Origin of the sequence: Microseira sp. BLCC-F43, from assembly GCF_041929235.1 — a bacterium.
Lineage (GTDB): Bacteria > Cyanobacteriota > Cyanobacteriia > Cyanobacteriales > Aerosakkonemataceae > Microseira.
Genome location: NZ_JBHFNP010000096.1, coordinates 1 through 44,963, shown reverse-complemented (window position 1 = coordinate 44,963; position 44,963 = coordinate 1). Strand labels below are relative to the sequence as shown.

56 protein-coding genes, 8 tRNA genes and 1 pseudogene are annotated in these 44,963 nt (G+C 44.2%); 31 read left to right on the top strand and 34 right to left on the bottom strand.

What is annotated here, in order from left to right; genetic code table 11:
* The first annotated feature begins 135 nt into the window (after window positions 1–135).
* From ACE1CM_RS14920 to ACE1CM_RS14910, 3 genes are read left to right on the top strand one after another with little or no spacing between them, the layout of a single operon-like run.
* Window positions 136–1,245, top strand: a complete 1,110-nt coding sequence (locus tag ACE1CM_RS14920) for an ATP-binding protein (RefSeq protein WP_374878300.1) — start codon at window positions 136–138, stop codon at window positions 1,243–1,245.
* The gene (locus ACE1CM_RS14915) at window positions 1,242–2,474 is read left to right on the top strand and encodes a tetratricopeptide repeat protein (protein ID WP_374878299.1); all 1,233 of its coding nucleotides are present in this window, start codon (window positions 1,242–1,244) and stop codon (window positions 2,472–2,474) included. Before ACE1CM_RS14920 ends, ACE1CM_RS14915 begins: the two co-directional genes overlap by 4 nt.
* Before the next feature lie 34 nt (window positions 2,475–2,508).
* Window positions 2,509–3,207 carry an SAM-dependent methyltransferase gene (locus tag ACE1CM_RS14910; protein WP_374878298.1) on the top strand — a complete coding sequence of 233 codons (699 nt, stop codon included), beginning with the start codon at window positions 2,509–2,511 and terminating at the stop codon, window positions 3,205–3,207.
* 48 nt (window positions 3,208–3,255) lie between these two features.
* Here ACE1CM_RS14910 and ACE1CM_RS14905 read toward each other — a convergent pair whose 3' ends face one another.
* Window positions 3,256–3,624, bottom strand: coding sequence for a DUF4864 domain-containing protein (locus ACE1CM_RS14905; RefSeq protein WP_374878297.1), 369 nt, complete (start codon window positions 3,622–3,624; stop codon window positions 3,256–3,258).
* 243 nt (window positions 3,625–3,867) lie between these two features.
* Here ACE1CM_RS14905 and ACE1CM_RS14900 point away from each other — a divergent pair, with 243 nt between their 5' ends.
* From ACE1CM_RS14900 to ACE1CM_RS14850, 11 genes are all read left to right on the top strand, one after another.
* Window positions 3,868–4,095 (top strand): hypothetical protein, encoded by a 228-nt coding sequence (locus tag ACE1CM_RS14900; protein ID WP_374878296.1) that lies wholly within the window; start codon window positions 3,868–3,870, stop codon window positions 4,093–4,095.
* Between the two features lie 54 nt (window positions 4,096–4,149).
* The gene (locus tag ACE1CM_RS14895) at window positions 4,150–4,896 is read left to right on the top strand and encodes a hypothetical protein (RefSeq protein ID WP_374878295.1); all 747 of its coding nucleotides are present in this window, start codon (window positions 4,150–4,152) and stop codon (window positions 4,894–4,896) included.
* Between the two features lie 253 nt (window positions 4,897–5,149).
* Window positions 5,150–5,458, top strand: coding sequence for a P-II family nitrogen regulator (locus ACE1CM_RS14890; protein WP_374878294.1), 309 nt, complete (start codon window positions 5,150–5,152; stop codon window positions 5,456–5,458).
* Between the two features lie 123 nt (window positions 5,459–5,581).
* Entirely contained in the window at window positions 5,582–6,226 is a 645-nt protein-coding gene (locus ACE1CM_RS14885; protein WP_374878293.1) for a histidine phosphatase family protein, read from the top strand.
* A gap of 164 nt (window positions 6,227–6,390) precedes the next feature.
* A complete protein-coding gene (locus ACE1CM_RS14880) occupies window positions 6,391–7,431 on the top strand; it encodes a glucokinase (protein ID WP_374878292.1) in 1,041 nt (346 codons plus the stop codon).
* A gap of 14 nt (window positions 7,432–7,445) precedes the next feature.
* Complete coding sequence (locus ACE1CM_RS14875; protein WP_374878291.1) at window positions 7,446–7,613, top strand: hypothetical protein; 168 nt, start codon at window positions 7,446–7,448, stop codon at window positions 7,611–7,613.
* Between the two features lie 6 nt (window positions 7,614–7,619).
* Entirely contained in the window at window positions 7,620–8,081 is a 462-nt protein-coding gene (locus ACE1CM_RS14870; RefSeq protein WP_374878290.1) for a Uma2 family endonuclease, read from the top strand.
* A gap of 297 nt (window positions 8,082–8,378) precedes the next feature.
* Window positions 8,379–8,816 carry a carbohydrate ABC transporter permease gene (locus ACE1CM_RS14865; RefSeq protein WP_374878289.1) on the top strand — a complete coding sequence of 146 codons (438 nt, stop codon included), beginning with the start codon at window positions 8,379–8,381 and terminating at the stop codon, window positions 8,814–8,816.
* A gap of 195 nt (window positions 8,817–9,011) precedes the next feature.
* Entirely contained in the window at window positions 9,012–9,788 is a 777-nt protein-coding gene (locus ACE1CM_RS14860; RefSeq protein ID WP_374878288.1) for a YebC/PmpR family DNA-binding transcriptional regulator, read from the top strand.
* 140 nt (window positions 9,789–9,928) lie between these two features.
* Window positions 9,929–10,261, top strand: coding sequence for an antibiotic biosynthesis monooxygenase family protein (locus tag ACE1CM_RS14855; protein WP_374878287.1), 333 nt, complete (start codon window positions 9,929–9,931; stop codon window positions 10,259–10,261).
* Window positions 10,262–10,599: 338 nt separating this feature from the next.
* Entirely contained in the window at window positions 10,600–11,343 is a 744-nt protein-coding gene (locus tag ACE1CM_RS14850) for a phosphorylase (RefSeq protein ID WP_374878286.1), read from the top strand.
* Between the two features lie 73 nt (window positions 11,344–11,416).
* Here the strand turns inward: ACE1CM_RS14850 and ACE1CM_RS14845 are convergent, their stop codons facing one another.
* Both ACE1CM_RS14845 and ACE1CM_RS14840 read right to left on the bottom strand, forming a co-directional pair.
* Complete coding sequence (locus ACE1CM_RS14845) at window positions 11,417–12,187, bottom strand: ABC transporter ATP-binding protein (RefSeq protein WP_374878285.1); 771 nt, start codon at window positions 12,185–12,187, stop codon at window positions 11,417–11,419.
* A 248-nt stretch (window positions 12,188–12,435) separates the two neighbouring features.
* A complete protein-coding gene (locus tag ACE1CM_RS14840; RefSeq protein ID WP_374878284.1) occupies window positions 12,436–13,707 on the bottom strand; it encodes an FtsX-like permease family protein in 1,272 nt (423 codons plus the stop codon).
* A 418-nt stretch (window positions 13,708–14,125) separates the two neighbouring features.
* On the opposite strand from ACE1CM_RS14840, the gene ACE1CM_RS14835 reads away from it, so the two are divergent.
* Together ACE1CM_RS14835 and ACE1CM_RS14830 are read left to right on the top strand one after the other, a co-directional pair.
* Window positions 14,126–14,314 (top strand): hypothetical protein, encoded by a 189-nt coding sequence (locus tag ACE1CM_RS14835; RefSeq protein WP_374878283.1) that lies wholly within the window; start codon window positions 14,126–14,128, stop codon window positions 14,312–14,314.
* 280 nt (window positions 14,315–14,594) lie between these two features.
* A complete protein-coding gene (locus tag ACE1CM_RS14830) occupies window positions 14,595–15,434 on the top strand; it encodes a DUF4058 family protein (RefSeq protein WP_374878282.1) in 840 nt (279 codons plus the stop codon).
* A 292-nt stretch (window positions 15,435–15,726) separates the two neighbouring features.
* On the opposite strand, the gene ACE1CM_RS14825 is transcribed toward ACE1CM_RS14830, so the two are convergent.
* The 4 genes from ACE1CM_RS14825 to ACE1CM_RS14810 form a co-directional block, all read right to left on the bottom strand.
* A complete protein-coding gene (locus ACE1CM_RS14825; protein WP_374878281.1) occupies window positions 15,727–15,888 on the bottom strand; it encodes a hypothetical protein in 162 nt (53 codons plus the stop codon).
* A gap of 426 nt (window positions 15,889–16,314) precedes the next feature.
* On the bottom strand, window positions 16,315–17,505 hold the full coding sequence (locus ACE1CM_RS14820; protein WP_374878280.1) for a glycosyltransferase: 1,191 nt from the start codon (window positions 17,503–17,505) through the stop codon (window positions 16,315–16,317).
* A 1,018-nt stretch (window positions 17,506–18,523) separates the two neighbouring features.
* Window positions 18,524–18,802 (bottom strand): GlsB/YeaQ/YmgE family stress response membrane protein, encoded by a 279-nt coding sequence (locus ACE1CM_RS14815; protein WP_374878279.1) that lies wholly within the window; start codon window positions 18,800–18,802, stop codon window positions 18,524–18,526.
* A gap of 156 nt (window positions 18,803–18,958) precedes the next feature.
* Complete coding sequence (locus ACE1CM_RS14810; RefSeq protein ID WP_374878278.1) at window positions 18,959–19,231, bottom strand: GlsB/YeaQ/YmgE family stress response membrane protein; 273 nt, start codon at window positions 19,229–19,231, stop codon at window positions 18,959–18,961.
* Window positions 19,232–19,610: 379 nt separating this feature from the next.
* Between ACE1CM_RS14810 and ACE1CM_RS14805 the strand changes: the two genes are divergently transcribed.
* The 5 genes from ACE1CM_RS14805 to ACE1CM_RS14785 all read left to right on the top strand — a co-directional run bounded on the left by ACE1CM_RS14805 (window position 19,611) and on the right by ACE1CM_RS14785 (window position 22,585).
* Window positions 19,611–20,195: an NAD(P)/FAD-dependent oxidoreductase gene (locus ACE1CM_RS14805; protein WP_374878277.1), complete on the top strand. Its 585-nt coding sequence runs from the start codon at window positions 19,611–19,613 to the stop codon at window positions 20,193–20,195.
* The gene (locus ACE1CM_RS14800) at window positions 20,146–20,778 is read left to right on the top strand and encodes a hypothetical protein (protein WP_374878276.1); all 633 of its coding nucleotides are present in this window, start codon (window positions 20,146–20,148) and stop codon (window positions 20,776–20,778) included. The genes ACE1CM_RS14805 and ACE1CM_RS14800 overlap by 50 nt, the downstream gene beginning before the upstream one ends.
* Before the next feature lie 105 nt (window positions 20,779–20,883).
* The gene (locus ACE1CM_RS14795) at window positions 20,884–21,243 is read left to right on the top strand and encodes a hypothetical protein (protein WP_374878275.1); all 360 of its coding nucleotides are present in this window, start codon (window positions 20,884–20,886) and stop codon (window positions 21,241–21,243) included.
* A 214-nt stretch (window positions 21,244–21,457) separates the two neighbouring features.
* Complete coding sequence (locus ACE1CM_RS14790) at window positions 21,458–22,237, top strand: pentapeptide repeat-containing protein (protein WP_374878274.1); 780 nt, start codon at window positions 21,458–21,460, stop codon at window positions 22,235–22,237.
* A 213-nt stretch (window positions 22,238–22,450) separates the two neighbouring features.
* Window positions 22,451–22,585 (top strand): hypothetical protein, encoded by a 135-nt coding sequence (locus tag ACE1CM_RS14785; RefSeq protein ID WP_264196691.1) that lies wholly within the window; start codon window positions 22,451–22,453, stop codon window positions 22,583–22,585.
* On the opposite strand, the gene ACE1CM_RS14780 is transcribed toward ACE1CM_RS14785, so the two are convergent.
* The 3 genes from ACE1CM_RS14780 to ACE1CM_RS14770 form a co-directional block, all read right to left on the bottom strand.
* A complete protein-coding gene (locus ACE1CM_RS14780) occupies window positions 22,578–23,399 on the bottom strand; it encodes a reverse transcriptase family protein (RefSeq protein WP_374878273.1) in 822 nt (273 codons plus the stop codon). The genes ACE1CM_RS14785 and ACE1CM_RS14780 overlap by 8 nt on opposite strands.
* Entirely contained in the window at window positions 23,341–24,633 is a 1,293-nt protein-coding gene (locus ACE1CM_RS14775; RefSeq protein ID WP_374878272.1) for an RNA-guided endonuclease InsQ/TnpB family protein, read from the bottom strand. The genes ACE1CM_RS14780 and ACE1CM_RS14775 overlap by 59 nt, the downstream gene beginning before the upstream one ends.
* Window positions 24,634–24,716: 83 nt before the next feature.
* Complete coding sequence (locus ACE1CM_RS14770) at window positions 24,717–25,025, bottom strand: hypothetical protein (RefSeq protein ID WP_374878271.1); 309 nt, start codon at window positions 25,023–25,025, stop codon at window positions 24,717–24,719.
* Window positions 25,026–25,735: 710 nt separating this feature from the next.
* Here ACE1CM_RS14770 and ACE1CM_RS14765 point away from each other — a divergent pair.
* Together ACE1CM_RS14765 and ACE1CM_RS14760 are read left to right on the top strand one after the other, a co-directional pair.
* The gene (locus ACE1CM_RS14765) at window positions 25,736–26,023 is read left to right on the top strand and encodes a hypothetical protein (RefSeq protein ID WP_374878270.1); all 288 of its coding nucleotides are present in this window, start codon (window positions 25,736–25,738) and stop codon (window positions 26,021–26,023) included.
* Between the two features lie 97 nt (window positions 26,024–26,120).
* Window positions 26,121–26,906, top strand: a complete 786-nt coding sequence (locus ACE1CM_RS14760) for a hypothetical protein (RefSeq protein ID WP_374878269.1) — start codon at window positions 26,121–26,123, stop codon at window positions 26,904–26,906.
* A gap of 141 nt (window positions 26,907–27,047) precedes the next feature.
* Here the strand turns inward: ACE1CM_RS14760 and rnc are convergent, their stop codons facing one another.
* The 3 genes from rnc to ACE1CM_RS14745 all read right to left on the bottom strand — a co-directional run bounded on the left by rnc (window position 27,048) and on the right by ACE1CM_RS14745 (window position 30,501).
* Entirely contained in the window at window positions 27,048–27,758 is a 711-nt protein-coding gene (gene rnc / locus ACE1CM_RS14755; protein ID WP_374878268.1) for a ribonuclease III, read from the bottom strand.
* A 102-nt stretch (window positions 27,759–27,860) separates the two neighbouring features.
* The gene (locus tag ACE1CM_RS14750; protein WP_374878267.1) at window positions 27,861–28,703 is read right to left on the bottom strand and encodes an NYN domain-containing protein; all 843 of its coding nucleotides are present in this window, start codon (window positions 28,701–28,703) and stop codon (window positions 27,861–27,863) included.
* A gap of 877 nt (window positions 28,704–29,580) precedes the next feature.
* Window positions 29,581–30,501 carry an NYN domain-containing protein gene (locus tag ACE1CM_RS14745; RefSeq protein WP_374878266.1) on the bottom strand — a complete coding sequence of 307 codons (921 nt, stop codon included), beginning with the start codon at window positions 30,499–30,501 and terminating at the stop codon, window positions 29,581–29,583.
* 517 nt (window positions 30,502–31,018) lie between these two features.
* Here ACE1CM_RS14745 and ACE1CM_RS14740 point away from each other — a divergent pair.
* Window positions 31,019–31,393 (top strand): annotated as a pseudogene (locus tag ACE1CM_RS14740) (element excision factor XisH family protein).
* The gene (locus ACE1CM_RS14735; protein ID WP_374878265.1) at window positions 31,381–31,728 is read left to right on the top strand and encodes a XisI protein; all 348 of its coding nucleotides are present in this window, start codon (window positions 31,381–31,383) and stop codon (window positions 31,726–31,728) included. Before ACE1CM_RS14740 ends, ACE1CM_RS14735 begins: the two are co-directional and overlap by 13 nt.
* Window positions 31,729–31,730: 2 nt before the next feature.
* Here ACE1CM_RS14735 and ACE1CM_RS14730 read toward each other — a convergent pair whose 3' ends face one another.
* Both ACE1CM_RS14730 and ACE1CM_RS14725 read right to left on the bottom strand, forming a co-directional pair.
* A complete protein-coding gene (locus ACE1CM_RS14730; protein ID WP_374878264.1) occupies window positions 31,731–31,994 on the bottom strand; it encodes a hypothetical protein in 264 nt (87 codons plus the stop codon).
* A gap of 167 nt (window positions 31,995–32,161) precedes the next feature.
* Window positions 32,162–32,554 (bottom strand): hypothetical protein, encoded by a 393-nt coding sequence (locus ACE1CM_RS14725; RefSeq protein ID WP_374878263.1) that lies wholly within the window; start codon window positions 32,552–32,554, stop codon window positions 32,162–32,164.
* Window positions 32,555–32,827: 273 nt separating this feature from the next.
* Here ACE1CM_RS14725 and ACE1CM_RS14720 point away from each other — a divergent pair, with 273 nt between their 5' ends.
* Together ACE1CM_RS14720 and ACE1CM_RS14715 are read left to right on the top strand one after the other, a co-directional pair.
* Entirely contained in the window at window positions 32,828–32,992 is a 165-nt protein-coding gene (locus ACE1CM_RS14720) for a ribbon-helix-helix domain-containing protein (protein WP_374878262.1), read from the top strand.
* Between the two features lie 423 nt (window positions 32,993–33,415).
* The gene (locus ACE1CM_RS14715) at window positions 33,416–33,685 is read left to right on the top strand and encodes a hypothetical protein (protein WP_374878261.1); all 270 of its coding nucleotides are present in this window, start codon (window positions 33,416–33,418) and stop codon (window positions 33,683–33,685) included.
* 150 nt (window positions 33,686–33,835) lie between these two features.
* Here the strand turns inward: ACE1CM_RS14715 and ACE1CM_RS14710 are convergent.
* The 11 genes from ACE1CM_RS14710 to ACE1CM_RS14660 all read right to left on the bottom strand — a co-directional run bounded on the left by ACE1CM_RS14710 (window position 33,836) and on the right by ACE1CM_RS14660 (window position 39,340).
* A tRNA-Lys gene (locus ACE1CM_RS14710) sits at window positions 33,836–33,907 on the bottom strand.
* An 81-nt stretch (window positions 33,908–33,988) separates the two neighbouring features.
* A tRNA-Lys gene (locus ACE1CM_RS14705) sits at window positions 33,989–34,061 on the bottom strand.
* Window positions 34,062–34,486: 425 nt separating this feature from the next.
* Window positions 34,487–35,716 carry an elongation factor Tu gene (gene tuf, locus ACE1CM_RS14700; RefSeq protein ID WP_374878260.1) on the bottom strand — a complete coding sequence of 410 codons (1,230 nt, stop codon included), beginning with the start codon at window positions 35,714–35,716 and terminating at the stop codon, window positions 34,487–34,489.
* Window positions 35,717–35,784: 68 nt separating this feature from the next.
* Window positions 35,785–35,870: transfer RNA gene (locus tag ACE1CM_RS14695), tRNA-Ser, on the bottom strand.
* A 206-nt stretch (window positions 35,871–36,076) separates the two neighbouring features.
* Window positions 36,077–36,457: a type II toxin-antitoxin system VapC family toxin gene (locus ACE1CM_RS14690; protein ID WP_374878259.1), complete on the bottom strand. Its 381-nt coding sequence runs from the start codon at window positions 36,455–36,457 to the stop codon at window positions 36,077–36,079.
* Window positions 36,454–36,672 carry a hypothetical protein gene (locus ACE1CM_RS14685; RefSeq protein WP_374878258.1) on the bottom strand — a complete coding sequence of 73 codons (219 nt, stop codon included), beginning with the start codon at window positions 36,670–36,672 and terminating at the stop codon, window positions 36,454–36,456. Before ACE1CM_RS14685 ends, ACE1CM_RS14690 begins: the two co-directional genes overlap by 4 nt.
* A 62-nt stretch (window positions 36,673–36,734) precedes the next feature.
* Window positions 36,735–37,313, bottom strand: a complete 579-nt coding sequence (locus ACE1CM_RS14680; protein WP_374878257.1) for a dihydrofolate reductase family protein — start codon at window positions 37,311–37,313, stop codon at window positions 36,735–36,737.
* Window positions 37,314–37,351: 38 nt separating this feature from the next.
* A complete protein-coding gene (locus tag ACE1CM_RS14675; RefSeq protein WP_374878256.1) occupies window positions 37,352–37,483 on the bottom strand; it encodes a hypothetical protein in 132 nt (43 codons plus the stop codon).
* A gap of 72 nt (window positions 37,484–37,555) precedes the next feature.
* The gene (gene menH, locus ACE1CM_RS14670) at window positions 37,556–38,374 is read right to left on the bottom strand and encodes a 2-succinyl-6-hydroxy-2,4-cyclohexadiene-1-carboxylate synthase (protein WP_374878255.1); all 819 of its coding nucleotides are present in this window, start codon (window positions 38,372–38,374) and stop codon (window positions 37,556–37,558) included.
* A gap of 286 nt (window positions 38,375–38,660) precedes the next feature.
* Complete coding sequence (locus ACE1CM_RS14665; protein ID WP_374878254.1) at window positions 38,661–39,008, bottom strand: addiction module protein; 348 nt, start codon at window positions 39,006–39,008, stop codon at window positions 38,661–38,663.
* A gap of 125 nt (window positions 39,009–39,133) precedes the next feature.
* A complete protein-coding gene (locus tag ACE1CM_RS14660; RefSeq protein ID WP_374878253.1) occupies window positions 39,134–39,340 on the bottom strand; it encodes a hypothetical protein in 207 nt (68 codons plus the stop codon).
* 94 nt (window positions 39,341–39,434) lie between these two features.
* On the opposite strand from ACE1CM_RS14660, the gene ACE1CM_RS14655 reads away from it, so the two are divergent.
* The 3 genes from ACE1CM_RS14655 to ACE1CM_RS14645 all read left to right on the top strand — a co-directional run bounded on the left by ACE1CM_RS14655 (window position 39,435) and on the right by ACE1CM_RS14645 (window position 40,092).
* The gene (locus ACE1CM_RS14655) at window positions 39,435–39,611 is read left to right on the top strand and encodes a hypothetical protein (protein ID WP_374878252.1); all 177 of its coding nucleotides are present in this window, start codon (window positions 39,435–39,437) and stop codon (window positions 39,609–39,611) included.
* Between the two features lie 33 nt (window positions 39,612–39,644).
* Window positions 39,645–39,785 (top strand): ribbon-helix-helix domain-containing protein, encoded by a 141-nt coding sequence (locus tag ACE1CM_RS14650; RefSeq protein ID WP_374878251.1) that lies wholly within the window; start codon window positions 39,645–39,647, stop codon window positions 39,783–39,785.
* Between the two features lie 76 nt (window positions 39,786–39,861).
* A complete protein-coding gene (locus ACE1CM_RS14645; protein WP_374878250.1) occupies window positions 39,862–40,092 on the top strand; it encodes a hypothetical protein in 231 nt (76 codons plus the stop codon).
* A 177-nt stretch (window positions 40,093–40,269) separates the two neighbouring features.
* Here the strand turns inward: ACE1CM_RS14645 and ACE1CM_RS14640 are convergent, their stop codons facing one another.
* Together ACE1CM_RS14640 and ACE1CM_RS14635 are read right to left on the bottom strand one after the other, a co-directional pair.
* A complete protein-coding gene (locus ACE1CM_RS14640) occupies window positions 40,270–40,800 on the bottom strand; it encodes a hypothetical protein (protein ID WP_374878249.1) in 531 nt (176 codons plus the stop codon).
* A 224-nt stretch (window positions 40,801–41,024) separates the two neighbouring features.
* A tRNA-Ser gene (locus ACE1CM_RS14635) sits at window positions 41,025–41,111 on the bottom strand.
* Window positions 41,112–41,301: 190 nt separating this feature from the next.
* On the opposite strand from ACE1CM_RS14635, the gene ACE1CM_RS14630 reads away from it, so the two are divergent.
* Window positions 41,302–42,000, top strand: coding sequence for a homing endonuclease associated repeat-containing protein (locus ACE1CM_RS14630; protein ID WP_374878248.1), 699 nt, complete (start codon window positions 41,302–41,304; stop codon window positions 41,998–42,000).
* 48 nt (window positions 42,001–42,048) lie between these two features.
* Here the strand turns inward: ACE1CM_RS14630 and ACE1CM_RS14625 are convergent.
* From ACE1CM_RS14625 to ACE1CM_RS14600, 6 genes are all read right to left on the bottom strand, one after another.
* A tRNA-Ala gene (locus tag ACE1CM_RS14625) sits at window positions 42,049–42,121 on the bottom strand.
* 39 nt (window positions 42,122–42,160) lie between these two features.
* Window positions 42,161–42,610, bottom strand: coding sequence for an NADAR family protein (locus tag ACE1CM_RS14620; protein WP_374878247.1), 450 nt, complete (start codon window positions 42,608–42,610; stop codon window positions 42,161–42,163).
* A 75-nt stretch (window positions 42,611–42,685) separates the two neighbouring features.
* A tRNA-Ala gene (locus ACE1CM_RS14615) sits at window positions 42,686–42,784 on the bottom strand.
* Window positions 42,785–43,135: 351 nt separating this feature from the next.
* Complete coding sequence (locus tag ACE1CM_RS14610) at window positions 43,136–44,422, bottom strand: RNA ligase family protein (protein WP_374878246.1); 1,287 nt, start codon at window positions 44,420–44,422, stop codon at window positions 43,136–43,138.
* A gap of 136 nt (window positions 44,423–44,558) precedes the next feature.
* A tRNA-Arg gene (locus ACE1CM_RS14605) sits at window positions 44,559–44,631 on the bottom strand.
* 38 nt (window positions 44,632–44,669) lie between these two features.
* Window positions 44,670–44,741, bottom strand: a tRNA-Val gene (locus ACE1CM_RS14600).
* Window positions 44,742–44,963 lie beyond the last annotated feature (222 nt).

Below are 44,963 nucleotides of genomic sequence, written 5' to 3'. Positions count from 1 at the left end.
ATAATCTACTGGCTTTGACCTAGATGATAATATTGATTAATCTTAACTAATATTGACGGCAGATAAATCTGCTCGTGTCGCGTTTGGGCCCCGCAATGAATTGACGGGGCTACCACGCTCCCGTAATTTTTAGGTGTGGTTTACTTCGCAGCCGATGATGAGGATATTGAACCTCAAGATGCTGAGTATGCAGACATATTGTTTGCTTGTACTCGGCATTTAGTAGAGGCTATCAAGCTGCAAAATCATAACCCATTGCTCGACTGGATGAAAGAGGGCTGGGAATCCCTCAAAGATATAGCACTGACAGAAATCTCATTTGAGGGTTTGAACTTGGAGGGGCAGATTTCCCAGTTTGCTAAAATTACTGCCAACCTACGGGCAACACCAGACAAGCGGCGAGAACTGCGCCAGAAAATTAATGCAAATACGCCCTCTCTGGTAGATGCGTTGAACGACTTTATCAAAGAAGCACAAAAATCCCTGGCAAAAGATTGTCGGGGAATTGTGATGATTGCCGATAATCTAGATCGCATTGTAGAAATCAAAGAGGAAGGGAAGCCCAGCAATTACGATGAAATTTACCTGAATCGGAGTGAAATTCTGCGAGGATTGGCGTGCCATGTTATCTACACGGTGCCTATCGCAATGGTGTATTCAGGAAGAGCAACCCAGCTAGAAGATAATTACGATAAGCCTGATGTGCTACCAATGGTAATGGTACGAAATCCAGATGGGAGTGAGAATAAAGCTGGACTGGCAAAACTGCGCGAACTTGTCTGTCGCCGGGTTGTTCTGATTGAACCAAATTTAGCGCAAACCTTGGAAGGTGCGGTTGATCGATTGAATGTTCCACCTGTATTTGATAGCCCTGAGACGTTGAAGCAACTATGCTTGATGAGTGGTGGACATGTCCGAAATCTGATGCAGTTGATTCAAAAGGCGATTGACTGGACAGACTCACTGCCCATCACGGCAAAAGCGGCTAGACGGGCAATTGAGGAGACAAGGGAAACCTACCAAAAGACTGTTCAGGAGCATCAATGGGAGATTCTGGCACGGGCATGTTATCTAAAGCAAGCAGATAATAACGAAGAGCATCTGCGTCTGCTGTTGAATCGCTGCCTGCTGGAATATCGCTATTATGATGATAATGAGTCCCTCAACATCTGGTGCAATGTTCACCCGTTGATTGAAGGCATTCCTAAGTTTCAGGATGCGCTGGCAAAGGTTCGATCTGTATGAGTACCGCCAAATCACCTGAAGATACCGCACCTTCGAGGGAAGAAGTTTATCAAGCCCTCGTGAGATCCTTGCGGCGCAGAAAAGGCTTCGGAATTGTCTTCGTGCAATGCTCTCCAGCAGAAGCCACCCAGTTGATACAGCGAGTCCAACAGGATTTACCTCAAAAAAGAGTAGCCGTTTTACAACTGACAGAACCAATTGATAATCTCTATGACCTTGTTGCTAATCGCCCAGAGCGCAATGAATTGAATATTCTGTTCATTCAGGGGCTAGAAAAGTCGCTGGAACCCTATATTAAACCCGGCTACGGTGGCGAGGGTAACTATTACAATTTAGATACCGTTCCGCCCATCCTCAGCCACTTGAATCAGCGGAGAGAAAACTTTCGCGATCGCTTCCCTAACATTTGCTTTGTCTTTTTTCTGCCTCCATTCGCTATCAAATACTTTATTCTCCGCGCTCCAGATTTTTTTGATTGGAGTTCAGGAGTGTTTGAATTTTCATCGGATTCAGCGCTTTTCGCTCTAAAGCGTGTTTTTAAGGCTAAAACTCTCAAGGCATTAAGTGATGCTTTTTTATCTCTGATTCGAGGTGAAAGAGCGTCAAACTTAGAACGAGCAATTGCCTACTACAAAGACCTTCTAGAAAATCAACTCACAATTGGCGATCGCTTAGGCGTAGCTAACACTCTAAAAGCCTTAGGTGATGCATTTTTGTCTCGCATTAGAGGTGAAAGGGCATCTAACTACGAACAAGCGATCGCCTATTACGAGAAAGCTCTGGCGATTTATAGAGAAATTGCCGATTTTTATGGCGAGGCTAATACCTTGAAAGCTTTTGGTGATGCCTTGCAGGTTCTCAAGCAATACGAGAAAGCCCTCGACTATTATGATGCAGCACTGGCAATTTATCAATCAACAGACTTGCACGAAAGCTGTTATAAAGTCTGGCTTAGTCGAGGCATAGCGCTTAAAAACTTGGGACAATATCAGAAAGCACTCTCAAGTTTTGATGCTGCTCTAAAGAGCAAGCCAGATGATGCTGCATCTTTGTACAACAAAGCCGGATGCTATGCCCAACTAGGTAACGCTGAATTAGCCTTAGAAAATCTGCAACGGGCAATAGAATTGAATCCTGAAAAATACATAAAAATGGCAAAAAATGACTCGGCTTTTGATATTATTCGGGATAACGCTCGGTTTCAATCTTTGTTTTCATCGGATGAATAGGCTGGTGTTTGTAATTGAGTTATCTGTGTAAAAAATGGGTTTAAAACTAGAAAAAGTCATTCCTTGGGGTCGTTCCATGCCAGAATATGTCAGGATGTTTAACCTGACACCAAACGACCTCAAATTAAATATTCTCGACTGTGCTGGTGGTCCTGCTAGTTTCAATGCAGAAATGATGCGCCAAGGGTACAAGGTAATATCTTGCGACCCGGTTTATCAGTTTTCTGCCGATGAAATTCAAGCGCGCATCCAAGATGCTTATCAAACTGTTATTGAAGGCATTCGAGCTAATTTAGATAGCTATGTTTGGCAAGATATCCAATCCCCAGAACATTTGGGGGAAATTCGCATGGCAGCGATGCAACAATTTTTAGCTGATTTCCCACAAGGACAAAAAGAAGGGCGTTACCTAACTGATGGGTTGCCCACTTTGCCATTTAATACAAATCAGTTTGATTTAGCTTTGTGTTCTCATTTTCTATTTACTTATTCCGAGCAATTTTCAGCAGAATTTCATCTAGATTCAATTCTGGAAATGTGTCGCGTTGCCCAAGAAGTGCGGCTGTTTCCCCTTTTAAATATATCGGGGGAAATATCGCCGAATCTTGCGCCAGTCATGACTGAATTAGAAATGCGCGGATACACCCTGAAAGTTGAGCAAGTTCCCTATGAGTTTCAGAAAAGTGGCAACCAAATGTTGCAGGTCATGAGAATTTTAGATTTCAGATTTTAGATTTTAGATTTCTATTCAATCTGCCATCTCAAATCTAAAATCTGCAATTCACTCAGACTCGAAGGCATTTTCTATGGGAACTAGATGGCAGCCGTGAATTCTCCAAGTACCGTCTAGCTGCTTTTCCATTAAGTAAAGCGCCCTGACGGGAATTTCATCAGGACCGAGTAGGAGGACTGGTTGCGCTAAAGCGCCATTCACAACAGCCAGGTCGTCAAATATCACAGAACGGGGACGATAGACGGGTTGGTAATAATTCTTAACCATTTGCAGGAAGTTTTCCGGGTTTTGGAATGTTTGCTGAATCCCCGGACTGGCAAAGGCGAATGCACCAACGGCATCGTCGTTTCTAAAAGCTTGAAGTTGGCGTTCGATCGCAATGCGAATCGAGGCGCGATCGGTTTCAGTAATTTGCATACTGGGTAGCTTTTATGCTTAGAGCGCTGCTAATTATATCTACTTAAATTATAGAAAGGCAACCTCTGGCTTTGGTAGAGTAGTTTGACTGTTGGGGTTGGTATGAGATATGCCTCCCTTCCGCTGCGCGAACGCACTTGCTCCTCGTATATGCCATCAGGTTAAAACCTCCGGCTACACAAACCAAGTCCGCAAGCCAATAACTGGGAGAAAATTACATGCTCCCCGTGTAACATATTGATAATGCTTAATAGAGACGTTATCTACAACACAATGCTAAATTTTGTCAACATAAGAAAAACCGCGTCAGGCTGGGAATTTGACAGCGAAGAGGATTTAGAAGACTTTGTCTGGCCTAATTTAGCGCCGCTATTCGGTTTAACGCCGCTAAAACGACAACACATTGTCAAAGGTCAATTTTGCGACATTTTAGCGCTGGGTGAGAATAACGAGTTAGTCGTGCTGGAATGAAAAAATGCGGAAGATAGAGGCATTGTTCACCAGCTTACTCGTTATTACGACGCCTTGCGCGACGAGAAACCGTTTAGCGACCAAATAGATTACGATCGACCTATTAAATTAGTGGCAGTTGCCCCAAGTTTTCATCGAGATAATTTTACAGATAGGAAGTATTGCCATTTGTCTGTTGAATTTTTACATTTTGAAATTTTGACGGATGAGGGAAGGTTTTATTTACAGTTAAAAGACGTAGATACCGAGAAAGTTTTACAAGTAGAGATTCCCTATCAGCAGAAAGATAGTACTGAGGATATACCTGCCCCTCCAAATGCACTTGATAAACGACTGGCTAACTATGATTCTAGTCAACGCGAAGAAATTTTGACGTTTAGGCGTAAAATTCTCAGCTTTGACAGTCGTATGCAAGAAATTACTATGGCTGGTAGTATCAAGTATGGAAACGGAACGAATAAAACAAGTAAAATATGTGCTGAGTTGTATTTCAATAATAAAGGGTCAATTATACCATTTTTATGGCTCCCCTTAAAAGGTCGGCGAGCTAAACTGTGTACAGATTGGGATGGTCATGCTTTATTAGAAGGTTTTGTAGACAAGGGTATCCGCGTAAAAAACCCATACAATAAAGTTACAGCAGCCAAACTAGAAGAACTAAGTAAACCCCGATGGGGAATATACTATGCCGCCGAGCGTAAATTCTTGAGAACATACAGGAATAGACAAGATTTGGTATCTGATTCAATGGAAGCCTTTGTTGATTTGGCATTAGAAAAGTGGCTAGGGAGACTTAGATAGTAAAGAAGGCGATCGCTAGCGATTTTGAAGATGCAGTTCAAGAAGCTTGTACCATGAGGGAAAATCTGGATGCGATTGTTACGCGGGTTCGCGCAGACTTCGCAGGCTCTACAATACCAATTTTCTCAGCCGGGGAGTTATTGCAAAACTTTCCTGAAAACGAGGGCAACTCAGACTAGCATCTGGGGAAATTAAGCGATCGCTTGCACCCCAAACTACCTCATACTGGAAACAGCGTCCTCTGGAGTTCCCTATGTCCCCCGAAACCGTTCCCGTAAAACCCGCCGTGTTGATCGTCATCATTAGCGAATCTGTAATGCAAGACCGCCTGATCAAGCTGCTGAAAACCCACAACGTCAGCGGTTACACCATCACTCAAGCACGGGGTGAAGGCGGACACGGCAGACGGATGGGAGATATTGCAGGCTATAACACCAATATCGAGATCAAGACCCTCGTTTCCCCAGAAGTATCCGATGCTATTTTTATAGCTTTGAAAGAAAATCAGGACGGTCACGCCTTGATCGCCTATCGACATAATGTAGAAGCCTTGTACGATTGAGATAAAATCTAAAATCGGCGTTCCCAGGCAAGAGGCAGGGAACCAGCTAAAATCCGCGTTCCCTGGCTCTTGCCTGGGAAAGAGCTAAAATCTAAAATCTAAAATCTAAAATCCTTGCATCCCATGTCGCAAATTGTCTGGATCGCCCGTCACGGGAACCGCCTCGACTTTGTCAACCCCGACTGGTTCCTCACCGCAGAACGACCCTACGATCCGCCATTATCCGATGGTGGCGTTATGCAAGCTCAGCAATTAGGACAGCGCCTTAAATCAGAAAATATCGCCCATATTTTCGCATCCCCTTTTTTGCGAACCGTACAAACGGCGAACGAAGTGGCAGAAGCGCTCGATTTACCGATTAAAGTAGAATCTGGCTTGAGCGAGTGGTTAAATCCCCAGTGGATGCCGTCGATGCCGGAAAAACTGCCGCTGGAAGTATTGCACCAACAATATCCGCGAATTGACCTTAGCTACACTTCCAGAGTCATCGCCGAATATCCCGAAACGGGGGAAAAAGCACTTCTTAGATCTGGAGAAACCGCCAAATGCCTCACCGATGAATTTTCAGAAGATATCCTGCTGGTGGGACATGGTGCATCCGTAATCGGCACGGCAATGGGGTTACTCGGTGGAACTAATCAACCGGAAATTAATGCGACTTTGTGTTGCTTGGTCAAAATTGTGCGTCAAGATCGAGAATGGGTAATGGAACTCAATGGCGATACCTCCCACTTGAGCGAAACTGAAAAAGTAATTCGGTTCCACTAGATAACTCAAGTTGCTAGCGATCTCATGCATAGTTGCTCATGGCTAATGGCTAATGGATCGAGCGGGTGCTATATTAGTAAGCTGCTGTAGCTCTCGCTATTAGCTGTGAGCTATTAGCTATTAGCAATGCCCAATGGTTATAAATAGCAAATTGCGTTAGATATATGACGTTATTATTGGCAGGGGACATTGGCGGCACTAAAACAATTCTGCGCTTGGTGAAGTCGCCAGATTCTGGGCAAATGTACAGCTTAGATGAGGCAACTTACGCCAGCGGCGAATTTCCAGATTTAGTGCCGATGGTGCGGCAGTTTCTCCAAGCAGGTGCCGAACATTTGGGGTATGTTCCCGCACCGGAGAAAGCTTGTTTTGCGATCGCAGGCCCTGTAGTCAACAATACAACCAAGTTGACCAATCTGACTTGGTTACTAGATGCCAAACGTTTGGAACAAGAATTAGCCATCTCTAAAGTTAGTTTAATTAACGATTTCGCCGCCGTAGGTTATGGCGTTTTGGGACTCGGCGAATCCGACTTGCATACCTTACAAGCTGAAACACCTCAAAAAGACGCCCCCATTGCCGTTATTGGTGCAGGTACGGGGTTAGGACAAGGATTTTTAATTCCTGTGGGAGATACCTATCAAGTTTTTAGCAGCGAAGGCGGACATACAGATTTTGCCCCCCGCACCGAATTGGAATTTCAACTGTTGAAATACTTGATGGATAAACATAATATCCAACACGTATCCGTTGAACGAGTTGTTTCAGGTCAAGGGATTGTTTCAATTTACCAATTTTTGCGCGATCGCTTATCCCTCCCCGAATCTCCAGATATCGCCGCAGACATCAGAAGTTGGGAACAACAAGCTGGACAAAACGAGAAAACAATCGATCCAGCAGCAGTCATTTCCAAAGCAGCTTTAGAAGGAAGCGATCAACTCTGTTCCCAAACCATGCAAATATTTATAGAAGCTTATGGTGCAGAAGCAGGTAACCACGCCCTCAAACTATTACCTTATGGCGGTGTTTATATTGCTGGTGGGATTGCTGCCAAAATTTTACCTTTAATTCAAAGCGGAAATTTCCTCACTGCATTTACGCAAAAAGGTCGCATGAGTACGTTACTGGAAAAAATGCCAGTCCATGTCGTTTTAAATCCGCAAGTCGGTTTAATTGGTGCTGCGATTAGTGCTTCCCGGTTATAGGTTATAAAGTCATAATGGTTAACAGTCTAAAAGCACTTATTGAACAACCATTCCTGGCAGAAACTGACGACCCAGAGGCAAGATTTATCACCAGTGGCGTGAGTTGGCAAATTTATGAAGCTTTACTCGCAAAACTGGAGGATAACTCTCATTACCGCGTCACCTACTTGGATGGAGTTTGAGAAATTGTGTCGTCGTCTATAAGACATGAAAAACTCAAAAAACGTTTGGCTACCTTGTTAGAGTTTTATCTGATCGAGAAGCGAATTAAACACAGTCGAATGGGGAGTCCCACCCTGAAAAACCAACTCAAAAATGCAGGGAAAGAATCCGATGAATGCTACTGCATAGGAGAGGAAAAAAACATTCCAGACCTAGCTATAGAGGTAACGATCGCCAGTGGCAGCATTGACAAGCTAGAAAATTACCGACGTTTGGGAGTTGTTGAGGTGTGGTTTTGGGAAAAAAATCGACTCAAACTGTATCATTTACCGGAAGAAACACCCTCAGCATTTTTGGAAACTTACGGGTACGAACAGATTGCATCGAGTGAGTTATTGCCAGAACTTTCGATTTCCCTACTGGAACAATGCAGCCTAATTTCAGACCAAATTCAAGCAATTGACGAATTTGAACGAGGCATCAACTGAAAAAATTTCGAGCGATCGCCTAGTTTTTTACCGCTTAATTCTGTTCTTCGCTTGAAGTTGATGATTCATCAACCAATTGCCAGAACCCGAATTCTACCAACTGATATCATGTCCTTAGCTATCGGTAGTGTATGGATGGCAAGCTTGCAAGCTTGCTAATTGCTAATATAGTATTTTTCCTGACATTAGCTATTAGCAGTTACACAACCGTTGCTATTGGACATGATATGACCCGCAATCGTTGGGTTATAGTTCCATTTTGGATAGACAATCATAGACTGGCGCGACTGTCATCCTATGTATGGCTTTAAGCGGCTCAATTCTTATCAAGGATTAATTGTGCCAAATGTGGTGAATGCGACGTTTATTTTTATGATGCGGCAATTTTTTATCAACTTTCCCAAGGAATTGGAAGAAGCAGCAGCATTAGATGGATTGAGTAGGTGGGAAACTTTTCTGCAAGTGGTGCTACCTTTAGCCAAACCAGCATTAGCCGCACAAGCCATATTTATCTTTATGGGTGCGTGGAACAATTTTATGATGCCGTTGATTATTTTGTCGGAACGGGAACTGTTTACTTTACCATTGGGGTTAAATACTTTTAAGGGTCAGTACATCAGTTATTGGAACTATATTATGGCAGCGTCGATGGTTTTTACCCTGCCTGCATTGGCAATTTATGCCTTTTTTAACCGCTACTTTATTCGCGGGGTGACGTTTACGGGAGGTAAATGAATCAAAGAATTGCTAATTGCTAATTGCTAATTGGTAATTGGCAAGATAGAGAGAAAGGTTTGAGCCATTAGCCATTAGCAATTAGCCATTACCCATTTACCCTCGTTCCCACGACTCTGCCTGGGAACGCCATTACCGTTTTTTGAGTTATGATATCTATTTTGTTTGAAGACAGAGTGTTAAGCATTCTCCGCTATGGCTGGACACAGTAAATGGGCTAATATCAAACGTCAGAAGGCGAGAGTAGATGCCGTCAAGGGCAAGGTATTTACGAAGATTTCTAGGGAGATTATAGTTGCGGCGCGCACGGGTATCCCAGACCCGGCGGGGAATTTTCAGTTGCGGACTGCAATTGAAAAAGCCAAGGCGGCGGGGATACCCAATGACAATATAGAACGCGCGATCGCAAAAGGTGCTGGTAAACTAGGCGCAGATGGCAATAGCCTGGAGGCTATTCGCTACGAAGGTTACGGTCCAGGCGGCGTTGCCGTTGTCATCGAAGCGCTGACAGATAATCGTAACCGCACCGCCGCTGACTTGCGCGCCGCTTTGAGCAAAAATGGCGGTAATCTGGGGGAAACAGGCTGCGTGTCGTGGATGTTCGAGCAAAAAGGCGTGGTGCTAATTGCTGGTGCAGTCGATGAAGATCAATTGTTGGAAGCTTCCCTGGAAGCGGGTGCCGAGTCTTACGAATTAATCCCAGATGAAGACGACGAAGATGAAGCGGCGGCTTTTGTTTTTACCTCGGTGGCAAATCTGGAAACCTTGGAGCGAAGTTTAAAACAAAAAGGCTTTGCCGTCAAGCAGTCGGAACTGCGCTGGATACCCAACAATACCGTCGAAGTCACCGATCCCTTGCAGGCGCGATCGCTCTTAAAATTAATGGATGCCCTCGAAGACCTCGACGACGTGCAAAACGTCACCGCTAACTTCGAGATGGCAGACGAGTTAATGTCTTTGAGCCTCATATAATCGATGGCAGATTTTAGATTTCAGATTTAAGATTTTCTTTAAAATCTGGAATCTAAAATGTTACAAATCCTCTCTTTCTACTATCCCTCTTGACTAAGAAAGCGCTAAGGTAGCGATGTTGTCAAAACCAAGTGCGAACAATGTCAGAATTTCAAGATTTTCTGCAACATAAATTTGCCTACGTCGCCATAGGAGAGTTCAAACCCGGTAAATTTCAAGCAGCAGAGCAACTCTACGATAAAGCTGTTTCAACTTATACTCACGGTTTTAAGGGAGCGTACCTGATGCAAGAACCAGGAACTGATAGAGGAATTGCCGTCATTTTTTGGGACAGCGTAGAAGATATGGAAGCCAATCGCAGCGAGGCTTATCAAGCAATTGTGGAACAGATGACGCCGTTATTTGCTCACCCGCCAACCACGGCTTTGTATGAAGTCGTAAGCGAAATTCCGGCAAAAAATAACGAAGAGTAACAAAATAATCAACGGGGGTAGGGGCACGGCATCAGTAAGTTTTGTCGCCAGCTCAAAGTTTTTCTTTAGCCTTAGCCCCTACAATGTGTCCCAACTTCACCCAACAACAAGAAACCCGGTTTGTTTGAAAAATAATCAACGGGGGTAGGGAACATCATGAAGTTTTTTTCCTTTTCCCTACTACAATGTCGCGTCACTTTCCCCCCAGAAGATTACCTATATTCCTTTATTCTTTCTTCTTTCTTGGCGTTCTTGGCGTCTACCCTACGGGAAGCCGCTAGCGCGTCTATGGCGGTTCAATAAACAGATATTCTTCAGGTGGGAAAGGACTAATATCGATGATTGAATCAAATCTGATTTCAGCAATTCTAGTGGCTCAAGGAGCCGAATATCAGGCTGTTTGTCGCGGATTAAGCCGCGTTAGCACTTCCACGCCGCCAGTTTTTCCCATTCCAATGGGACCAAAACCGCTGACTCAATATCTAGAAAATCTGCAAAATACCGGGCATTTTTTTCATCCCCATTCAAGAATTTTGCTGATGGGTCTATGCGGGAGTTTAAATCCTGCCCACAAAGTTGGAGATGTGGTGCTGTATAAAAGTTGCCTCAAAAGGTGGGATGAAGTCAGGGATGAAAACGATTTGCCATTGATTCCTTCTACACTACCACAGCCGTTGAACTGCGACCGCTACCTCACCAGCCAAATTCACGCCAAATTATCACAAAAAGCCGCAATAGTCAAGGCGCTTACTAGCGATCGCTTTGTTGGTGCTGCCGCTAGTAAGCGCCTTCTAAGTCAAATTTATCAAGCCGATGTTATCGATATGGAGGGATTTGCCGCCTTAGAAATGCTCTCTCAAGCTGGAATCGCTGTAGCTATGGTAAGAGTTATCAGCGATGACTGCGATCGAGATATGCCCGATCTTAGCAGTGCTTTGAGTCCTAAGGGTTCGCTTCAACTTTTACCCTTAGCAATTGCCACAATCCGACAACCCATCGCCGCCAAAAGACTGATTCAGGGATCGTTACGGGGACTGGGCGCGTTACAGGAAGTGACAGCAGGTTTGTTTGCTAATTGCTAATTGCTAATTGCTAATTGCTTTTTTTACCCTCGTGACCACGGATCTGCCTGGGAACGCCATTAGCCATTAGCCATTAGCCATTTTTCAAGATGCCATCTTCCATGTAAGCGATGTTGTCGGCTAAGTCGATAATCCGGGGATCGTGGGTTACCATCAACACCGTGCAGCCTCTTTCTTTTGCCAATTCGCGCAGTAATGCCATTACCGCATGACCGTTTTGGGAATCAAGCGCGGCGGTGGGTTCGTCTGCCATAATTAGCTGGGGATTTCCGGCTAAAGCACGGGCAATCGCTACCCGCTGTTGTTGTCCCCCAGACAAACTCGACGGCTTCAAATTCGCTTTGTCTTTTAAGCCCACCTGTTCTAGCAAACGTTGAGCTTCCTGTTTGGCTGCTTTTCCTTTAATGCCTTTGAGGTTCAGCGCCACTTCTATATTTTCAGCCGCCGTTAATGCGGGAAACAGGTTGAAATCTTGGAATATAAAGCCAATATTTTGCAAGCGAAACTGGGCTAGCTGCGAGCGCGACATTTTGGTAATGTCTTGTCCCAGCAAGTAAACGTTACCAGATGTGGGGGTTAGCAGTCCTGCTAACACTGACAGCAGGGTGGTTTTCCCAGATCCCGACGGCCCCATCAACAGTTGGACGCTGCCTTTTTGGATACTCCAATCAATTCCTTTCAAGATGCGAGCTGTTTCTCGTCCGGATTTAATCGTCATTTCCAGCCCCTTAACAACAATTGATTCTGTTTCGGGACGATGCAACCCTGTTGGAGGCGCGACGGTCTGACTTCCCCCGCGAGTCAACCCTTTAAATTTAAGTTGAAAAGTGTTAAAGGCAGTCATCCGTTTTACTCTCTTTTAATTACAGTTTTGGCTTTTTTAGCCGTTCAATTATTGTGTTTATATCGAACTAATAATCTTGATTTGATTATTCTATCTCATGCTAATTATAGCTATTTTTTTTGATTATTTGAACGATTTTTCTTGTTTTTTTTATGAGTTTTTGTATTGGTTTTGTGAAGAAACGATGAAGACGGTAAGGTTTAATCGATTCATCCCCATAAAATCACTAATAAATTTGCGAAAAGCGATTAACCTTTAAACACAATAGCCGGATCGACCCGCGTCACTTTTTGGATGGCAAAACCGGCGCTAGCGACACACATGGCGACGGTAATGCCGAAGACAGCGATCGCAGACCCAGGTGTAATTAAAATTAAAATTCCTTGCGTCGCGGCTGTCCAAGTTGCCACTCCCCAACACAGCGCCATTCCTGGTATATATCCCAACACCGCCATCCACAAAGCTTGCTCTACAATCACGCCGTAGATTACTAAATCTGACGATCCCATTGCCTTCAAAGTTCCATATTCCTTCAAGCGATCGGACACCGAGGAATAAAGAATTTGACTGACAATCACCGCCCCAACAACGACACCTACAACGGCTCCAATACCGAGAACAAAACCAATTCCAGACCGCCTCGCCCAATAATCTTGAGTTAGCTTGGACATTTCAGCCTTGGTATAAGCACGGGTATTGGGCAAAGCTTCTTCTAGTTTTTGCTGGAGAGATTCTATGCTCGCACCCGGTTTAGCTTTTACTAGGATAAAAGACAGCGGCTCGATAGTTTGACCGGGTCTTACCCGACCCGACAAAATCGCAAAGGGATCGTTAGAAGATAAAGCTTGAGGTTCGGGAGGAAAATTACCATCTGTTAAAGCACAATCGACATTTTGGTCGGCGAGGTCGCAGGGTATTTTTGCTTTTATTGGGGAATTTACATAAGTGTAAGCCGTCTCTAAAGATGCAAACATTAAATCGCCCAACACAAGGGATTTAGTTCCTCGCGTTAAACCAACGATATGCGCTGGAAGCGAACCAACAACCCCGACATCGCCCCTTCGTTCCGCGTGCAAAGCAGACAAGCTATTCTCGTCTACCATGACCGTGTAAGGAATTTTTAAGGTGCTTATAGTTCCTTGGGTGATATTCCAAGGTTGAAATAATTGTCCATTTGGCTCAAAACCAACTAGCGTCACCGAACTTAATTGATTTTGAGAATTCCGCCACGCCGCACCCCGAATCATTAAACCTTCAGCTGTCTCGACGCCTTCCACATTTTGAGCAGCAGCAACGAGGTCGTAGGACATCGGTACTGTCAGACCCAGGTGTACCATATTTCTGGAAGACACCCAGATATCTGCCTTGGAATTGTCAATTAACTGGGATGTGGAACGAGTGAACCCAGCTTGAATGCCGGTTTGAATCGTCACCAGGCTAACTGCAAACATAATCCCAGCTTGCGCTACAAGGAAGCGAGGAATATCTTCTAGCAGGTTTTTACGAGCAAGTGACGGCATAAGGTTAAAGGGGTTATGGGTGATGGGTGATGGAGAATTAGGACGGGTTAGTTCCTAGTTTCCTTCTGACGGATAGTACGATCCTGTTTCAAGGGTTGGATCTTGTGACTATTGCCTCCTAATCTTTAATATGTCTGGCAACCGATGACTTATGCAGTTCGACCTCCTGTAGTATTGATCTGTGCGATCGTAAATATACTTGTTCAAAGCGAGCCCTTGCGTGGGTCTTGTGCAACTTTGAGTTCTGACCTAAGTCTTTCCGACAACTACAAGGGAATACACATCTATTCCCTAAGGGTTGTTGATAAATTTTTTCACCGGCTGCACTATTGTTAAGGTATGAGGTGACGCGCCGTCGTAGCTTCGCCCTGTTGACTCATCCATTTGGGTGATGGGAAAACGGACGGGCAGGATGCCCATGCCACAAGAAGCCAAATATTTTGGTCGCCACGGGCAGGATGCCCATGCCACAAGAGGCCAAATATTTTGTCGCGTGGGCGTCGGTGCCTACCGGGTGTGGTCAAAACCCATTGGTGATATCAAAAAAATTTCCCCGCGTCAGGAGCGTCCCGACGTCCCCGCGTCAATCTCTACCAACTACTTTTGACCGCACCCGTGCCTACCCTTTCTATTGGTGCAAGATCTGACGCCAGGAAGACGAGTGATATGCCGCGGCACGCTTCACGAACGCATCATATCGTTTCCTTAGGCATCGGAATTACGACCTGTAGGGGCTTTTCTTGCAATTAGCAATTAGCAATTAGCAATTACCCAGAAAGCTAATCATTCCGATGCAACCGGATTTGATATCACTTCTTTTCGCAACGATGATGCACGCTTGCTATGGTTAGAGTGCCAGCCTTCTTATTCCCACGTGGAGGTAAACTATGCCCTCGCCGTTTCCGGGAATGAACCCTTATCTGGAACACCCCGAATTGTGGGCGGAAGTTCATAACCGTTTAGCTATTGCAATTGCTGAAGCGGTTGGACCGCAAATTCGTCCCAAGTATCGCGTTGCAGTCGAGAAGCGAATTTATCAGACAGTCGATCGGGAGTCTTTATTAATTAGCATTCCAGATGTGAGTGTAGCGCGAGCGCTCACTTCCTCCACACCTACTGAAACCGCCGTTGCAGTTGCCCCTCCACCCACCAAACCTACCACAGTTACAGTCCCCATGCCAGAAGAAGTGAGAGAAAGCTATCTGGAAGTGCGGGAAGTTGGTACGGGGGAAGTGGTGACAACTATCGAACTCCTTTCCCCTAAAAATAAGCGCAAGGGAAAGGGAAGAAAAGCTTACCTTAGCAAGCGCCTACAAGTGTTAGGAAGTTTCACCCATCTTGTGGAAATTGACTTGTTACGGATGGGGAAACCGATGCCAATTATTAGTCCTAATATTGAGAGTCGCTATCGCATTTTGGTGAGTCGCTTTAATCGTCGTCCCCAAGCAGAATTGTATGCCTTTAACCTGGCAGACCCGCTCCCGACTTTTCCGCTGCCATTACGTGAGGGTGATAATGAGCCAATCGTCGATTTGCCAAGTATTTTACACGGTGTTTATGACCGCGCCGGGTTTGATTTAGCGATTGATTATAATCTTGATGCCGTTCCACCTTTGACTGATTCAGAAGCAGCTTGGGTTGATACTTTGTTGCGAGAACAAGGCTTGAGGAATCATATCATGCCCGGTTCTTCACCCATAGTTAGGAATGACTTGGGAGAACGGTGACACGGTGATGGGTCGAGATTTTTATTAAGGGTAATTAGGCGGACATCATATCAGTAGTTATACCAAATCCGCTTCCATGACCCCCTTTTTAAATGAACCGCCAAGACGCCATAGACGCTTTCAGAGGCGCACTCGTTGAGTAGAACGCCAAGAAGAGAAAGATAAGAGGGGTTGTCGATCCGGATTTTATATTACTCGTTTGCCGACAGAAGAATACTTATTTAACGAACCACAGAGGACGCTCCAGAACGCAGAGAGAAGAGGAAAGAAGAGATAGGTAATCTTCGATTGGTCAGGGAGTAGTTGGCAAGTTGTACTTACGACGCTGTGCTTGTGCAAACTCTTCAAACTCACGAAAACGACCAGCCTCAAAATCATCTAATCCACTTTGGATACCTGTGAGATCTTCGCCTGCATTTGGCATATCGCTTCTTACTTTTCTGGCGCTTCCCACTCCAAAATCCTGGCTAGGAGTTCAGCAGCAACAATTGAGATATCTTTCCCCTTTCTAGCAGCTTCTTCAAGCAGTTTCGCCTCTGTTTCTGGACTAAGGTGTATAGATTTACTCGAGCTTTAAGAACTAGAACCGATCCTGAATCTGTTTCTGTTATATTAAACAGGACTTACGCACGACAATCCTAGAAACCGGGTTTCTTGCTGCGATCTTTAGTTCTCCCAGCGACGATTTTTCCTAGAAACCCGGATGGGTGCGCGTAAGTCCTGTCAAATTTATGTGGTTTGAGGCGCGTAATATCATTTCCGGTTGCATCGGAATTACGACCTCTAGGGGCAATTAGCAATTAGCAATTAGCAATTACCAATTACCAAGAAAGCTAATCGTTCCGATGCAACCGGATTTGATATAAGTCCTGTGTATCTTTCATCCAGCAGGATAAACTCGTCCTTTCCATGCGCCGCCGCGTCCTTGCCAGTGACGCAAGGCGGAGTCTATTGTCATCAATGTATAGAGGAATGCGATCGCAGGCAATGCAAACGCCAGCCAGCGCGAACAGCGATACAATTTGATCGTGGGTAAGTAAGCTATAGCCATGAGTAACCAAGTGGTAAAACCGGCGATCGCTGCTAACCAATTCCCCGTTAATCCACCCCAAATTCCCCCCACAGGTGGAACAATATAAACCAGGGTCATCGCGATTAGCGTTCCTACTAACAACCAAGGGGAATAATTTAATTGAGTAAAAGCTGTCCGCGCCACCATATCCCAAATTGTCGCTAAAGAATCATAAGCACGCTTGCTGCGGGTGCGATGGCTAAGTCCTAACCAAATGCCATTTTTGCTGGTAGATTTTACCGCTTGACCCAAAGTGCAATCGTCAATTAAAGCATCGCGCAATGTTTCAATCCCGCCAATTCTGGTTAACGCTTCGCGGCGAATTAAAATACAACCTCCAGCAGCAGCGGCGGTAGAGTATTTGGGATTGTTTACCCAGCGGAAAGGATAGAGTTTTTGCAAGAAGAATACGAAGGCGGGAATTAACAGTTTTTCCCAAAAACTTTGACAACGCAGCAGCACCATTAAGGAAACTAAATCTAAATCTTCTTGCTGCGCTTTGGCAACTAACCGACTGAGATTATTAACATCGTGTTCGATATCCGCATCTGTTAGTAAAAAATAATCGGGGAGGGGTGTTAGGGTTTCTGCCTTTTCAATCCCTTGCGCCATTGCCCATAGTTTACCAGTCCAACCGGATGGTAAAGCTTCAGCGGCGATAACTTGTAACCTGTGGCGTTTTAAGAGTGCTTCCGCCATTCCTTGAGCAAACTCTGCCGTACCATCGCTGCTGTGGTCGTCTACCAAGACGATGGTGAACTCGCCGGGGTAGGATTGTGTCAGGAGACTTCGCAGCGTCATGGGTAGCATCTCTGCCTCGTTACGCGCCGGAATCACCGCACACACCGATGGATACTCGTCCCCTTTGAGTTGGGGTGACTCCCTTTGTCCATTTTCCAGTCTTTGATCGCAACGCCAAAACTGTCCCCGAAAACAAAGCAATCCGATCCAGATTCCCAAGGATAGGGATGTCAGACCTAATCCAATTGCACCGATCATGTTAGAACTTTATCCACGCTAGGAAAAACATTTTACACAGGACTTAGGCAAAGAAACCGGGTTTCTCGGAAAAATCGTCGGTTTGGCAACGAAAGATGTACGCAGAAACTTTGGTGATACGATCGTTGCGCGTCAGTACTGCTGCATTGAGCTTCGCCTCGTTTTACAGGGAAGGTATAATTACTTTTGGTATAAATCTTTCAGCTCTCGGTTGCATCGGAATGATTGACATTTCTTGGTAATTGCTAATTGCTAATTGCTAATTGCTAATTGCTAATTCAGGACTGACGCAAGGGCGTTGCCAGAAACAAAGGTGAAGAGTCAATTTCTGGTTGCAAAACCAACTATTTTTCGGAGCGCCCTTAGTTTCTTTGCGTCAGTCCTGTAATTGCCCCTACAGGTCTTAATTCCGATGCAACCGGAAATTTATTTGACAGCACGAGGCAACATTATTAAGCTGCGGGATCACCTAATTTGAGAGTCAAATTTTCCCTTCTTCTTGTGGGGTGGGACCTATTGCCCGCCTCTTTATTGGATTTAAATGCTCCCGCAGCTTAGGACTTACGCAAACAAACAAGGGGCAATCCGAAAAATTGTTTGTTTGGAAGAGAGCAAGGTCTCACCTTTGTTGCTTTTCTCTTCTTGCGTAAGTCCTGATTATTTTGATTGGTGTAGGGACGGATTTTACAAATAACTTCTGCTGACAACAGATATGTTAAATAAACCCGCCCCGGTACGGTTTCGTCACTTCCAGAGCAAATTATAAAGTGCCTTGTTAGTTTGCTAACAAGGCACTATTGCAAAACTTACGCATCTGGGGACAGAAACCCGGTTTTTTCCCGGCTATTTAACTTCCCAACTGGGGATTTTTCGTAAAAACCGGGTTTCTTTGCGTCAGTCCTATATTGGATTTATCTCGACGTACTAAAACAGTATTGAAATGTGGGAAAATTCAGCTGTCAGCAATAATTTTCAGTTCAAAACTTTGGCGGATACCCGCTTGCTATGATTTGGCAGATTAATAGGCTCTGCGATGCATCATATGCCAAATCCAGATAGCAATCAATGCACCTATGACGGCAACAAAAAGTCCGGTCAGGCTAAAAGTAGCACTCGCAATGTATAATCTTCCTGTTGTCAAGAGGGTTGCTAAGGTTCCACCGATAAAAGCGCCTACAATTCCTAGCACCATTGTGGCAAGAATGCCGCCACCTTGATAACCAGGATAGATGGCTTTAGCGATATGCCTCCGGCACGCTGCGCGAACGCACCAGCAAGCAGACCTAATACAATCCATGCCAGAATGTTCATAGTTTTGACTCGTTGAAGGCTGTTTCCTAACAATTAAACAATAGCAAGCCGAGCCAGAAACCAGCATCTTCCAAACGAGATAAGCATCAAGTAAGAAACCCGGTTTCTTAAAGAAACCGGGTTTCTCATCGGAAAATTTAGCTTACCAAGAAACTCTGTTCCCTACTTTATGCCAAATCCAGATCGCCAGCAATGCCCCTAAAACGGCAACAAAAAGTCCGGGAAGACTAAAAGTAGTAGCCGTAAGAGATAAAGTTCCCTTTTGCAAGAGCGTCATTAAGGTTCCACCGAGAAAAGCTCCTACAATGCCTAGCAGGATTGTGGAAAGAATTCCACCGCCTTGGTATCCGGGATAAATCGCTTTAGCGATCGCTCCAGCCAATAGACCTAAAACAATCCATGCAATCAGATTCATGGCTTTGACTCTTTAAACGCCATTTCCTAACTCTTAAACTATAGCAACCACAATCTTTAACTGTCACCTTCCCAGAGATATAAGTTAATATATATCGATATAAAAATTAATAAATTATCGAGATTATAGTTTGATTAAGCAACCGATGGACTCACCCACAAGGTTGACAGGTTGTGTTGCCAATACGGCTTTAGATATATTTTTTTTGAGCAAAATCATATTTTAAAAACTTAGTATATACCCGGGTAAGTTAATATTATTTCAGGTTATATTATTTGAATTTATCGGCTATTGAAACCGTAAATTAAAAGTCACAAAAGCTAGAAAAATCTTAAGATTTTCTGAGCGATGACATGTTAGTTATTCGCGGGAAAAATTCATGCAAACCTTTGATTGGATTGTTATCGGTGGCGGCATTACAGGAGCCGCACTTGGCTACGAACTGACAAAAAAAGGCTTTTCCGTCCTCCTGTTAGAACAAAACGCCACACCCCAAAACGCCACGCGCTATAGTTATGGCGGTTTGGCCTACTGGTCTGGTACAACCGAACTGACGCGGCAACTTTGTAGCGAAGGTATCGAAAGACACCGCATCTTATCTCAAGAGTTAGACGGGGATACCCAGTTCCGCGAATTAGACCTAATTTTAACGATTGACGCCGATGATGACCCAGAACAAGTAGCGACAGCTTATCGTCAGTTGGCGATCGCACCTGCATTATTGAGCGTTGCAGAAGCTTGTCAAATGGAACCGTTGCTGAATCCGCACGCGATCGCAGGGGCGCTAACTCTCCGTCACGGTCACATCCAACCCGAAATGACTGCCCTTGCATACTGTCAAGCTGCGATGCGCGCAGGCGGCGAAATGCAAATCGATCGGGTAGTGGCATTCGTGAGCGAAAATCAACGCATCGTTGGCGTTACTACTCCCACCGCCACGTATTACAGCGAAAACGTCGTCTAGTGCGGGTGGTTTAAGTCGGATGCTGCTGAGAAATGCTGGTATTAATGTCCGGGTGTATTTCACCCAGGCAGAAACGATCGAAACGCCGCCAGTTGACTTGCAACTTAGCACCTGCGTCATGCCTGCCCAATTAAAACGTTTCCAACTCGAAGCAGCTGCTAGCGATAACGATGCTTTGTGGAATTCGCCCGGTTACGAGGTAGTACCGCCAATTTTAGACCCCGGTGTGTTTCAATTCCAAGATGGCAGCATCCGCATGGGGCAAATCAGTCGCGCCATCGCCGACCCCCATGCTAAAGTTGACCCAACCCAAAGCGAAGCCGACATGCGCGCCCAAATTGGCAAATTGCTGCCAACGGTGGCAAATAAACCTGGAACTTGGCATCATTGCTTGGTCGCTTTCGGCTACAATCGCCTCCCCGTGGTTGGTAAAATTCCCGGCTTTGAAGGCTTATATTTATTTTCTGGATTTACCAATCCGTTAGTATTCGTACCACCCCTAGCCCAGCGATTTGCCAATTGGGCAGCGGGACAGGAAGATCTGATAATTGCCCAATTATCGCCGATTGTGGCTAATTGCTAATGGCTAATTGCTAATGGCTAATTGCTAATGGCTAATTGCTAATGGCGATCTTGATAGTTCTGCCAGTCTTCTCCCGCGCAACCTAACTGTTAAGAAACTGTCCGTGTGAAGTATATCCTGATAGCAGTCCTTTTGCTCCTTGACTATGAAACGAATAATTCCTGCGATCGCAATGTTAATTCCTTTGTGCGTTGCAATTCCCGCACGATCCCCCCCAACCCCCCCTTGGTAAGGGGGGGCAGGGGGGGATCGCAGCCAACAACACAACAAGTCCTCGCCGCTTGCGTGGAAAATAAAGCCGAAACCCTACCGATTCCCTTTACCGATGTATCGCCCGACCATTGGGCGTTCAAAGCTGTGATGACAATGTATTATTGCGGCGCTTTTCGTCAAGCTACGCCACCCGCTTTAATCCAGAGACTGACAAATGTTCGTAGTCAGGACAATCCTCAATCTGAAAATTAACTAATCCCCCGTGGTAAAAAAAGTAAATTAACCCAAGTTGCTAGCGGTCTCAAACGTGAGGCTAATGGCTCAATCAGGCAAAATGCTCCCATTAGCAATTAGCAATGAGCAATTAGCAATTAGCAACCCCCAAGTTTATAACTAGCAACTTGCGGTAAATTGGTTGTATAAATTTGTTGATAGCGTACCCAATACCGATGGGTGTGAGGTGTATATGAAACTGAGAATTTTGGCGAGTTCCACCCTGCTAACTGCGATTAGCTTGGCAACTCCTGCTTTAGCTGCCAATCCCGAACATACCAGACAGCTGCTTTCCACCCGGCAATGTCAAGGATGCGATTTAAGCAATGCTGGGTTAGTGATGGCTAACCTGGCGGGTGCTAATCTCAGGGGGGCGAACTTGAGTCGTGCCAATCTCAGTCGTGCCAACCTGGCGGGTGCGGATCTGGGCGGTGCTAATCTTACAGGTGCGAGTTTGTTTGGTGCTGACTTGACTGGCGCTAACTTAAGTGGTGCTAACTTAAATGCTGCCGATTTGAGAGACACCCACTTGGTGGAAGCGAATTTAACGGGTGCCAGCTTAGGGAATGCTAACATGCTGGGTGCGATGGGAGTACCAACTTACGCAGGTACGGCTGAAGACTTCTACCGCATGGGTATGGCAGAAGCCGAGCGAGATAATTTTAACCGGGCGATCGATCTTTTTAACCAAGCCTTGACAATGAAACCCGAAATGGCGAATGCTTATCTGAGTCGCGGTTTGGCTCGCTACCATTTGGGCGATCCGACCGCCGCAATTGAAGATACTAAGAAAGCGGAAACTCTCTACATCGCCCAAGGAAATCAGGAAGGTCAACAATTAGCCCAACAAGTTATCAAAGGGATTCAAACTCCTCGTACAGCCAGACTGCGACCCGGTAAGGGAGATTTTCTCAGTTTTCTACAAGGGGTGGCAGGTATAGCGCTTCAATTTCTTCTCAGCTCTCCTTTTTAACGTTTCGTATTATGAGGGTAGCAAATCTCTGCTACCCCCCGCTTTCAAACAATGGAGAAACAGCGCCTTTTGTTTGTGACTAGCATCACCTAACTGGCAGATTATTGTCACTTTTCTATAAAGCTTGCGATCGCAAAGCATTACAGAAAGATAATTGATAGTAAAGCTATGGGTTGTTACTTGCTGCTTTAGCTGCCTTATAGGAGTTGACAAATGTTAGAAAAACTACTGTTAGCCACCACCCTAACTTTCTTGGTTAACCTTTTATTCGGAGTCAGTTCCCCAACTGCTACTCAAACAGATTTTAATCTGTTCTCCCCTCACGCTGCAACTTTAAATCTCAAGTAGATCTATATTGTTCTCGAATTCGTCGCACCCGTTGCTGAAATTCAGCACCTTGTTGCGGAGCGAGCATAGCGACAAAGTTAGCAAAACCCTGAATTGATGCGATTAAATCTGAAGAATGCCCCCAGTGTTTGCCTTCTAAGCCATCTTTTTCAATTTGATACAATGTAGCGCGAAAGCGTTTTAAGGTTTTCCGATCAACATTGGGTTTTTCATTAACAACTACACCCGTAACTTCTTGTTGCCCAGACTTGCGAAGGATTCTAGTTTTCTCTTCATTAATTGCCAATCCTTCATGGGCAACAATTGACTCTGTACGCCTGAGAATATTACAAATATGGCGCAGGTTCTCCCCAGAAGCCGAAAAAGTTAAATCGTCGGCATAGCGAGTATAAACAAATCCGAGATTTTCCGCCATCCCAAATAAACGCCGATCCAAACGACGGCATAAAATATTAGTTAGTGCTGGACTTGTGGGTGCGCCTTGGGGCAAGTGACGTTCGGAAAGGGCGACGTAGTAGGTTTTTCCGTCTAATTCAACTGCTGCGATATCGGGTTCGGTACACAATAAACCAAAAATTGTTGCGGCTGCTTCACAATAGCCAAATGAGCGAAAAATTCCTTTAATTCGCTGATAAGAAATCGAAGGAAAAAAGTCTTTTAAATCGAAATTTATAATGACATCAGCACCAACGTGAGGCTGGGCGTTACTCACAATTGAACGTCCGGGGCGAAAACCGTGGGCAGCTTCGTGCAGGTCAACTTTTTCTAGAATATTGCTTAATCTCCAATATTGTGCTTGTTTGAGGCGAGGCATGGGGGCGGAGTTGACACTCCCCCGGTAGGAGCGCGGGGGATTCTGTACTCAACGTCAGAACTTGCTCAACCAGGGTTGCCCCAAGTAGAGTAGAGGTTCCAACTCCTACAGCGTTACTTTGGGACTGCCCATCCCTAGCTTGCAGTGCAAGATTTAAAATATTTACCGCCGCGTTTTGATCTCTATTGAGCCTACATCCACATTTACAAACATGGGTGCGAGTTGATAGAGACTTTTTCACAATTGCACCACAATTGCTGCACTTTTGACTTGTGTATTGTGGTGCTACAGCAACAGCAACTCGCTCAAACTTGCAAGTAAAATACTCAATCCACTGTCTAAACTGCGACCATCCAGCATCGCTGATAGACTTAGCTAGACAATGATTCTTGACCATATTGCGAACGCTTAAGTCTTCATAGGCTACTAAGTCGTTAGACTTGCATACGTTTCTCGCGAGTTTCTTCGCGTGTTCATTCCGCTGCCTACTTACTCTCAAGTGTTTCTTAGCAAATCTCTTTCTAGCTTTACGGCGTCCGTTTTTACCTTTCTCCTTTTTGTAGAGCCGACGCTGAGCATGTTTAATAGCTTGCTCAGCCTTCCGTAAAAAGCGCGGATTTTCTTCCTGGTGTCCATTGGAATCAGTGTAGAAATACTCAAGCCCTACATCCAATCCAATTGCGTTTCCGGTTGGCTCAAATTGTTCCTTGATTTCAGTGTCAATTACCAGCTGGCAATAGTATCCATCGGCCCGACGCACCAATCTGACGCGCTTAATTGATTTAACCGGGTAAGTATGAATATCCCACTTACCCAGAAGTTTTAATTCACCAATACCTTTCTTGTCGGTAATGGCGATTCGCCGCTTAGTTCTATGCAATGACCATCCACTGGTTTTGTATTCGACTGAGCGGTTGTCTCTTTGGAAACGTGGGAATCCTTTCTTGCCCGGTTGGTGATTTTTGCAGTTTTCGTAAAATCGAGAAATTGCTGCCCATCCTCGTTCGGCAGATGCTTGCACTGCCATTGAGTTTAGGTCTTTAACAAAGGAGAATTCCTCGCGCAGCACCGTTGAGTAATTGTTCAAAGCAAACCTGTTAATCTTTGCATCTTTGGGTGCATCCATCCAGTAACGCAAGCATTTGTTTCGCACGAATTGTGCTGTGCGAATTGCTTCATCAATCGCTTTGTACTGGTGTAGTTTAGCCTTGATTTTGTACTCGATAACCAGCAAGGAAAGCCTCCTTTGTTATGTTTTAGTTTACCATGCACGCGGTTTTTATCGCGACATAACCCTAGCAGACCTCAAAGTCGATCTCATATTTCTGTCGATGCCAAACGGTACGCGCCTGAAGTTTCGCTCGATATCAGTCTCACGCGGTCACCCCGGTCTCTTGACGCGGGGTTTTCGCGGGCTATTCTATAAAGTTCGCCCAGTTCCCGGTATATTTCCCCCTGGCGACGGATTTCATCCGCCGGATCTTGCGGTACTGTGCCCTGAGCAGGCCAAAATCCCAAGCGAATCATCTCTTCCAGGATTACCTCTTCCCTGGAAGTTTGGCGGATGCGATCGTATAGTTCAGGACTTACGCAAGACGAGACCAGAAACCCGGTTTCGACCGTCAATCTCTGGTTGCCAAACCAAGGATTTTTCGGCTCGCCCTTAGTTTCTTTGCGTAAGTCCTATAGTTCTTGATGAGTGCGGGGTTGGGGTTGGTCAGACATAGAAATTTTAGATTTTGGATTCGACATTAGCTGTTTGGAGAAAACCAGTTTGGAGCGTAATATCATGTCGCTTCGCTTTGGTTGTGTATAGTAGGGGCGGGTTTTACAAAAGAAACCAGGTTTCTGTGAAAAATTGTTGAGCAAGGAAAGAGATCTAGGTCGCAACCCGGTTTCTTTTCTCGTTAAACCCGCCCTTACAACAACCCAAGGAATAAATAAACCCGCCCCGACCGTACACCACTTCGGATTGATATGATATCAGTCCTGAAGAGTCGAGCCAATGTTTCCCTGCGCCCATTTCTGAAACTATTCTTTAATTTTACATTGCCGAAGTTGAAATTCAACAATACCCGAAGCCAGAAACCCGGTTTCGACCGTCGATTTCTGGTTGCCAAACCAAGGATTTTTCGTTGAAACCGGGAATATGCCCGTAAGTCCTGAATCCTCTTGGTTTTAGCATTAAACAGCGCTTCCATAACAGCACTGACTGCGTGAAATCCGAAACATTTTTTAATTAAAACCTGCCAAAACGGCAACTTGGCTTTCCTGGGGTTAGTTATCTTAGTCGAAAGCGATCGCCCAACTTAGTAAATGTAGCGAGGAAAGTAAATATGAAGCTGGAAAACCTAGAGGACGGCCCAATTAAATTTGATTTGAGTGAGGAAGAACTCGAGGCAATTAAAGGGGGAATTTCGGCGGAACTATCAACTGATGCGATGGGTAAATTCCCAGTTAGGATTAGCCCAATTTCCATTTGCCCGGATGATAAAATAGATTTCCCAATACGCATTGGTGTGATTCGTATTTGTCCACCCCCTCCACCCTGTTGGCCATACAAGTGGTGTGTAATTGAAATCAAAGCATATCCGATAGACCCAATACCGGCAGAGTCAGTTTGATAAACCAATAATCCCACCCCTTGAAGGGGTGGGAGGATCCACACCCTATAGCAACTAAAATTGCTTGTGTCGTATTTCCACACTTCCAGGAGGTTTTATGAACAACGTCAGCGAGTTAGCAATTGACTATCTTGAGCGTTATAACTGCCCAATTTCTGAGGATTATAAAACGGTTTTGAGGGAAGCGTGTGAGATTAACCCACCACCCCACGGCAAGGCATGGTACGGTAATTTGTATCGCAAGTGCGCCTGTAATCCTGAGTGGTTTGCTAACTCCCTGATTCTCAATGCCGCCGAAGAAGGAAACGGCGCCAGACATGTTTGGGATTTCGCGCGGCAGGTGGAAAACCAGGAGTTCTCCCTGTTAGTTCGCAGTCATTCCATCGACGAATCTCGCCACTCAAAAATGTTCGTTGCGCTGGTTAATAGACTCTTCCCCACACAAATGGAAGCAGACTACCGGGCACAATTGCAAACGTTATCCCCCGAATACTATCACCACAAACATCCTCCGATTGAGCCAGTTTCTGACGATGAAATGATGGATGAAGAGCTTGTCATGGATGAAATTATCCAGATTAATTTGTTGGAGATTCGAGCATTGATTCTGCAACTGCTGCTACGTCCTGTGCTGCAAGCTTACGCTACACCTGCGGATATGCCCAAAGTGACTCGCATGTCCGACATGTTTATCTACGACGAGACGAAGCACATCGAGTATTCTGCCTACTGCATCGGCAAGTACATGGAGGGAAGCAATAGAGAATGGGTAAGAGATAGGATGATTTACCGTCAACAAACCGTTAATGAAATGTTCCTTGAAGATATTGAACTAGAGAATTCTGTTGGCACAACTATTTTGAAAACACAACAGAGCAATTGATTAAATTTTCACAGATTAGGGTGTTTCTACATGATAGCGGATTGCGCTTTTTGTGAGGGAAAGCCTTCTTCGTTTGTGTAGGGGCAGCATTAATGCTGCCGCTTACGCATTATGCGCCGTACTTCTTTTGGCTGCAAACCGCTATAGCACTCCTTTTTTCAGATTGGCTAGAGCGTTCTCAGCAGCACGCTTCTCAGCCTCTTTTTTGCTGCGACCTTTACCTTGTCCATACTCTTTTTCACCCACCAATACTTTAGCGAGAAATTCTGGTGCGTGAGGCTCTCCACCTGCATGAATTGTGACATATTTAGGGGGAGTTTGGCTAACGTTTGCCTGCACCCATTCTTGAAATCGATTTTTAGAGTCTACACTGGAGCGAATCTCAACAACATTCTCAGGTACGGAACCAAACAAATTTTCGACAAATTCGCGCACTGGATCGATATTTGAATTGTTATCCAAATAGTAAGCAGCAATAAAGGATTCAAAAGTACTGCTGAGCAAATTTGGATTCGTGAAACCTCCATCTCGAATTGCGCCTTTACCCAACCGCATTCTGAAATCTAAACCTACCTCAATAGCGAACCTTGCTAACTGTTTCTCATCTACCAGTGCCGCGCGACGACGAGTCAGTTCATCTTCTCCCATTTCCGGGTGACGTTTAAACAGATACTCGCCGCTTAAAAAAGTCAGGATAGCATCACCTAAAAACTCTAGGCGTTCGTTATTTTCCCCTTCACCAGGGTTTTCGTTGACATAGGAACGATGAGTCAGCGCCAGACGCAGCAGTTTTTCATTTTTGAACGTGGGAATGGTCATTTTTATCGATCGTACTGTTGTCATGGAGTCCATAAAAATTTTATCGCTTTTAGATGCGATCGCTCTCGACTTAGAAACCCGGTTTCTTCAAGAAACCGGGTTTATGAGACTCTGTCAAGCTGAGGAAAAAAGATTTCAAGCAGCCAGTTTATCGGCCTCAACTAAAAACAATTCCTGATTCTGCATTCGTACTTTTCCATCTTTTACAGCCGCATCAACAAACTTACTAAACTTGGCAAACTTCTTCCCATCGGGCTTACAAATAGAGCCAACTCCCTTATAGCAAGGGTAAAGCTGACGCATCAGGTTGCCAATCATAGAAAAGTTTGTAGCCTCACCTTTGCTTAACGCAGTCTGGATAGCTACTAGCAGATACTCGATAGCCTGATTGTAAGCAATCTGACACTGAACTGAATCTGTTTCTTTCTGAGTCATTGCTTCAACTAATTGAGGCAAATCGTCTAAAAAATAGAATTCCTTAGCAACTTCCTTCAGTTTTTGCTTGACATTACCTTTTTGAGCAAGGATTATGACTTTTTTGCCCAACTGATGCAGAGTGAGAACCAATTTTAAAAAGTCTCCATCTCCTGAGACAAGGATAACTATGTCCGGAGATAAATAGCTGTGAATATCCCCAAGGCAGTCAACCATCATTTTATTGTCTGCACTGTCCTTGATAGGACAAGGAACATCAACACAGTAACAACTAAGGCTCTTTAGCTTATCTTTTGCAGAAGCCTGGTTTTGACACTGTGAATTATAGTAGACCTTTTTGCTAATCAAACGTCCTTTGGACTTGGCAAAAGCCAGTAATAGATCGGCGTGTTCTAGAATTGACCAGACGTTTTGAAGATCGCAATATAGGGCTACTCGGGGTTCATGCTGGCTTGTTTGTACGCCAGCAGCTAGATGAGTATATGTCATCTTGGTATATCCTAATTCGTAGTTTGCTTGCTCGACAGCATCGGCAAACCACACATCTAGCTTTAGTCTTTTGGTTCCAGTCTCAGCGGTAGGACTTGTATTATCCTGCCCAGCACCGAGTCAACCCGTTGCCTGAGCATTCAACCTAATCTATGGTCAACCCCCTGACGGTTTAGTCAATGAATTGACCATAGATCAGGTTGAAAAATCAGATAACGGGTTGACTCGATGGGCAGGATATTGCAAGTCCTACCGCTGAGACAGCCATCAAGATTTGACGCTTTTGAGTGTGAATCTGTTTGCTATCTGTATGTGTCATAGCACAATTTAAATTTTTTGTCAATAGTTGTAGGGAAGATCCGAAATCTTCTTTCCAAGGGGAAAGTTGATGATTGCCGTGCCCCGACGCGCCACATCTGCAGGACTTACGCACTGACACCATATATGGTGGTTGCTGACACCATATATGGTGGTTGCGGTGCGTTACGCTGCGCTAACGCACCCTACATTTAGAGCTAAGAGGTCAGAAACCCGGTTTCTACGAACAATACCTTCGCCTTGCATCCGGCACCCTTTAGGGTGCGGCTATACAGACAAAGGCTGCCAAAGCAGCCTGCAATGATTTGAGCCTGCTTTGGCAGGCTTTGTTTGTGTAGCCACACCCTGAAGGGTGTGGGCGTTGTAGAAAATTGGCGAAGGTATTATACGAAGAAACCGGGTTTCTATGAAAAATCGTCGGGAATGTTGTAGGGGCTAAGGCTAAATAAAATTTCCCCTTGGAAAGAAGATTTCGGATGTTCCCTACGCGCCAAAGCCAAATCAGGTTTCTATTATCGTTGTGCGTCAAAATCAGCTGGAGTAGGGGCACGGCATCAGTAATTATTGCGCCAAATCAAAATTTTTCTTTAGCCTTAGCCCCTACAACGTTGTGTTATTTTTTCCGTCGAGCCAAAAACAATTCTTGATTTTTAACTCGGACTCGCCCATCTTTTACAGCAGCATCAACAAACTTGCCAAATGTGGAAAATTTCTTGCCATCAGGCTTAGTGATAGATGAAAATACCACATTTGGTGGAAAGCGCTTCAGCATCTGATTGCAAACGCGGGTATATACTGTAGCCTTACCTTGGCTTTGAACTATCTCAATCGCATCCAGCAGATGCTCTATCGCCCGTTCGTAAGGCATCTCAGGCGGGGCGGCATTTGTTTCTGACTGAGTTTCTGATTGAGTTTCTGGTTGAGTTTCTGGTTGAGTTTCTGACTGAGTTTCTGGCTGAGTTTCTGACTGAGTTTCTGGCTGAGTCTTATCTGCAACTAATGCAGGTAAATCGTCGATGATGTAAAACTCATCAACCAGCTTTTTGATCGGTCTACCCTCTAGCCCTTTGCGACCAAAAACTATCACGTCTTTATCGGTTTTTTGCAAGACATCGATTAAATTGTCACCGTAGCGATCGCCCACGACAATAATCACAATATCTACAGGGTCGATCCCGCAGTCTATCGACAATTGGAAGTCTACAGCGCTATCGATTCTCGATACAACATCAATACAATCAAAATCGAGATTTTCTAGAGTTTGTTTAGCTTTGTTTTCACGACTCCAATTGTTATAAACCTGACGGTTTACAACAGTTCCACGGGACTCAGCAAAAGTCAGCAAATTCTCAGCTATCTTGACATAGGGCGCAGTTTGATAGTTCCAATAAATCGAAACTAAGGTTTTTTGCGGTGCTTTTGGTTGGTTTGAAGCGAGATTGATGTTGGTCATTTTAGTATATCCACAACGGTAATTGGTTGATGCGACAGCATAGATAAATCGCGCATCTAGCTGCAACCAAGCTTTGTTCAAAAAACTACCACCAGCCACATGAGTTGGATGACAGTCTCAGCGGTAGGCTCCTTGGTATCCTGCCCAGCGTCGGGTCAACCCACTCGCCGAACATTAAGCCGAATATTTTGCCATCCTTTGATAGCTGAGTCAAGCACTTGAAGAGATATCGCGCTGAGTATTCAGCCAGTCGGGTGACAAGACACAAATGGGGATACTAATGAGCCTGCCCGCCGAGATTATCACCAACATCTTGCACTTTAGAATGCGGATTAGGCCGTTTTTATGTTTTTTACCACAATATCAATTTTTTGTCAATACTGCGATCAATTGGAATTATGAAACATCAAAATGAAGGTCAATTGTGGCTGCAAAAGATCGCTTTCATCAGGTCGTTAAAATTGCTCTAATTAGGACTTACGCAACTGGCATATTTTTTCTGTAGGGTGCGTGACGCGGCGAGAATATTTGAACGTAGCAATGGGATTTGTAGCGTCACGCACCAACCAACAATTGTGGCACTTGCGTAAGTCCTGTAATCAAAGATGGCTGGGACGTTACTCACGCTCCTTTACAGATTAAAGTGGGTGGTGTAGACATGGAGATCGATCTGGGAGCGGAACGATTGCTGGCAGCAGAGCGAGCTGGTGAGAAAATAGCGGTTGAAATCAAAAGTTTTCTGGCTAGCGCATCTGCAATTTCAGAGTTTCATACGGCACTGTGACAGTTTATTAACTATCGCGCAGCACTGCGGCGTGAAGAACGCGATCGCGTCTTATATTTGGCAGTTCCCGATCTGACCTATAACAGCTTTTTTCAGCTTGATTTTCCCGCATCAATGGTGCAAGAGAATGCCGTAAAACTGATTGTATACAACATTGAATCGGAGCAGATTGTTTTATGGAAAGCATGACAGATAAATTAATGCAATATCAGCAAATTGTGCAGCAATTATTGATGAGATATGCCCTGGTTAAGCCTGCTTATGGTGAGTTTGAAGTTGAAACTATTTTTGATACGGAGCGGCATCACTATCAAATTGTTCATTTAGGTTGGCATCATAACCGATGGATTCATCAATGCACGATGCATCTTGCTATTCGGAATGGAAAAATTTGGATTTTTTGTAATTCAACTGATCATGATATTGCGGCGGATCTTGTAGATTTGGGCGTACCAAAATCTGATATTGTGCTGGGGTTTCATCCTCCTTTTATGAGGGAATTGAGCGATTATGCCGTGGGGTAAATCTATCTACGTTCCTCGATAATAGTCTCGGAAACAGGCTTTCCTTCAACTTGAATTAACCGTCGCTGAGAAATTGGCTCGTACAAAGGATGTTTAATTTGTTTGACCAAGCCCGAATCAAGTAGTGCTTGATGAAATGCGGCTCGCTTGGCAATTTCTTCTTTATCAGCCAGAGATTTTTGAATTTTTTGGTTAAGTTGATGAAGTTCTTCTAGTTCAAGAGTTTCAAGCTGGCTCAATATTTGATTTAGAGTTGCTTGTGCCATAGCCTTCAGTCTTTTGTATGGAGTCATTTAGTGACTATTTTAGGTCATCAGTACTATAAAAGCGATCGCCATTGAAGGAGCGATCGCTTTTTTCCACAATATTCTACTTATCTCAGCGAGCGTTGGGTTTCCTACCGTTAACCCAACCTACGGCGGTGGCGATCGCACTAGAACTGACCACAAGCTCTATTTATGAGAGCTAGCACCATTTCTCGCCGACGTTGACGAGGAACATGATCCTGAATAATCCTTGTTACTGTTCCATTATCAGCATGTTGCCAGAACCGAGCTACATTTTGACGATCCCTACAATTAGCTGTGTAGCTAAACAAAACTCTACCATTTTGATTGGTATAATTCCGTTTAACCTCACCATCCCTTATATACGTGTTATGTGCACCATAAACTGCAGTGCCAAGACCAAGTGTGCTAAATCCAACTCTCAACCAATTGTCAACTTGATTTGCAGATGGGATAGCTTTTGCCACTTCTGGGCTATATAGCTGGGACACAGACCAGAAACTTACTAAAGCTGTAGTAATTGCTACTTTTGGTGACATAAATAAACCTTATTGCAGTTACATTTGCTATCTAGCACCCTTATCCATGCTCTTTTGCAGCTAACATCTTTTACGTCTTAACTAAGTGATGATCCGGAAAAAGCTCAGGCAATTTTGGCAATTATTTACATTAAAACTTTCCGTATATTACCCTGTGGAGCAAAGCCCTTATTCGCTTCGACCACTCAATCGGTACTTGTAAGGGTGAGCGCTACCCTTTATAGGTACATGGAAAGGAGATAAGCTAGTGTCATCTCAAGATAACTGCTGAAAATGGCCCAAAAAGAAGAGATGGCTGTGATTAAAGTCACAGTGCCTAAGCGCTTGCATGAAAAACTGAGAAACATTTCCCAACAGACTGGAGTTCCCATGTCAACTCTGCTGGTCATGGCGGCTGTCAAAGAATACAAATTTGTAGACGAACAAGAAAATAAGTAAATTTAAGTATATTAAACCGTTATATAAGTTATTTTTTATACGCTTTATTCAACCTACGGGCGATACGGCTCACGCCACACTTCGCGATGGCATTCTACCTCGCCTCAATCGTTGCTAGCCTATCTACCCTAGCTAAGACATCCTTAAGGGGTATTTACCACCCCAAGGCAGGATAAGACAGATAATCAGGTTAGTTTACAGTCCACCGAGATGACCGCGAAAAAGCAAGACACAGTTTCTCTTAAAGTCACTATGCCCAAAAAGATTCATGAAAAGCTGAAAGAGCTATCGGAGACCCGAGGTATTCCAATGGCTACCTTGCTGCTCATCGCTGCCATAGAAAAGTATAACCTGACTGGGGAACGTTCAGACAGCTAGAAGATGCCTAATATACCCTTAAAAGCTGTCTTAAGGATATCAGATATGCTATTCTTGGTTTCATCCTCTAATGGAGCGTTGATGATGACACAAGATCAACTCGAAGCCCTTGTGGATGAACTGGGCTTGGTTTCTGTCGTCAGCCTGCTGGCGACTATCTGCCACGATAAAGCTCAACAGATTTTGAGGCTGAAGGGAAAAGGGGCGACGCTTTATACCGCTTGGAATGCCAACGCTTTCTTGCTTAGACAATTGATGATTCGGCTACAACCGACAATCATCCATAAACCGGGTGTAGACGCCATAGCTGAATGAAAGTTAACCCACGTGCGGTAGGGGCACGGCATTATCAATATTTCGGTTTGTCGGTTTTATTTACTGATGCCGTGCCCCTACTTTTCAAACACTTGATTCCAATACTCAAAATTCAATCGAAAATCCAAAATCTAAAATATAAAATTCCTATGGGTGGTATAGGAGTCGAACCTATCTTGGGCGGGTTAAAAGCCCGCTGCACAGCCGCTATGCCAACCACCCAGGTAATTGCAGATTGCAGATTGAAGATTTCAGATTGGAATTAAATCTGCAATCTAAAATCTTCAATCTAAAATCTCCTGATGGGAATGACAGGAATCGAACCTGCAACCCCGTGATTAAGAGTCACTTGCTCTGCCTATTGAGCTACATTCCCAAAAAAGCCGGACGACTGAAGTCGCGGCTAGGCAAACAAAGCTTGCCTACGCAGGCTGTAAAATTGCTGATGTTTCTCAGTCGGCTTAGGCGGACTTGGTTTGTGTAGCACCAGACGACTGAAGTCGCGGCTAGACAAACAAAGCCTGCCTACGCAGGCTGTAAAATTGCTGATGTTTCTCAGTCGGCTTAGGCGGACTTGGTTTGTGTAGCCCCAGACGACTGAAGTCGCGGCTAGACAAACAAAGCCTGCCTACGCAGGCTGTAAAATTGGTGATGTTTCTCACAATTGGTTTGTCTAGCCCCAGACGACTGAAGTCGCGGCTAGACAAACAAAGCCTGCCTACGCAGGCTGCAAAATTGCTGATGTTTCTCAGTCCGCGTAGGCGGACTTGGTTTGTGTAGCCCCAGGCTTTAGCCTGTGGGCTACTTGAGGATTTTGGAAACGACGCCAGCGCCGATGGTATGACCGCCTTCGCGGATGGCGAAACGCATTCCTTGTTCGATGGCGATCGCTTTCCCCAACTCTACAGTCATTTTGATGCGATCGCCCGGTATTACCATCTCGGCTACACTGCCATCATCCCCCATAAATGAGGCAATTTTCCCGGTAACATCGGTTGTCCGCACGAAGAATTGAGGCTGATATCCGGCAAAAAATGGTGTCTGGCGACCTCCTTCTTTTGCGGTCAAAACGTAGACTTCCGACTCGAATGCGGTATGGGGAGTAATCGAACCGGGTTTAGCAATTGCCATTCCCCGTTCGATTTCCTGCTTTTGGATTCCCCGCAGCAATAAACCGGCGTTGTCGCCTGCGATCGCTTTATTCAAGGTTTTACGAAATGTTTCGATTCCCTTGACAACGGCGCTTTTTGTTTCCTTCAAACCGACCAATTCAACCGGATCGCCGACTTGAATTTCACCTCGTTCGATTAAACCCGTGGCAACGGTTCCTTGACCAGTAATAGAAACAACATTTTCCACTGCCATTAAGAACGGTTGCTCGACTTCTCGTACAGGAGTTGGCACGTAAGAATCTACCGCATCCATGAGTTGATAAATAATATCCACCCACTCATTTTCACCCCGTTGAATTTTGGGATTTGCGGTCATATTTTCCAACGCTTTGAGAGCAGAACCTGCCACAATGGGAATTTCATCGCCGGGGAATTCGTAATCACTCAAAAGTTCGCGGATTTCCAGTTCTACCAGTTCCAAAATTTCCTCATCGTCCACCATATCTTTTTTATTCAAAAAGACAACAAGGTGAGGCACGCCGACTTGTCGCGCTAACAGAATGTGTTCCCGCGTTTGCGGCATCGGGCCATCTGCCGCCGATACAACCAGGATCGCACCATCCATTTGAGCGGCACCCGTTATCATGTTTTTCACATAGTCCGCATGTCCGGGACAGTCTACGTGGGCGTAGTGGCGCGAATCGGTTTCGTACTCTACGTGGGCAGTATTGATCGTAATGCCGCGTTGCTTTTCTTCGGGAGCTGAGTCAATTTGATCGTAGGATGTTGGGATCGCTTGTCCTCGCGCAGCCAAAGTCATAGTAATAGCCGCCGTTAGAGTCGTTTTCCCGTGGTCAACGTGACCGAGCGTGCCAATATTAACATGGGGTTTTTTCCGTTCAAATTTGTTGCGTGCCATGCACTTTAGCTCCTCTTTTTTGTTATAAATAGCTGTTAACAGTTAACGATTAACTATTAACAACTAAACGGAAAGTGGAGGAGTCGAACCTCTACAGCATAATGCTGCACGCTGGTATTCCAAACCAGTTGCCGTCCACACAGCCGCACTTTCCAGTGAATTTCATATTTTAGATTGAAAATTGCAGATTTAAAGCAACAATTGAATCTAAAATATAAAATTAACCCCTGGCTCAAGAGTCGAACTTGACACTCCATCTTTAGGAAAGATAGGTCTGCATCCGGCAGGTAAGGGAAAAAGTAATTTCAAATTTCAGATTTCAGATTGCCGATTGGAATTCAATCTAAAATCTATTTCAAATCAGAATAATTTGACATCGTACAGTTTGAAGCGATCGTCATGGGTGATGATTGTATAATCTTCTGCTTTCGCCTGAGCAATAATCATGCGCTCAAAAGGATCTTGATGATGAAAGGGCAAATAATGCAATATTTCGTAATGACGAAATTGAGTTTCTAAAATCTGAAACTGGTTACTGACCAGAAATAGTTCTAAGTCCGAAAGCGAAATGGACAATGACAATTTACCAATACTAATCTTGATGGTCATTTCCCACAAGCTAGCTTGACTGACGTAAATGTCATTGGCAGGATTAGCAATTAACGCTCGTGCTTCTTCGGAAAGCTTCTCATCCCCTTCAATAAACCAAATTAGAATGTGAGTATCGATGAGATATTTCATGGCAGCATATATTCTTCAAACCCTGGAGGCGTTGCATCAAAATCATCTGCCACATAAGTAAAAATGCCCTTGCCACAACCAAATTGACGAGGTTGAACGGCAACAGTCTTTTCCACTGCATTTTCTTTTAATTTTTGGATTTCGTTTAAAAGTTGAAGATCTTTCAACAATAAAATCCACTGAATTAATTCTAATTTGAGAGATTCAATATTCATGCCTTTATTGTACAATATTGTTGTATAACTGTTACATCAGGCATATATTATACCACAGCGATTCAAATTATCACCCGATAATGCAGCACCAAGACACCATTTGCATAAATCTTGCTGTCGGTGAGTTCCAGATCGGTTTGCGCGATCGCTTCTCTAAAAAGTGGAATGCCTGAACCCATTAGAAATGGATTCACCTTTAGGATTAGCTTGTCAATCAATTTTTCAGCAAAAAGTGTTGTGGCTAAATCTGCACCACCACAGATCCAGATGTCTTTGCCTGTTTGATTCTTCAAACTTTTTACTAATGCAACAGCATCTTCTGAAACGAGTTCCACATTCCGCTCTGGACTTTCTTTCATGCTGCGTGAAAAAACATACTGTTTCATGTGCGGATAAGGGTTAGTGATTCCAACATTTAGCCCCACTTCGTATGTCTTACGCCCCATTAGAACAACATCGAAGCACTTATTTTCTGGATGGATACCCAGTGCATCGCGAAAGTGAACTGGAAAAGTTTCGGGAAAAGATTCGAGTAAATCAGTTATATGCTCGCCTTCCTGGAGAAAGCCTTCAAATGAGCCGTCCTTGTGAGCAATAAATCCATCAACACTGCAAGCGATGTAATACTTTAGTTCGCGCATATTAAACTCTCCTGATAAACTACTGCAACGCGGATATATTACCGATGATAATTATTTTTACCTTCAGACCAACCTAAACTGGGATGGAAAATTTGAGCGATAATTTCAGCTGGTGTATCTGACAAATCAAGCCTCCTCATCATATCTAACGCTAACTCTGGAGTAGACATCTTCGACTAGCATGAGGAAGGGTTTATCTACTTCCCGTTGGGTTGCGGCAATATAAGCACTAAAATTTGAGACTAACGGTTAACCTTTAAAAAATGCCTGATTTTTTCTCCAAATAAATTTGCAGTTTCCCAATGAATATTATGACCGCAATTATTAACTATTTCTAATTGGGCAAATTTACACAAGCTGACCATCTCAGTATTGATGCTAATAAATTTTTGATCTAGCTCACCAACTAGCAAAAGTAAAGGAACCAAATTTTCCTGAAGCTTTATCCATAGAGAGGGTTGACATCCTGTACTAAGATTACGAAGCGATTTAGATAGTTCCAAAGGGTTGCTTTGTAGACGATGCTCTAGCATCCTCTCAAAATCAGGATGTTTTTTGAGAGAAGCAAATAAAGGTTGGTTATACCATTTAGTTATAAAACATGAAAAATCCTCAGTTTCTAACTCTTTTGCTAGCTGGAGATCCTGCTGAATTCTCTTGTCTCGTTCTGCTTGTGTTTTTAAGCCTGGGGAAGCCGATTCAAGGATAGCTTGAGAGAAATACTCTGGGAAATAGAGAGCTAGATATAAAGCTAATCTTCCTCCCATTGAATAACCGATTAGAATACATCCTTTGATCCCCAATGCTGCTATAAATCTAATCAAACCCTGGGCAGTATGCTCCATTTTGTAATATTCTTCTCCACCGATTACTTTAGTTTTTCCATGACCAGGTAGAGTAACTGCTAAACAGTAAAAATCCTTGGATAGGAGCGATATAGATTGATTAAATTCGTGGCAATTTCCTAGGAATCCGTGCAAAAAGAGAATCGGGAAATTAGTCGAACTGCCTCTGGAGCAATAGTTAAAGTTATAATTCTCAACTTTGATATATTTTTCCACATTTACTCCTCATATCCTCTTAGATCTTTCAGCTTAGCATTTTCTGCTTGATTTATGCCTTGGCGCCTACCTGCTTACTTGATGCCAGCACATTCCTCAATAAATCTCATATATTCATCTTCCCTAAGCTGGCGCTGAAGAAGGTAGATAGACCATGGGTAACTCATATCTTATTGACTCAAGTATCCACATGATTCAAAAACTGTTACAACTAGCTTATATACGACAGCGATTTAAGTTATCACCCGATAATTAAGTACTAAGACGCCGTTTCGATTCAAAATCTTCAACCTTGTAGCAATTTTAATCCAAAAAAATCACAGATTTTATGCGCTGCTGCTTGAGGACTCATCTGACTTGTATCGATTGTTAGTCCTGAATTTGGTAGTTTGGGGTATAGATGCTTTCCGGCTTGACGGATACTACGAAAAAGTTCAAGCGATCGGAGTTTATTAAACTCTGCTCGTGATGGATTATAGTCAGCAATTCTGCGATCGAGTTCCCGCTGTTGTGTTTCTGTGAGATTGAGATCGGCTTGCTCTGCTGCAATACTGTCTAAAATAGCCTGCACAATGCGAATCCGAGTTTCAATGCTTAAGGCTGTTATTTCCTTCAATGTAGCTGTGATGTCCATGCAACTGCTCTAAACAGATGACATTACATCTCAAATATAGCGGTTGCTGCACTTTATCGGTACCCGGAAAGCGGATAAGCTGGTGTGGTCTAGCGATCGCTGCTTAAAATGGCTGAACAAGAAGATTAGATTTGAGGTTTCAGATTCAAATTAGCCTCAATAGCATCCAGCCTAGCCTCAATAGCCGCTAACCTATCTGGTACTCCTGTATCAGCTTGAATACCTTGCGATATGTACCTCAGCACCAACCGATTTAAGCTGGTGTTTTGCTGTTTAGCTATATCCTCCAGTTGCCGCTTGACTTCAGGGTCTAGCTTGATGCTGAGTGTCATTTTGGTTGCCATCCCAAAAGGATACCCTGACTATGCCCTTTATCGGCACTCGGAAAGCGGATAAGCTGGTGTGGTTTAGCGATCGCTGCTTGAAATGCCTGAACAAGAGGAAACTTCCAAAACCATCAAAGTCACAATGCCCAATCACATTTACCAAAAGCTGAAGAAGCTATCTGATGAGTCAGGAATATCCATGTCTAAACTGATGCTCCTGGCAACTCTCAAAGAATATAAGCTCATAGATGACAAAGACACCTCGGATTGGGGATAACTGCTGAAAATGGCCCAAAAAGAAGAGACGGCTGTGATTAAAGTCACGGTGCCTAAGAGCTTGCATGACAAACTGAGAAAAATCTCCCAACAGACTGGAGTTCCCATGTCCACTCTGCTGGTCATGGCGGCTGTCAAGGAATACAACCTCGTAGACGAAACAGAAACCAAGTAGCTATAAGTATACCATTAGTACCCTTAAAAGGTACTTTGTGTTATTTTAGGGTATAGTCAACCCTGAAGGTTTACTTATGACCCAAGATGAACTGGAAGCCCTGGTCGATGAACTGGGCTTAGTTTCTGTTGTCAGTCTGCTGGCGACTATCTGCCATGACAAAGCGCAAGAGATCTTCCAGCGGCAGGGAAGAGGGGCTACCCTTTATACCGCTTGGAACGCCAATGCTTTTTTGCTCAGACAGTTGATGACCAGGCTCCAACCTACGTGCAGCTATAACCCCGATGTACACCCCACTGGTGACTAAGGTTGAACAGCTAACCCCTTGCCCAAGAGTCGAACTTGGTCACCAGCCTTCGCAGGGCTAGGTCTGCATCCCACAGGCAAGGGAGAATTCATAAAGATGGAGTTGAAGGAACAGAGGGAGCGATCGCATCTTTGGTACGCTAACAGCTAAGTCGAGCAGCAGATAGCCTTGCCGCCATTACCGAGATTGCCCATCTGTCCACTTAAACAGAAAATAGGCAATTCCAAAATAAATGAGACTGCTAAACCAATCTCCCGCAAGCAAGAAAACTACCCCTAAAGCTGCAAGCCCAAAGGCAACAACGACTCTTATGGTTTTGTTTGGGCTGTTTTGAGCCGGTTTTTCTGCGCCAGAGTATCCCGGATTTGATAATTGCGTTTCCTCCGGGTCGATCGCAAATACTTCTCCAGCAAGATCTTCTTGCCAAACTTCAATTGCGTCTAAAATCCTCTGACGAGCTAAACGCTCGTCAACTTCCTGCATTCGTCTGGCTCCAGACAGCATAGGCCAGAAGATTGGAATAAGATTGTGCAAGGCAGCGGCTTGCTCGAATGCTTTATGGGTTTCGACTAAGGCATGATACTCTGAGATGGCGTTGCGAATATAAAGAGACTTGGCTTTGCGTATCTCCTCCTTCGAGAGTCCTGAAAGTCCAGCAATGAATAGCTGCAACTTTTCTGGTGACAAAGGATCGTTTGCACTGTTCATATTGGGTTTAACCCTACGCTATAGTTGAACTTTTTGTCCAAGTATTCACAGAGGTTAAATACAACTATGCGAAATGCTATTTCGTACTCAGCCGATGGAGTCGATCCACCCCATCAAGCGATCGCAACGCCAGTGACTTCACAGAAATCCACCGGGAAGGTACTGCCCCTTCTACCTCTGCGTTATCAGCACAGTGCCTCGCTTCTCGGCTTCCGGTGGATAAAAGGAAGATGGAGGAATCGAACCCCTACGACATCTCTGCCGTACCACGGTTTTCAAGACCGCTTGCCGTCCATTTAGCGGCATCTTCCAAGTTGAATAACGGAAGCTGGAGGAGTCGAACCCGTACAGTTGTTAACTGCACTCCTGTGTTCGAGACAGGTTGCCGTCCTCTCGGCAGCAGCTGACAAAATTTTGGGTGTATAGCGATTCTTAATGAATCTTTTTTATTGATCTACACCCCATTTAATAGTAAAATGGCAAGACGTTTAAAAGCTTGTCATGCGAATCACTCAAGACCAACTAATAAAATGGTTCCAAGAATACTATCAGTCTCATGGTGTAGTTCCTGCCTTAAATAAAGTTAGAGATAAAAGTATTCCTTGCCCAGTAACCCACAATACAGTTGTCAGGAAATTTGGAAGTTGGAATAATGCTTTGAAAGCAGCAGGCTTACCGTTATTCGTCAAACCAATCCTAGCGAAGGAAGTAGTTTGTTGTAACTGTGGTAAGGTTTTTTATAAACAAAGACACCGACTACAAGAGGGCAAACCCGATTTTTGTTCAAATTCATGTGCAGCAACTTACAAAAATTGCCATAAAAATCATGGAACTAGACGATCTAAGCTTGAAGATTGGCTTGAGGAGCAGCTTTTAAAGCTTTATCCAGAATTAGAAATTCATTTCAATTGCAAAGATGCCATAAACGCAGAGCTTGATATATACATTCCCTCTGTAAATTTAGCTTTTGAGTTAAATGGTATTTTCCATTATGAGCCAATTTACGGGGCAGAAAAACTAGCGTCTATTCAAAATAATGATAGCCGCAAGTTTCAAGCCTGTTTAGAAAAGGGAATTGAATTAGCCTTTATCAACTGCTCTCAACAAAAAAAGTTCCAGAAATCTACCTCTCAAAAATATCTTAACATCATAACCTCCATTATCAATTCAAAGGTGTCTGGGGGAACTCGAATCCCCTAATACTGATGCCACAAATCAGCGCCGCGACCACTTTGGCTTCAGACACAGTGGATCTGGTGGGGGTCGAACCCACAACCTCTTCTTTGCAAGAGAAGCGTTCTCCCATTGGAACTACAGACCCATAGTAGGTAATAGGTAATAAGGCGAGCGAAACGCACAATTACCAATTACCCATTCTCACTATCTCGCGCACTGCCATTAAAATCTCACCTAATTTATTTTTACCGCTGCCATCTTTACCACAACCCCAGTAGTAATCTCCTGGTGCATTTTCCACGATTAATTCATCGCCTGTAGCGAGAATAATTTCGCGGATGTCGGCATGGGTTTTAAATTTTTGCAATACTCCTTGTTGCATAATTGAGTCTTTGACTTGTTCCCAATCGCTGCGTAAAGGGTGAGAGCGATCGCGTCCCATTCGAGCCGCATCTTTTGGGTTTTTGACTTCGCAAATTTTCTCAAACCAAGCCCAGTCAGTCGTCACAAACTTCTGAGCTTGAAAATAATGTTCGCTCGTCATCCACCACAATCCATCTAGCTCAAAACCGTGGCGGGAAAAGTTAGAAAAACAACCATATTCACCCTTCGTGCTGTAAAAGTAGATCGGCATAAATTTAATTTCAGATTTCAGATTTTAGATTGCAGATTTTGCTCAACTAGCTATCTGCAATTTTTGGCAATAATTTGGTGGATACTGGTCAGATTTGTAGGCGAAGCCTTCCCGAAGGGTACTGACATCTTTTTAGCAGCCAGCTAAACGCTTTACCAATTAAGCTACAGACCCATTTTATGTGTTTTAAATGCGATCGCACCAGAAAAAATAGCGTGCAAGTTACCAGAGCATTGCGCTTTCTCAGATACTAGGGGGACTCCGCTGGTGAGTTACTACACACTCTTTAAAGGATGACTACCTCCAAGCCAACCTCCCAGGTTCTTCGCACTCCCCGTTCCCACGCGCCTACCGTTTTTGCGGTAGCACTTTTCCTCTCGTACTAAAGTATGTAAGCTCTTGGGAGTTAGGGCACGCTTTGTGGATGCGATCGCGCGAACTTTGTAGAGAAAATTAGCCAGTGAATGGAACCACCTCCTTTAATCAATATACTAACATTTCAACCGGGAATTGTATTGTTTTAAGCTACAAAGATTTCGCCTTTTCCTGATACCATTCCCTAGCCGATTTCATCAAAGCTTTATTAACATCTTTCCAAGAGAGTTGAGCAGCCTCTAATTCAGCCACACTTTCTTTTTGCACGTCTGTCATAAACCACTGCAAAAATGCTCCGATTTGTGGCATCTCAAAGCGATCGCAGCCAACAGCAGTAACCGCTTGTTCTAGACGAGCAGTTGTGACAAACAGATTGACAAAATCGTCAATACTTTGAGCAACTTCTGGATCGATTTGAACGGGTGCTTTCGTTTTTACTACTTGGTGTTTTTCACCTTTAGCTTTGAACAGCAGTTCCGCATAAGATAGACGTTCTGTAAGTTCGCCGCTTTCTGGAAACATTACCAACCCTTCGCCAATTCCTTCAATGCCAAAAGTTTCTTTCACCCAAGGATCGACTTTTTCTACAGTATCAACCGCTTGATTGAGGCTGTCAACAACTGATGCCAGTTGCTCGCGATCGCCAAAATCCAAAACAAACGGTTCTCCATAAAAAGGCAAGACAAAAATATCGGGATGCTTGGGCAAAAACTCAGCGATTTTATCGGGACGAATTTCCAGTTTTGCTAACTTTCCATCTACGCCGCCGAATTGAATTGCGAACGCAGCAAAGATTTTCCGATCGATCTGGGAAATAGCCGTGCGTTTTTGAATTCCTTTACCGCACCATTCCCCAAAAATAGTTGTATGTTCGGAACTGGCTAACCGACTAAAAAACTCGATGTTTTGATTTACCCAATTAGCAAAACCGAGATTGTCATTTTCCGTTGAAATTATCTGCGATCGACTTTGGACAGCAACTCTACCATCGGTAAAAATTTGAATCCCACCATTTGTCCCGTCGAGTTTAACTTTAGCTCGATAAGTTATCTTGGGAGTTTCCCCAACAGCTTCTAAACTGCGACGTAGATTGTACAGCAATTCGATACTAGGCCATGTTTGCAATATTGCCGAACGCGCCACTGTTTCTTGACAGTAAATAGCTGACAGATCGGTGCCAATTTCTGCCTCTACCTTACCAAGAGCCATGCCAAAAGAATAAACACCTCGCAGCTTTACAGGTTTGATTTTAGTGCCATCTTTCAGTACAGAATCAGTTAAAGCGATCGCAACGATATCGCCAACCTCATAAATGTTTTCTGAGTTAGCAACTATTTGCACTGGCTCCCACCCCGGAGCTGCAAAACTATAGAGACGCAGCGCATCAGCATTCGGATGATTTTGTGCGGTTTTTACTTCCATAGCAATTACAGGCATGGGGAAACTCCTTGATGTATCACTCGAGCGAGACTTACGCAGACCTATAGTGAATTTAGTATGCGACTTATCCAGTTTCCGGAAATTAAACAGTGAATCTAACCACCTCCTTTAATCAAAAAACTAACATTTTAAACGGGAATGGTAGGACTTGAACCCACACAAACGAAGGTAGAAGCTTCGCGCTCTATCCATTGAGCTACATTCCCATAAATCTAAAATCTGAAATCTAAAATCTAAAATCAAATAGTCCTGGCAGGATTTGAACGGGCAACCCCTTGCTTGTAAGGCAAACGCTCTCCCATTGAGCTACAGGACTATAAAAGCGGATGATGGGACAAGGGACCCATGCGCTGAGCGTGGCACACTCAGATACTAGCCATTACCTATAAGGGCGGTATTGAAAGCTACCATCTTTTAAGTGGTGGATGAAAAGCGACGCGAGCGGTTTTAACCGCCGTCATATTACCTATTTGGGTAAGTCTGTGTTATAATAATAACATGAGCAGAGTAACTATCACGCTAAAACTAAAATTCGTTG

Excerpts from the sequence above, each read along its gene's own strand:
- ACE1CM_RS14915 (WP_374878299.1), top strand. The coding sequence starts at position 1,242 with ATGAGTACCGCCAAATCACCTGAAGATACCGCACCTTCGAGGGAAGAA.
- ACE1CM_RS14910 (WP_374878298.1), top strand. The coding sequence starts at position 2,509 with ATGGGTTTAAAACTAGAAAAAGTCATTCCTTGGGGTCGTTCCATGCCA.
- ACE1CM_RS14905 (WP_374878297.1), bottom strand. The coding sequence starts at position 3,624 with ATGCAAATTACTGAAACCGATCGCGCCTCGATTCGCATTGCGATCGAA.
- ACE1CM_RS14900 (WP_374878296.1), top strand. The coding sequence starts at position 3,868 with ATGCTTAATAGAGACGTTATCTACAACACAATGCTAAATTTTGTCAAC.
- ACE1CM_RS14890 (WP_374878294.1), top strand. The coding sequence starts at position 5,150 with ATGTCCCCCGAAACCGTTCCCGTAAAACCCGCCGTGTTGATCGTCATC.
- ACE1CM_RS14885 (WP_374878293.1), top strand. The coding sequence starts at position 5,582 with ATGTCGCAAATTGTCTGGATCGCCCGTCACGGGAACCGCCTCGACTTT.
- ACE1CM_RS14880 (WP_374878292.1), top strand. The coding sequence starts at position 6,391 with ATGACGTTATTATTGGCAGGGGACATTGGCGGCACTAAAACAATTCTG.
- ACE1CM_RS14875 (WP_374878291.1), top strand. The coding sequence starts at position 7,446 with ATGGTTAACAGTCTAAAAGCACTTATTGAACAACCATTCCTGGCAGAA.
- ACE1CM_RS14865 (WP_374878289.1), top strand. The coding sequence starts at position 8,379 with ATGTATGGCTTTAAGCGGCTCAATTCTTATCAAGGATTAATTGTGCCA.
- ACE1CM_RS14860 (WP_374878288.1), top strand. The coding sequence starts at position 9,012 with ATGGCTGGACACAGTAAATGGGCTAATATCAAACGTCAGAAGGCGAGA.
- ACE1CM_RS14855 (WP_374878287.1), top strand. The coding sequence starts at position 9,929 with ATGTCAGAATTTCAAGATTTTCTGCAACATAAATTTGCCTACGTCGCC.
- ACE1CM_RS14850 (WP_374878286.1), top strand. The coding sequence starts at position 10,600 with ATGATTGAATCAAATCTGATTTCAGCAATTCTAGTGGCTCAAGGAGCC.
- ACE1CM_RS14845 (WP_374878285.1), bottom strand. The coding sequence starts at position 12,187 with ATGACTGCCTTTAACACTTTTCAACTTAAATTTAAAGGGTTGACTCGC.
- ACE1CM_RS14840 (WP_374878284.1), bottom strand. The coding sequence starts at position 13,707 with ATGCCGTCACTTGCTCGTAAAAACCTGCTAGAAGATATTCCTCGCTTC.
- ACE1CM_RS14835 (WP_374878283.1), top strand. The coding sequence starts at position 14,126 with ATGCCACAAGAAGCCAAATATTTTGGTCGCCACGGGCAGGATGCCCAT.
- ACE1CM_RS14830 (WP_374878282.1), top strand. The coding sequence starts at position 14,595 with ATGCCCTCGCCGTTTCCGGGAATGAACCCTTATCTGGAACACCCCGAA.
- ACE1CM_RS14820 (WP_374878280.1), bottom strand. The coding sequence starts at position 17,505 with ATGATCGGTGCAATTGGATTAGGTCTGACATCCCTATCCTTGGGAATC.
- ACE1CM_RS14815 (WP_374878279.1), bottom strand. The coding sequence starts at position 18,802 with ATGGATTGTATTAGGTCTGCTTGCTGGTGCGTTCGCGCAGCGTGCCGG.
- ACE1CM_RS14810 (WP_374878278.1), bottom strand. The coding sequence starts at position 19,231 with ATGAATCTGATTGCATGGATTGTTTTAGGTCTATTGGCTGGAGCGATC.
- ACE1CM_RS14805 (WP_374878277.1), top strand. The coding sequence starts at position 19,611 with ATGCAAACCTTTGATTGGATTGTTATCGGTGGCGGCATTACAGGAGCC.
- ACE1CM_RS14790 (WP_374878274.1), top strand. The coding sequence starts at position 21,458 with ATGAAACTGAGAATTTTGGCGAGTTCCACCCTGCTAACTGCGATTAGC.
- ACE1CM_RS14785 (WP_264196691.1), top strand. The coding sequence starts at position 22,451 with ATGTTAGAAAAACTACTGTTAGCCACCACCCTAACTTTCTTGGTTAAC.
- ACE1CM_RS14780 (WP_374878273.1), bottom strand. The coding sequence starts at position 23,399 with ATGCCTCGCCTCAAACAAGCACAATATTGGAGATTAAGCAATATTCTA.
- ACE1CM_RS14765 (WP_374878270.1), top strand. The coding sequence starts at position 25,736 with ATGAAGCTGGAAAACCTAGAGGACGGCCCAATTAAATTTGATTTGAGT.
- ACE1CM_RS14760 (WP_374878269.1), top strand. The coding sequence starts at position 26,121 with ATGAACAACGTCAGCGAGTTAGCAATTGACTATCTTGAGCGTTATAAC.
- rnc (WP_374878268.1), bottom strand. The coding sequence starts at position 27,758 with ATGGACTCCATGACAACAGTACGATCGATAAAAATGACCATTCCCACG.
- ACE1CM_RS14735 (WP_374878265.1), top strand. The coding sequence starts at position 31,381 with ATGGAAAGCATGACAGATAAATTAATGCAATATCAGCAAATTGTGCAG.
- ACE1CM_RS14730 (WP_374878264.1), bottom strand. The coding sequence starts at position 31,994 with ATGGCACAAGCAACTCTAAATCAAATATTGAGCCAGCTTGAAACTCTT.
- ACE1CM_RS14725 (WP_374878263.1), bottom strand. The coding sequence starts at position 32,554 with ATGTCACCAAAAGTAGCAATTACTACAGCTTTAGTAAGTTTCTGGTCT.
- ACE1CM_RS14720 (WP_374878262.1), top strand. The coding sequence starts at position 32,828 with ATGGCCCAAAAAGAAGAGATGGCTGTGATTAAAGTCACAGTGCCTAAG.
- ACE1CM_RS14715 (WP_374878261.1), top strand. The coding sequence starts at position 33,416 with ATGCTATTCTTGGTTTCATCCTCTAATGGAGCGTTGATGATGACACAA.
- tuf (WP_374878260.1), bottom strand. The coding sequence starts at position 35,716 with ATGGCACGCAACAAATTTGAACGGAAAAAACCCCATGTTAATATTGGC.
- ACE1CM_RS14690 (WP_374878259.1), bottom strand. The coding sequence starts at position 36,457 with ATGAAATATCTCATCGATACTCACATTCTAATTTGGTTTATTGAAGGG.
- ACE1CM_RS14685 (WP_374878258.1), bottom strand. The coding sequence starts at position 36,672 with ATGAATATTGAATCTCTCAAATTAGAATTAATTCAGTGGATTTTATTG.
- ACE1CM_RS14680 (WP_374878257.1), bottom strand. The coding sequence starts at position 37,313 with ATGCGCGAACTAAAGTATTACATCGCTTGCAGTGTTGATGGATTTATT.
- ACE1CM_RS14675 (WP_374878256.1), bottom strand. The coding sequence starts at position 37,483 with ATGTCTACTCCAGAGTTAGCGTTAGATATGATGAGGAGGCTTGATTTG.
- ACE1CM_RS14665 (WP_374878254.1), bottom strand. The coding sequence starts at position 39,008 with ATGGACATCACAGCTACATTGAAGGAAATAACAGCCTTAAGCATTGAA.
- ACE1CM_RS14660 (WP_374878253.1), bottom strand. The coding sequence starts at position 39,340 with ATGACACTCAGCATCAAGCTAGACCCTGAAGTCAAGCGGCAACTGGAG.
- ACE1CM_RS14655 (WP_374878252.1), top strand. The coding sequence starts at position 39,435 with ATGCCTGAACAAGAGGAAACTTCCAAAACCATCAAAGTCACAATGCCC.
- ACE1CM_RS14645 (WP_374878250.1), top strand. The coding sequence starts at position 39,862 with ATGACCCAAGATGAACTGGAAGCCCTGGTCGATGAACTGGGCTTAGTT.
- ACE1CM_RS14640 (WP_374878249.1), bottom strand. The coding sequence starts at position 40,800 with ATGAACAGTGCAAACGATCCTTTGTCACCAGAAAAGTTGCAGCTATTC.
- ACE1CM_RS14630 (WP_374878248.1), top strand. The coding sequence starts at position 41,302 with ATGCGAATCACTCAAGACCAACTAATAAAATGGTTCCAAGAATACTAT.
- ACE1CM_RS14620 (WP_374878247.1), bottom strand. The coding sequence starts at position 42,610 with ATGCCGATCTACTTTTACAGCACGAAGGGTGAATATGGTTGTTTTTCT.
- ACE1CM_RS14610 (WP_374878246.1), bottom strand. The coding sequence starts at position 44,422 with ATGCCTGTAATTGCTATGGAAGTAAAAACCGCACAAAATCATCCGAAT.